At 45.2% G+C, this 57,439-nt stretch carries 56 protein-coding genes and 1 pseudogene (2 of these 57 only partly in view); 38 read left to right on the top strand and 19 right to left on the bottom strand.

Annotated features, from left to right (window positions below; genetic code table 11):
- The 3 genes from ICE93_RS00835 to ICE93_RS00825 all read left to right on the top strand — a co-directional run.
- Positions 1–2,009, top strand: partial view of a ribonucleoside-diphosphate reductase subunit alpha gene (locus ICE93_RS00835; protein WP_370624617.1) — the 3' portion only. Its footprint begins 916 nt before the window's first position; 2,009 of the gene's 2,925 nt are visible here — the last part of the coding sequence; its start codon lies beyond the left edge, outside the window; its stop codon occupies positions 2,007–2,009.
- Between the two features lie 44 nt (positions 2,010–2,053).
- Entirely contained in the window at positions 2,054–3,241 is a 1,188-nt protein-coding gene (locus tag ICE93_RS00830) for a ribonucleotide-diphosphate reductase subunit beta (protein WP_216184551.1), read from the top strand.
- A gap of 332 nt (positions 3,242–3,573) precedes the next feature.
- Positions 3,574–3,858 carry a histone H1-like repetitive region-containing protein gene (locus ICE93_RS00825; RefSeq protein ID WP_304609340.1) on the top strand — a complete coding sequence of 95 codons (285 nt, stop codon included), beginning with the start codon at positions 3,574–3,576 and terminating at the stop codon, positions 3,856–3,858.
- Between the two features lie 214 nt (positions 3,859–4,072).
- On the opposite strand, the gene ICE93_RS00820 is transcribed toward ICE93_RS00825, so the two are convergent.
- The 7 genes and pseudogenes from ICE93_RS00820 to ICE93_RS00795 form a co-directional block, all read right to left on the bottom strand.
- Positions 4,073–5,032, bottom strand: a complete 960-nt coding sequence (locus ICE93_RS00820) for a carbohydrate kinase family protein (RefSeq protein ID WP_216184549.1) — start codon at positions 5,030–5,032, stop codon at positions 4,073–4,075.
- Between the two features lie 52 nt (positions 5,033–5,084).
- A complete protein-coding gene (locus tag ICE93_RS11355; protein WP_255554668.1) occupies positions 5,085–5,603 on the bottom strand; it encodes a DUF3426 domain-containing protein in 519 nt (172 codons plus the stop codon).
- Between the two features lie 90 nt (positions 5,604–5,693).
- A pseudogene (prmA, locus tag ICE93_RS11350) lies at positions 5,694–6,614 on the bottom strand (50S ribosomal protein L11 methyltransferase); the annotation flags it as partial.
- Between the two features lie 16 nt (positions 6,615–6,630).
- Positions 6,631–7,995 carry an acetyl-CoA carboxylase biotin carboxylase subunit gene (gene accC / locus ICE93_RS00810; protein ID WP_216184545.1) on the bottom strand — a complete coding sequence of 455 codons (1,365 nt, stop codon included), beginning with the start codon at positions 7,993–7,995 and terminating at the stop codon, positions 6,631–6,633.
- Between the two features lie 51 nt (positions 7,996–8,046).
- Positions 8,047–8,511, bottom strand: coding sequence for an acetyl-CoA carboxylase biotin carboxyl carrier protein (gene accB / locus ICE93_RS00805; RefSeq protein ID WP_216184543.1), 465 nt, complete (start codon positions 8,509–8,511; stop codon positions 8,047–8,049).
- 36 nt (positions 8,512–8,547) lie between these two features.
- Positions 8,548–8,997, bottom strand: coding sequence for a type II 3-dehydroquinate dehydratase (gene aroQ, locus ICE93_RS00800; protein ID WP_216184541.1), 450 nt, complete (start codon positions 8,995–8,997; stop codon positions 8,548–8,550).
- A gap of 250 nt (positions 8,998–9,247) precedes the next feature.
- On the bottom strand, positions 9,248–9,775 hold the full coding sequence (locus ICE93_RS00795) for a TlpA disulfide reductase family protein (RefSeq protein ID WP_216184538.1): 528 nt from the start codon (positions 9,773–9,775) through the stop codon (positions 9,248–9,250).
- A gap of 26 nt (positions 9,776–9,801) precedes the next feature.
- On the opposite strand from ICE93_RS00795, the gene mpl reads away from it, so the two are divergent.
- Genes mpl through mtgA form a run of 6 tightly spaced genes read left to right on the top strand, consistent with a single transcriptional unit; the run spans position 9,802 to position 16,585 of the window.
- A complete protein-coding gene (gene mpl / locus ICE93_RS00790) occupies positions 9,802–11,202 on the top strand; it encodes a UDP-N-acetylmuramate:L-alanyl-gamma-D-glutamyl-meso-diaminopimelate ligase (protein ID WP_216184535.1) in 1,401 nt (466 codons plus the stop codon).
- Positions 11,203–11,222: 20 nt separating this feature from the next.
- On the top strand, positions 11,223–11,957 hold the full coding sequence (fabG, locus tag ICE93_RS00785; protein ID WP_216184532.1) for a 3-oxoacyl-ACP reductase FabG: 735 nt from the start codon (positions 11,223–11,225) through the stop codon (positions 11,955–11,957).
- A 2-nt stretch (positions 11,958–11,959) separates the two neighbouring features.
- On the top strand, positions 11,960–14,011 hold the full coding sequence (locus ICE93_RS00780; protein ID WP_216184529.1) for a ribonuclease catalytic domain-containing protein: 2,052 nt from the start codon (positions 11,960–11,962) through the stop codon (positions 14,009–14,011).
- Entirely contained in the window at positions 13,995–14,882 is an 888-nt protein-coding gene (locus ICE93_RS00775; RefSeq protein ID WP_216184526.1) for an energy transducer TonB, read from the top strand. The genes ICE93_RS00780 and ICE93_RS00775 overlap by 17 nt, the downstream gene beginning before the upstream one ends.
- Before the next feature lie 44 nt (positions 14,883–14,926).
- Positions 14,927–15,832 carry a shikimate dehydrogenase gene (aroE, locus tag ICE93_RS00770; protein WP_216184523.1) on the top strand — a complete coding sequence of 302 codons (906 nt, stop codon included), beginning with the start codon at positions 14,927–14,929 and terminating at the stop codon, positions 15,830–15,832.
- Between the two features lie 9 nt (positions 15,833–15,841).
- A complete protein-coding gene (gene mtgA, locus ICE93_RS00765) occupies positions 15,842–16,585 on the top strand; it encodes a monofunctional biosynthetic peptidoglycan transglycosylase (protein ID WP_216184520.1) in 744 nt (247 codons plus the stop codon).
- 21 nt (positions 16,586–16,606) lie between these two features.
- Here the strand turns inward: mtgA and pyrF are convergent, their stop codons facing one another.
- Positions 16,607–17,452, bottom strand: coding sequence for an orotidine-5'-phosphate decarboxylase (gene pyrF / locus ICE93_RS00760; RefSeq protein WP_216184517.1), 846 nt, complete (start codon positions 17,450–17,452; stop codon positions 16,607–16,609).
- A 73-nt stretch (positions 17,453–17,525) separates the two neighbouring features.
- Between pyrF and corA the strand changes: the two genes are divergently transcribed.
- Positions 17,526–18,491, top strand: coding sequence for a magnesium/cobalt transporter CorA (gene corA / locus ICE93_RS00755; RefSeq protein WP_216184515.1), 966 nt, complete (start codon positions 17,526–17,528; stop codon positions 18,489–18,491).
- Positions 18,492–18,507: 16 nt separating this feature from the next.
- Here the strand turns inward: corA and ICE93_RS00750 are convergent, their stop codons facing one another.
- The 3 genes from ICE93_RS00750 to thiL are packed head-to-tail and all read right to left on the bottom strand — an operon-like array spanning position 18,508 to position 20,579.
- Positions 18,508–18,987, bottom strand: coding sequence for a CinA family protein (locus tag ICE93_RS00750; protein ID WP_216184513.1), 480 nt, complete (start codon positions 18,985–18,987; stop codon positions 18,508–18,510).
- Between the two features lie 9 nt (positions 18,988–18,996).
- Entirely contained in the window at positions 18,997–19,557 is a 561-nt protein-coding gene (locus ICE93_RS00745; RefSeq protein ID WP_216184510.1) for a phosphatidylglycerophosphatase A, read from the bottom strand.
- Positions 19,554–20,579, bottom strand: coding sequence for a thiamine-phosphate kinase (gene thiL, locus ICE93_RS00740; protein WP_216184507.1), 1,026 nt, complete (start codon positions 20,577–20,579; stop codon positions 19,554–19,556). The genes ICE93_RS00745 and thiL overlap by 4 nt, the downstream gene beginning before the upstream one ends.
- Before the next feature lie 106 nt (positions 20,580–20,685).
- Between thiL and ICE93_RS00735 the strand changes: the two genes are divergently transcribed.
- Together ICE93_RS00735 and ICE93_RS00730 are read left to right on the top strand one after the other, a co-directional pair.
- A complete protein-coding gene (locus ICE93_RS00735) occupies positions 20,686–23,007 on the top strand; it encodes an NADP-dependent malic enzyme (RefSeq protein WP_216184504.1) in 2,322 nt (773 codons plus the stop codon).
- A gap of 127 nt (positions 23,008–23,134) precedes the next feature.
- Entirely contained in the window at positions 23,135–23,755 is a 621-nt protein-coding gene (locus ICE93_RS00730; protein WP_216184501.1) for a barstar family protein, read from the top strand.
- A 34-nt stretch (positions 23,756–23,789) separates the two neighbouring features.
- Here the strand turns inward: ICE93_RS00730 and ICE93_RS00725 are convergent, their stop codons facing one another.
- Positions 23,790–24,551 carry a 16S rRNA (uracil(1498)-N(3))-methyltransferase gene (locus tag ICE93_RS00725; RefSeq protein ID WP_216184498.1) on the bottom strand — a complete coding sequence of 254 codons (762 nt, stop codon included), beginning with the start codon at positions 24,549–24,551 and terminating at the stop codon, positions 23,790–23,792.
- Between the two features lie 44 nt (positions 24,552–24,595).
- Here ICE93_RS00725 and tkt point away from each other — a divergent pair, with 44 nt between their 5' ends.
- Together tkt and gap are read left to right on the top strand one after the other, a co-directional pair.
- Entirely contained in the window at positions 24,596–26,587 is a 1,992-nt protein-coding gene (gene tkt, locus ICE93_RS00720; RefSeq protein WP_216184495.1) for a transketolase, read from the top strand.
- A 41-nt stretch (positions 26,588–26,628) separates the two neighbouring features.
- Complete coding sequence (gene gap, locus ICE93_RS00715) at positions 26,629–27,657, top strand: type I glyceraldehyde-3-phosphate dehydrogenase (protein ID WP_216184492.1); 1,029 nt, start codon at positions 26,629–26,631, stop codon at positions 27,655–27,657.
- 121 nt (positions 27,658–27,778) lie between these two features.
- On the opposite strand, the gene fur is transcribed toward gap, so the two are convergent.
- The gene (fur, locus tag ICE93_RS00710; protein ID WP_216188182.1) at positions 27,779–28,222 is read right to left on the bottom strand and encodes a ferric iron uptake transcriptional regulator; all 444 of its coding nucleotides are present in this window, start codon (positions 28,220–28,222) and stop codon (positions 27,779–27,781) included.
- Positions 28,223–28,361: 139 nt separating this feature from the next.
- Here fur and ICE93_RS00705 point away from each other — a divergent pair, with 139 nt between their 5' ends.
- From ICE93_RS00705 to hemL, 10 genes are all read left to right on the top strand, one after another.
- The gene (locus ICE93_RS00705; protein ID WP_370624578.1) at positions 28,362–29,000 is read left to right on the top strand and encodes an outer membrane protein assembly factor BamE; all 639 of its coding nucleotides are present in this window, start codon (positions 28,362–28,364) and stop codon (positions 28,998–29,000) included.
- Positions 29,001–29,072: 72 nt separating this feature from the next.
- Positions 29,073–29,873, top strand: a complete 801-nt coding sequence (gene dapB, locus ICE93_RS00700; RefSeq protein WP_216188180.1) for a 4-hydroxy-tetrahydrodipicolinate reductase — start codon at positions 29,073–29,075, stop codon at positions 29,871–29,873.
- Between the two features lie 42 nt (positions 29,874–29,915).
- Complete coding sequence (gene leuS / locus ICE93_RS00695) at positions 29,916–32,588, top strand: leucine--tRNA ligase (protein WP_216184486.1); 2,673 nt, start codon at positions 29,916–29,918, stop codon at positions 32,586–32,588.
- Between the two features lie 15 nt (positions 32,589–32,603).
- Positions 32,604–33,131, top strand: coding sequence for an LPS assembly lipoprotein LptE (lptE, locus tag ICE93_RS00690; RefSeq protein ID WP_216184483.1), 528 nt, complete (start codon positions 32,604–32,606; stop codon positions 33,129–33,131).
- Between the two features lie 16 nt (positions 33,132–33,147).
- Positions 33,148–34,209 (top strand): DNA polymerase III subunit delta, encoded by a 1,062-nt coding sequence (gene holA, locus ICE93_RS00685; RefSeq protein WP_216184480.1) that lies wholly within the window; start codon positions 33,148–33,150, stop codon positions 34,207–34,209.
- Positions 34,210–34,286: 77 nt separating this feature from the next.
- The gene (locus ICE93_RS00680; RefSeq protein ID WP_216184477.1) at positions 34,287–35,564 is read left to right on the top strand and encodes a glutamate-5-semialdehyde dehydrogenase; all 1,278 of its coding nucleotides are present in this window, start codon (positions 34,287–34,289) and stop codon (positions 35,562–35,564) included.
- 26 nt (positions 35,565–35,590) lie between these two features.
- On the top strand, positions 35,591–36,016 hold the full coding sequence (locus ICE93_RS00675) for a CopD family protein (protein ID WP_216184474.1): 426 nt from the start codon (positions 35,591–35,593) through the stop codon (positions 36,014–36,016).
- 59 nt (positions 36,017–36,075) lie between these two features.
- Positions 36,076–37,518, top strand: coding sequence for a class I SAM-dependent RNA methyltransferase (locus ICE93_RS00670; protein ID WP_216184471.1), 1,443 nt, complete (start codon positions 36,076–36,078; stop codon positions 37,516–37,518).
- A gap of 77 nt (positions 37,519–37,595) precedes the next feature.
- Positions 37,596–37,766 carry a rubredoxin gene (locus ICE93_RS00665; RefSeq protein ID WP_071464595.1) on the top strand — a complete coding sequence of 57 codons (171 nt, stop codon included), beginning with the start codon at positions 37,596–37,598 and terminating at the stop codon, positions 37,764–37,766.
- Positions 37,767–37,778: 12 nt separating this feature from the next.
- Complete coding sequence (gene hemL / locus ICE93_RS00660) at positions 37,779–39,080, top strand: glutamate-1-semialdehyde 2,1-aminomutase (protein ID WP_216184468.1); 1,302 nt, start codon at positions 37,779–37,781, stop codon at positions 39,078–39,080.
- 29 nt (positions 39,081–39,109) lie between these two features.
- Here the strand turns inward: hemL and ICE93_RS00655 are convergent, their stop codons facing one another.
- The gene (locus ICE93_RS00655) at positions 39,110–39,949 is read right to left on the bottom strand and encodes a symmetrical bis(5'-nucleosyl)-tetraphosphatase (RefSeq protein WP_216184465.1); all 840 of its coding nucleotides are present in this window, start codon (positions 39,947–39,949) and stop codon (positions 39,110–39,112) included.
- 39 nt (positions 39,950–39,988) lie between these two features.
- Entirely contained in the window at positions 39,989–41,461 is a 1,473-nt protein-coding gene (locus ICE93_RS00650; RefSeq protein ID WP_216184462.1) for a deoxyribodipyrimidine photo-lyase, read from the bottom strand.
- Between the two features lie 211 nt (positions 41,462–41,672).
- Between ICE93_RS00650 and ICE93_RS00645 the strand changes: the two genes are divergently transcribed.
- From ICE93_RS00645 to ICE93_RS00625, 5 genes are all read left to right on the top strand, one after another.
- Positions 41,673–42,347, top strand: coding sequence for a YdcF family protein (locus ICE93_RS00645; RefSeq protein ID WP_370624577.1), 675 nt, complete (start codon positions 41,673–41,675; stop codon positions 42,345–42,347).
- A 126-nt stretch (positions 42,348–42,473) separates the two neighbouring features.
- Positions 42,474–43,013, top strand: coding sequence for a YqgE/AlgH family protein (locus ICE93_RS00640; protein ID WP_255554666.1), 540 nt, complete (start codon positions 42,474–42,476; stop codon positions 43,011–43,013).
- The gene (ruvX, locus tag ICE93_RS00635) at positions 43,006–43,437 is read left to right on the top strand and encodes a Holliday junction resolvase RuvX (RefSeq protein WP_216184456.1); all 432 of its coding nucleotides are present in this window, start codon (positions 43,006–43,008) and stop codon (positions 43,435–43,437) included. Before ICE93_RS00640 ends, ruvX begins: the two co-directional genes overlap by 8 nt.
- Before the next feature lie 33 nt (positions 43,438–43,470).
- A complete protein-coding gene (pyrR, locus tag ICE93_RS00630; RefSeq protein ID WP_216184453.1) occupies positions 43,471–43,971 on the top strand; it encodes a bifunctional pyr operon transcriptional regulator/uracil phosphoribosyltransferase PyrR in 501 nt (166 codons plus the stop codon).
- Positions 43,971–44,939, top strand: coding sequence for an aspartate carbamoyltransferase catalytic subunit (locus ICE93_RS00625; protein WP_216184450.1), 969 nt, complete (start codon positions 43,971–43,973; stop codon positions 44,937–44,939). Before pyrR ends, ICE93_RS00625 begins: the two co-directional genes overlap by 1 nt.
- Here the strand turns inward: ICE93_RS00625 and ICE93_RS00620 are convergent.
- Positions 44,919–45,842, bottom strand: coding sequence for a glycosyltransferase 61 family protein (locus ICE93_RS00620; protein ID WP_216184447.1), 924 nt, complete (start codon positions 45,840–45,842; stop codon positions 44,919–44,921). The two genes, ICE93_RS00625 and ICE93_RS00620, sit on opposite strands and share 21 nt — an antisense overlap.
- Positions 45,843–45,927: 85 nt before the next feature.
- Between ICE93_RS00620 and ICE93_RS00615 the strand changes: the two genes are divergently transcribed.
- From ICE93_RS00615 to ICE93_RS00605, 3 genes are read left to right on the top strand one after another with little or no spacing between them, the layout of a single operon-like run.
- Complete coding sequence (locus ICE93_RS00615; protein ID WP_255554418.1) at positions 45,928–47,283, top strand: hypothetical protein; 1,356 nt, start codon at positions 45,928–45,930, stop codon at positions 47,281–47,283.
- Positions 47,280–48,179, top strand: a complete 900-nt coding sequence (locus ICE93_RS00610) for a DUF6492 family protein (protein ID WP_216184444.1) — start codon at positions 47,280–47,282, stop codon at positions 48,177–48,179. Before ICE93_RS00615 ends, ICE93_RS00610 begins: the two co-directional genes overlap by 4 nt.
- Positions 48,179–49,090, top strand: coding sequence for a glycosyltransferase (locus ICE93_RS00605; RefSeq protein ID WP_216184441.1), 912 nt, complete (start codon positions 48,179–48,181; stop codon positions 49,088–49,090). Before ICE93_RS00610 ends, ICE93_RS00605 begins: the two co-directional genes overlap by 1 nt.
- A 9-nt stretch (positions 49,091–49,099) precedes the next feature.
- On the opposite strand, the gene ICE93_RS00600 is transcribed toward ICE93_RS00605, so the two are convergent.
- Together ICE93_RS00600 and ICE93_RS00595 are read right to left on the bottom strand one after the other, a co-directional pair.
- The gene (locus ICE93_RS00600) at positions 49,100–50,125 is read right to left on the bottom strand and encodes a hypothetical protein (protein WP_216184438.1); all 1,026 of its coding nucleotides are present in this window, start codon (positions 50,123–50,125) and stop codon (positions 49,100–49,102) included.
- Positions 50,118–51,134 (bottom strand): glycosyltransferase family 10 domain-containing protein, encoded by a 1,017-nt coding sequence (locus tag ICE93_RS00595; RefSeq protein WP_216184435.1) that lies wholly within the window; start codon positions 51,132–51,134, stop codon positions 50,118–50,120. Before ICE93_RS00595 ends, ICE93_RS00600 begins: the two co-directional genes overlap by 8 nt.
- A gap of 6 nt (positions 51,135–51,140) precedes the next feature.
- Between ICE93_RS00595 and ICE93_RS00590 the strand changes: the two genes are divergently transcribed.
- The 6 genes from ICE93_RS00590 to waaC are packed head-to-tail and all read left to right on the top strand — an operon-like array spanning position 51,141 to position 56,842.
- The gene (locus ICE93_RS00590) at positions 51,141–52,082 is read left to right on the top strand and encodes a glycosyltransferase (RefSeq protein ID WP_216184432.1); all 942 of its coding nucleotides are present in this window, start codon (positions 51,141–51,143) and stop codon (positions 52,080–52,082) included.
- A gap of 58 nt (positions 52,083–52,140) precedes the next feature.
- Positions 52,141–53,199 (top strand): dTDP-glucose 4,6-dehydratase, encoded by a 1,059-nt coding sequence (gene rfbB / locus ICE93_RS00585; protein WP_216184430.1) that lies wholly within the window; start codon positions 52,141–52,143, stop codon positions 53,197–53,199.
- Positions 53,200–53,234: 35 nt separating this feature from the next.
- Positions 53,235–54,209, top strand: coding sequence for a dTDP-4-dehydrorhamnose reductase (rfbD, locus tag ICE93_RS00580; protein WP_216184427.1), 975 nt, complete (start codon positions 53,235–53,237; stop codon positions 54,207–54,209).
- A 49-nt stretch (positions 54,210–54,258) separates the two neighbouring features.
- Entirely contained in the window at positions 54,259–55,188 is a 930-nt protein-coding gene (gene rfbA / locus ICE93_RS00575; RefSeq protein WP_216184425.1) for a glucose-1-phosphate thymidylyltransferase RfbA, read from the top strand.
- A gap of 2 nt (positions 55,189–55,190) precedes the next feature.
- Complete coding sequence (gene rfbC, locus ICE93_RS00570; RefSeq protein WP_216184422.1) at positions 55,191–55,751, top strand: dTDP-4-dehydrorhamnose 3,5-epimerase; 561 nt, start codon at positions 55,191–55,193, stop codon at positions 55,749–55,751.
- Between the two features lie 38 nt (positions 55,752–55,789).
- Positions 55,790–56,842 carry a lipopolysaccharide heptosyltransferase I gene (waaC, locus tag ICE93_RS00565; protein WP_216184420.1) on the top strand — a complete coding sequence of 351 codons (1,053 nt, stop codon included), beginning with the start codon at positions 55,790–55,792 and terminating at the stop codon, positions 56,840–56,842.
- A gap of 13 nt (positions 56,843–56,855) precedes the next feature.
- Here waaC and ICE93_RS00560 read toward each other — a convergent pair whose 3' ends face one another.
- Positions 56,856–57,439 carry the end of a TolC family protein gene (locus tag ICE93_RS00560; protein ID WP_216184417.1) on the bottom strand. It continues 1,042 nt past the right edge of the window, so the window shows 584 of its 1,626 coding nt (coding positions 1,043–1,626); its start codon lies beyond the right edge, outside the window — the gene reads right to left on this strand; it ends in the stop codon at positions 56,856–56,858.

The raw sequence follows: 57,439 nt of genomic DNA, 5'->3' as shown, positions 1-57,439 counted from the left end.
ATTTCTTGCACATTGAAGACCGTCGAATTGAGATGCCACAGGCGTTCTTCATGCGCGTTGCAATGGGCTTGGCTCTGAATGAGTTGGATCGCGAGCGTCGTGCAATTGAGTTCTATGAAATCCTTTCTACATTTGATTTCATGTCCAGCACACCAACATTGTTCAATTCAGCTACAACACGTCCACAGCTCTCTAGCTGCTACTTGACCACTGTAGATGATGACCTTGATGGCATCTACGAAGCATTAAAAGAAAATGCTTTGTTGTCTAAGTATGCCGGCGGCTTGGGTAACGACTGGACTAACGTTCGTGCGTTGGGAAGCCATATCAAAGGTACTAACGGTAAATCACAAGGTGTTGTGCCATTCTTGAAAGTGGTGAATGACACTGCCGTAGCTGTTAACCAAGGTGGTAAGCGTAAGGGTGCGGTTTGCGCCTACTTGGAAACATGGCACTTAGATATCGAAGAGTTCTTGGAGTTGCGTAAGAACACAGGTGACGATCGTCGTCGTACCCATGACATGAATACTTCCAACTGGATTCCTGACTTGTTTATGAAGCGCGTTATGGAAGGCGGCGATTGGACTTTGTTCTCCCCATCCAATACGCCTGATTTGCATGACAAGTTTGGTAAAGCTTTTGAAGAAGCTTATGTTGCTTATGAGCAAAAGGCTGATCGTGGTGAGTTGAAGCCATTCCGCCGCATTCCAGCGCAGCAATTGTGGCGCAAGATGCTCGGCATGTTGTTTGAAACTGGCCACCCATGGATCACATTTAAAGATCCTTGCAACATCCGTAGCCCACAGCAGCACATTGGCGTAGTTCACTCATCTAACCTCTGTACTGAGATCACACTTAATACTAATGAGAGCGAAATTGCAGTTTGTAACTTGGGTTCTGTGAACTTAACCGCTCACATGACAACTGATGCCAACGGCAAGATGATTTTGGATCACGAGAAGCTTCAAAGAACAGTTCGCACTGCAATGCGTATGTTAGACAACGTGATTGATATCAACTACTACGCAGTAGCTAAAGCTCGCAACTCCAACTTGAAGCATCGTCCGGTTGGTATGGGCATTATGGGCTTCCAGGATTGCTTACATATGCAGCGTATTCCTTACGCAAGTGATGAGGCAGTAAAGTTTGCAGATTCTTCTATGGAAGCAGTTTGCTACTACGCTTATCAAGCATCCAATGAGTTGGCTGAAGAGCGCGGCGTTTACAGCACATACAAAGGTTCATTGTGGGATCGCGGTATTCTCCCGCAGGATTCGGTAGCGATGCTAGCAGCTGAGCGCGGCGGTTATGTAGAAGTAGACAACTCCTCCACTATGGACTGGAGTGGTTTGCGTGCGCGTATCAAGCAACACGGTATGCGCAATTCAAACTGCGTAGCTATTGCGCCAACGGCAACGATTTCCAACATTATTGGCGTTTCTGCATGTATCGAGCCAACATTCCAGAACTTGTTCGTGAAATCTAACCTTTCCGGCGAATTTACGGTGGTAAACGAGTATTTGGTGCGTGATTTGAAAGATCGTGGCCTCTGGGATGAAGTCATGATTGCTGACTTGAAATACTTTGACGGTACTTTATCCAAGATCGACCGCATTCCACAAGATTTGCGTGATTTATACGCAACAGCCTTTGAGGTTGAGCCAACCTGGTTGGTTGAAGCGGCTTCTCGTCGTCAAAAGTGGATTGACCAAGCGCAGTCATTGAATATCTACATGGCCGGCGCATCTGGCAAGAAATTGGATGACACCTATAAGTTGGCTTGGTTGCGTGGTTTGAAGACAACCTACTATCTCCGCACAATGGCCGCTACTCACGTTGAGAAATCTACCGTTGCTAGTGGTCAGTTGAATGCTGTTTCTAGTGGCGGCGGTGTCAATGGCACCGATGCAGCTGCTTCAGGTGCGGCTGGTGGAATTGAGGCGGATGGCCCAGTGTGCACAATGCGCCCAGGCGATGCAGGATTTGAAGAATGTGAAGCATGTCAATAAGTCATTCGCTTATTGGCTATAAATAGAAGAATTAGGAGAGAGTTATGTTGAATTGGGAAGAGGAAGTTGCTCCAGCACTAGCAAAAGCTGGTCTTGCGCCGCAGCCGGTTGCAGTGGAGCCACAACGTCCACAGCCAGATCAAGTTGCAATAGCAGCACCACAAACTGCTGCGCCTGCACCAGTAGCGGCAGCTAATTTAGCTGGTGGTGCGTCTTTACGTGTAAATGCCGCTGACAAGCGCGTCATTAATGCCAAGACTGACGTAAATCAGTTGGTTCCATTTAAGTACAAATGGGCTTGGGAGAAGTATTTGGCGGGTTGTGCAAACCACTGGATGCCACAAGAGATCAATATGAATCGCGATATCGCGCTTTGGAAAGATCCAAATGGACTAACAGAAGATGAGCGCCGCATTATTAAACGCAATCTTGGTTTCTTCACAACGGCTGATTCTTTGGCCGCAAACAATATTGTTTTGGGTACTTATCGCCACATTACCGCCCCAGAGTGCCGACAATACCTATTGCGCCAGGCTTTTGAGGAAGCGATTCACACCCATGCTTACCAATATATTGTGGAATCTTTAGGCTTAGATCAGTCCGAAATCTTCAATGCGTACAACGAAATTGAGTCAATTCGCGCCAAAGATGAGTTCTTGATTCCATATATTGATGTGCTTACCAACCCAAATTTTAAGACTGGGACTCTTGAAGCTGACCAAACATTGCTCCGTTCACTCATTGTTTTTGCTTGCGTGATGGAAGGTTTGTTCTTTTATGTTGGTTTTACGCAAATACTTGCGATGGGCCGTCAAAACAAAATGACGGGTGCTGCTGAGCAGTATCAATACATCCTTCGCGATGAATCCATGCACTGCAATTTTGGTATCGATTTAATTAACCAAATCAAGCTGGAGAACCCGCAGTTATGGACTTCCGCGTTCAAAGACGAGATCAAATCGATCTTCGAAAAGGCGGTCGAATTAGAGTACCGTTATGCTGAAGATACGATGCCTCGCGGAGTGCTCGGATTGAATGCTCCGATGTTCAAAGGGTACCTAAGATACATTTGTAATCGCAGATGTTTGCAAATAGGACTTGACGCGATGTTCCCAAATGAAGAGAATCCATTTCCATGGATGTCAGAAATGATTGATCTGAAAAAAGAACGAAACTTTTTTGAGACACGCGTTATTGAGTATCAAACCGGCGGTGCGCTTAGTTGGGAGTAGTGAGACGGAAGTAAAGCGCACAACTGGCTAAATAGGAGATTAGACGGTTGGATAGTTTTAGAAGTCAGCAAAACCAGACTCAAATCCGAAAACCCTTGCTCAAGGGTGCCTGGGCTATTCTCTCTATTTTTTCCAGCACATTTAAGAAGCCGTTGTCCTTCGGGGCCGCGGCTTTTTTTCCAGGATTCATTAGCGTGCAGCACTTAGCATCAAGCCGCGCGCCGATGAATGGCTCGCTCGTCAGATCCAAAAGGTTGCAAAACCAGGCGGAAATGAGTGGTCGGGTCTTCTTAATGTAGTTTGTACTAATCCTCACGTGAAGGAGCATTACTATGGCAACTGCCAAGAAAAAACCTGCTGCAAAGAAACCAGCTGCTAAGAAAAAAGTAGCTGCAAAGAAACCAGCTGCTAAAAAAGTAGCTAAGAAGCGTCCTGCTGCTAAAAAAGCTGCTGCTAAAAAGCCTGCTGCTAAAAAAGTAGCTAAGAAGCGTCCTGCTGCTAAAAAAGCTGCTGCTAAAAAGCCTACTGCTAAAAAAGTAGCTAAGAAGCGCCCTGCTGCTAAAAAAGCTGCTGCTAAAAAGCCTGCTGCTAAAAAGCGCGTAGCAAAAAAAAAGTAAGTAAGCCTGCTGCGAAGAAAGTGGGCTCTGCTGTAAAAAAGCCCGCGGCTAAGAAAGCTGCACCAGCGACTAGTGCGTTGAATCCTGCTGCTGCTTGGCCCTTCCCAACTGGCACACGTCCTTAATCAGACGGGTGTTACTAGAAGGGGTCTCTCACGAGACCCCTTTTTTTATTTCTTCAACCAGAACGACTCAAGCTTGAGTCAAAGGTTGCTTAGAAGCTAAAGCCAAACGCAGCTTTAAATTGGCTGGCAATCTGATCTTTGCTTAATTGGTGATTTTGTGGTCCTTGATGGGTAATTTTGATTGATCCCATGAGGCTTGCCAGGCGTCCAGTGATCTCCCAGTCCATGCCATTTTCTAATCCATAGAGTAGGCCGCCGCGGAATGCATCACCGCATCCAGTTGGATCAACCACTTTTGCTGCTGGTACTGGCGGAATTGCGATGCATTTGCCATCAACATAGATGTCGGCCCCTTCAGCACCTTTGGTAACAATCAGCGCCTTCACTCGCTCAGCAACTTTTGCCAAGCTCAACCCTGTTCTTTGCGAAAGCATTTCGCCTTCATAGTCATTTACGGCTAAGTAGCTCGCGATATCGACCAGTTCAAGCAACTCTGGACCATTGAACATCGGCAAGCCTTGGCCTGGATCAAAGATAAATGGAATATTGGCATCGGCCAATTGATGGCAGTGCTCCCACATACCTTGACGACCATCGGGGGCGACAATCCCTAACTTTGCCGGGCCTTTGGCGTTTTTACTGCGCTCGGCAACAACTGCAGAAACCTGATTTAGGTGTGACTCGCCCATTGCGCCAGGGTGGAAAGCGGTAATTTGGTTATTCGCCTGATCAGTGGTGATCATGGCTTGGGCGGTAAACGCATTTTCAATCTGGCGAATATGGCTCGCATCAATCTTGAGTTGATTAAGGCGATTCATATACGGCGATGCATCGCCGCCAACAGTAGCCATGATGATAGGGTCGCCGCCCAAAAGCTTGAGGTTATAGGCAATATTGCCTGCGCAACCACCGAATTCACGACGCATTGTTGGAACCAAGAAGGCTACGTTCAGAATATGAATCTGCTCGGGCAGTATTTGATCGGCAAATTTGCCTTCAAAGTTCATGATGGTGTCGTAGGCAATAGAGCCACAGATCAAGCTAGCCATAAATTACTTTCTTTTATAAAAAATGAGGGGATAAGTGTGATGATGAATGGATTTAAGGGTACAGCACCCGCACGCGATAACCTGCAGCATTTGCTGGCAAAGAAATAGGCAATTCAATTTGCAAAACCTCGCCAGAAGGCACTCCCTCTTTTAAAAAATCAGGATGAGTCTCCTGCCAAGTTTTGGGAAGCCATTCTTGCGGAGTAAATTGCAGAGATTTGATTTCAGATTCTTCTGCATCAGTCAAAGTAATTTCTAAATTTGGCGGTAAAACTGCAATAGCAAGACGATTTTGTATCTCAACTTGCAGCATAGATTGATTTGTAACGTTTTTAAGGCCTTCTTGCACGTTTTCTGGTGAAAGTGTGGCTGAAGTTATTTTCCAGGCGGCAAAATCGCTTACAGCGCGATCTAGGCATCCTAGTACGCGACAAAGTTTTGCATCTATACGCTGTAAAACAGAAAATGAATTTACTAAATAAGAATTTGAAGTGCCATCAACGCGTGGCGCAAGCGCTGGAAGAAATGAATTTCTTGAGAGATGCTCTCCAAAAGCTAGTAAGAGCAGCAATAAGCCAGCGTATAGGACTAATTTAAAACTTTTTTTTTGAGCGGATGGAGTAAAAGTAGTATTGGTAGCACTTTGCTTGTCTTGATTGAGGGTGCCATGCAAGCAAACCCAACCTTCACTCTCTTTCCAGACAGAAAGCGTGAGCCATTGACTGTAAGTAGCAATCACCTCTTCAGCTTGGCGGGCAAGTACACCCGATAAAACAATGCGTCCACCTGATTTCATCTTATTTACCAGCGCAGGAGCAAGCACTTGCAGAGGGTTGGCCAAAATGTTGGCCATAACGATGTCGTATTTGGTTTCAGCAGCAAGTTCAATTGCACCTTCATTTGGTAGAACAAAACGAATGGTGGTGTTATTGATTGCTGCATTGTTACGTGCTGCAACCATGGCTTGTGGGTCGATATCGGTACCAATAACAGGATTGCAACCTAACTTGGCTGCAGCAATAGCTAAGATTCCTGAGCCGCAACCGTAATCCAAAAGGCTCTGGTTCTGAAGATTCTTTTGTTGCTCTAGCCAAAGCAAACATAAATGGGTGGTGGGATGACTTCCTGTGCCAAAGGCAAGCCCTGGGTCAACAGCTAGACAAATCGCACTTGTATCGGTTGGCGCATCGTGCCATGAAGGTACTACCCAAATGCGTTCACCAATTTGAATGGGTGCAAATTGACTTTGAGTTAGCCGAACCCAGTCTTGCTCTTCAACAGTCTTTTCTTGGGGAGGCGCTAAGTTAAAACCCGCTTCTTTTAAGGAAGCAAGCAGCTCCGGGATAAATTCTGCGCTGCCAGAAGGGTCAATCTCAGGATTAAAGAGAGCAGTTACTGCAGATCGATCCCAAGCTTGTACTTCTGGTGAAAGTCCTGGTTCTCCATAGAGGGGATTTTCATCGTATCCACCGGCAGCATCATCTTCGACGGTAACGGATAGGGCGCCCAAGTCTAAAAGCGCGTCACCCAAAGGTTCAGCGGTTTCGGCTGCTACCGTGAACACCAGTTCACGATAAGACATGGGACGCTCGCATTAATTAGGATTTGCCGCGACTTGCAGCTTGCTCTTCTAAGCGATGCTCCAAGTAGTGAATGCTGGTTCCGCCTTCCATGAAGTTGGGATCCAACATTAATTCACGATGGAGTGGCACATTGGTCGTGATGCCATCAATCACCATTTCGGAGAGGGCAATTTGCATACGGCGAATAGCTTGCTCGCGGGTATTGCCGTAAGAAATCAATTTACCAATCATGGAGTCGTAGTTGGATGGCACTACGTAACCACTGTATGCATGTGAATCGACGCGAATACCGGGACCACCTGGCATATGGAATGAACCAATTTTGCCTGGGCTTGGGGTGAATTTGAATGGATCTTCGGCATTTAAGCGGCACTCGATGGCGTGTCCGCGGAAAACAATGTCTTTCTGGCGGTAGCTGAGTTTGAGACCAGCAGCAATGCGAATCTGTTCTTGAACAATATCCACGCCAGTGATCATTTCGGTAACTGGATGCTCTACCTGAACACGGGTGTTCATCTCAATAAAGAAGAATTCACCGTTTTCGTATAAGAATTCAAATGTACCAGCGCCGCGATAACCAATCTTGCGACAAGCTTCGGCGCAACGTTCACCAATTTTGGCGATTAAGCGACGATCGATGCCGGGAGCCGGAGCTTCTTCGATGACTTTTTGGTGGCGACGCTGCATGGAGCAATCACGCTCACCCAACCAAATGGCATTGCCATGAGTATCAGCAAGAACCTGAATCTCTACGTGACGAGGTTTCTCTAAAAACTTCTCCATATAGACTTCTGGATTGCCAAAAGCGCGTCCAGCTTCTTCACGTGTCATATTGACAGCGTTAATGAGGTGGGCCTCAGTGTGTACAACACGCATACCGCGACCACCACCACCACCAGCGGCTTTAATGATGACGGGATAACCAACCTTTTTAGCAGTTGCAAGAATTTCTTTTGGATTATCGGGGAGTGCACCCTCAGAACCAGGAACGCAAGGCACGCCTGCTTTAATCATGGCGCGTTTAGCAGAAACCTTGTCACCCATTAAGCGAATGGATGCTGCTGTAGGTCCGATAAATGCAAAACCAGATTTTTCTACACGCTCTGCGAAGTCGGCATTTTCAGAGAGAAATCCATAACCAGGATGGATCGCTTCAGCGTCAGTTACTTCTGCCGCAGAAATAATCGCGGGCATATTGAGGTAGCTTAATGGAGATGGCGCCGGCCCAATGCATACAGCTTCATCGGCAAGCCTCACATACTTTGCTTCTTTATCTGCGGTGGAATACACCACAACAGTTTTAATTCCCAACTCGCGGCATGCGCGTTGGATGCGGAGAGCAATCTCTCCCCGATTGGCAATCAGAATCTTATCGAACATGTCGGCTCTGAGTTAAGTAATGGTGGATTGGAATAGACCCAAGAGGATCTATTAGGCAATGATGAAAAGAGGCTGGTCAAACTCAACACCCTGACCGTTTTCACAGAGGATTTCTTTAATCACACCTGCTTTTTCAGATTCGATCTCATTGAGTAGTTTCATCGCTTCAATGATGCAAAGAGTTTGACCTACTTTGACGGTATCGCCAATATTGACGAAGTTTGGTGATTCAGGATTTGGCGCGCGGTAGAAAGTGCCAACCATTGGAGACTTCGCAACAAAACCAGTTTCAGCAGCAGGTGTCTCAACAGCTGCTGCTGGAGCAGGTGCGCTGGCAGTTGGCGCAGCTTGGATGGCTTGTACGGGCGCTGGATTGGCGTAAACCACCTGGCCAGCTGGAGCTGGAGATCCTGCGTTTACGATGCGAACGCGATCTTCACCTTCATTTACTTCCAACTCTGAAATACCTGACTCAGAGACTAAGTCGATCAAGGTTTTTAGTTTTCTCAAATCCATGTGAGTGCTTCCTCTCTTGTGATTCTTTAAATAGATTTACTTCTTTAAGCGTGTAATTGCTGCTTGCAGTGCTAATTCATAGCCAATGGCGCCAAGTCCACAAATAACTCCAGTCGCAATATCAGATAGGTAGGAGTGTTTGCGGAATTCTTCACGCTGGTGAATATTTGATAAATGGACTTCAGTAAATGGAATGGCTACACCAGCCAATACATCGCGTAGGGCAACGCTGGTATGTGTGAAGGCACCTGGGTTGATGATGATGAAATCAACCCCATCTTGTTTGGCCTTCTGAATCCGGTCGATTAACTCGCCTTCATGATTGCTTTGAAAGGTATTTAGATCAACAGATTGCTCTTTAGCTAGCTCACCTAGCTTTTGATGAATGTCTTCTAGGGTTGTTTTGCCGTAAATGTCGGGTTCACGACTGCCCAATAGATTTAGGTTTGGGCCTTGAATTACGAGAATTGAAGCTTTTTTCGACATAGATCCCTATTTTTAGAGGCAGTTAATCGTTAATTGACGATTTGGACTTTAAGCCATACATACAACTTCATGCTCTATTGCTTATGTGGGAAAGTATACCTTTATAAGGTCACTACAAGGCCAAAAAGTTGCCCTAAAAATAGGAATTTTCGAAACTTTTAAGTGCAAATACTGAAAAATATTGTTTTTATTGCCTGAAATTGAGGCGGAATAAATTTAATGTTTTTGCATTAAAACTCAATAAAAATCTCTATAAAGCAGATTTAATAGCATTTCTTAGCTCATCTTCGCTTATCTTGCCCAATTTGCTATAGCTAGATTTCCCTTTGGCATTAATGATGATGGTGTAGGGGAGGGCGCCCTGGGCATTTCCCAATTGCTTAGAAAGATTGCTGCCCTGCAATCCACCAATCATGATCGGATAGCTAACCGGGGTTTTTTCAAGAAATTCACGAATATTAGAGGGTGAATCAATGCCGATGCCGACAAATAAGACATTTTGCTTTAAAAACTCTTGTTGCAATTTATCTAAAGTAGGCATTTCTTCAACGCAAGGGGGGCACCAGGAGGCCCAAAAGTTCACAACCAGGACTTTTTCTTGCCATGCTTGGGTATTGGCTGCTTTTCCATCTGGAGTTTGCCAGGGGTTTTCAAGAAACGCTTTTACGGCAAGGTCGCTAGCTAAACCAGTTTTGTAAATCCATTGCGAAGTAAGAACTCCTGAAACTAGTGCCAAAAGACTAATTACGACGATGATGATCCATTGTTTGCGGTTCATTACAGCTCCTTCGCTAAAATTCGTAAATGCATATACATATCTTGGGCATTTGCGGTACTTTCATGGGCGGCATTGCTGCAATCGCCAGACAAGCTGGACACCGCGTTACTGGTTGCGATGCTAACGTGTATCCACCAATGAGTACGCAGCTTGAAGCTCAAGGCATCGAACTGATTGAGGGATTTTCACCCGATCAATTATCTCAGTTTGAGACCATGCCTGATTTATTTGTAATTGGCAATGTGGTTTCTCGCGGCAACCCTTTAATGGAGGCAATTCTCAATAAAGGTTTGCCCTATATTTCTGGTCCGCAATGGTTGGGTGAACAAGTTTTATACGGAAGACATGTTCTAGCGGTTGCCGGCACACATGGCAAGACAACCACTTCAGCCATGTTGACTTGGATTTTGGAATTCAATGGTTATAAACCTGGGTACCTGATTGGTGGGGTGCCTTTGAACTTCACGGTATCTGCGCGCTTAGGTGAGAGTAAATATTTTGTGATTGAAGCAGATGAATACGACACTGCATTTTTCGATAAGCGAAGTAAGTTCGTTCACTACCGACCACGCACTGCTTTATTAAATAATTTGGAATTTGATCACGCAGACATCTTTGCGGATCTTGCTGCAATTGAAACCCAGTTTCATCATCTGGTCCGTACGGTTCCGGGCGATGGTTTATTGGTGGTAAATGGCGAAGAACCTGCTTTAGCAAGTGTCATTGCGCGTGGTGCGTGGGCTCCTGTAGAGCGCTTTGGCCAAGAACTTACAAATGAATGGTCTTTAATCTCACAAGAGAATGACGGTTTTATTGTGCGCAAAGCTGGCAAAGAAGTGGCAACTGTAAAGTGGGCAACTGATTCAGGCGTCATGGGTCGACACAATCAACTAAATGCTCTCGCGGCAATTGCTTCTGCCAATCACATTGGTATTTTTCCTGCAGATTCTGCGCGTGCGTTGGCAGAGTTCAAGAATGTAAAGCGTCGTTTAGAAACCATTGGCGTTGCAAATGACATTACGGTCTACGACGACTTTGCGCATCACCCAACTGCAATCACCACAACCGTTGATGGTTTACGTCGTCGCGTTGGTAAAGCGCGCATCTTGGCTGTACTGGAACCACGTTCAAACACAATGAAGCTTGGTGTGATGAAGGCTCAGCTTCCTGGAAGTCTTGAGGTAGTCGATAAAGTATTTGCTTATGGTGCAAACTCAGGAAAAGAGTCGTTGGGTTGGGACTTGGCTGAGGTTTTATCTCCACTTAACACAAAAGAGCAGGGTAAAGCACGGGCTTTCGATGATCTTGAAGCTTTAGTCAAAGCTGTTATACATGAAGCTAAGCCAGGCGATCATATTTTGGTTATGAGTAATGGTGGGTTTGGTGGCGTGCATCAAAAACTATTAAAAGCCATTTCGGCAAAGTAACAAAATATAGAAAGCAAAAAATGGGCGATAGATTAAAAGACAAAGTAACCATCATCACCGGTGCCGCTAAGGGTATTGGTTTTGCTACTGCCCAGCGTTTTGCGCAAGAAGGCGCCAAGGTCATCATTACTGATATCAACCAAGAGGCTGTTAACAGCGCTGCTGCACAAGTCCTGAATGCCGAAGGCTATACCATGAATGTGACTGATCGCGCCAGCATTCAGTCCGTGGTTGATCAGGTGATGCAAAAGCATGGACGAATTGATATCTTGATTAATAACGCTGGCATTACTCAAGATGCGCGCTTGATTAAGATGACCGAAGCTCAGTTTGATACGGTGATTGATGTCAACTTGAAGGGTGTATTTAATTGCACCCAGTTGATTGTTCCGCATATGCTCGAGGCAGGCTCCGGTGCGGTAGTCAATGCATCTAGCGTTGTGGGTCTATACGGTAATTTTGGCCAAACTAATTACTCGGCTACAAAATTTGGCGTTATTGGCTTTACCAAAACATGGGCGCGCGAGCTCGGTCCTAAGGGAGTTCGAGTAAATGCAGTATGCCCAGGTTTCATTGCAACAGAAATGGTCAAAGCTATGCCAGAAAATATTTTGCAAGATATTGAAAAGCGCAGCTGGCTTGGCCGCTTAGGTACTCCCACTGAAATGGCGAACGTTTACTTGTTCTTAGCTAGTGATGAAGCGAGCTATGTCAATGGAGTGGCATTAGAGGCCAGCGGCGGGATCTCCCTCTAAGCATGAACCTTTTATATGAAGAAGGTGGCGACATCAAGATCGCCACAGTACAGTCTGCATCAGGTTCTGGGGATGCGGAGTCATGGCAGGCAACCAGTCTTTCTGGGAAAAAGATCAAGCTCAAAGCCAAAGAGGTTTGGTTGCGCTTTGAAAAGCCAGAAGCGCAGGCCGCTATAGATGAGGCTGGAACTCTAACTGCCGATATTGATTTGCAGTTGCTTTGGGATTGCGCACCAGATGAAGAATTTGGTTTGGTGGATGTTGCTCAAGAGTACTTTGGTTCTCAAGCGACTGTTCCGCAGCAAATCGCACTAGCAATTGCATTGCAGGGAGCCCCTGTTTTCTTTCGTCGTAAAGGGCGTGGCCGCTTTCAGAGGGCACCACTTGAGCAATTGCAGGCAGGCTTAGCAGCTTTAGAGCGTAAGCAAAAAGAGCTTGAGCAGCAATCAGGTTGGCAGCAAGAGTTAGTTGGCGGCACTTTCCCTGAAACCCTCAAATCTTCAGCCAAGCAATTACTTTTTTCTCCCGATAAAAATACTTCTGCGTACAAAGCGTTAATTGCTGCTTGCACCGAGACCGGTGAATCTCCGGCGCAGTTGATGATTCGTTGTGGCGCAATTGATTCACCTTTGGCTTATCACCAGGGGCTGTTTCTGAAGGCGCATTTTCCGAATGGTGCGGCTCACAACCCAGCCGTTGGGGTTGATCAAGCAGCATATGCATCTGCTATTGCTGAGCTTCCAGTCGCCCAAGTACAGGCATTCTCTATCGATGATTACGGTACTACCGAGATCGATGATGCGTTATCAGTCACGTCAATTGATGGTGGGCATCGAATAGGTATTCATATTGCTGCTCCAGGTTTAGCTATTGCAAAAGATGATCCCTTGGATCAAGTTGCGCGTATTCGCATGTCTACGGCGTACTTCCCTGGCGACAAAATTACGATGCTGCCTGATTCGGTCATTGAGCAATTCTCCTTGGATGAAGGCCTGCCAAGGCCTGCCTTATCAATTTATGTGGATATTGATTCGCAAGGTGTCGTCAATCGAGCTACTTTACAGATGCGCGCAGAGATGGTGCCTATGGCAGCCAATTTACGCTTGGAAGATATTGAGCATCTAGTGAGTGAGAAAAGCTTGGTTGATGAAAGCGCAAGTTATCCTTATCGCAAAGAATTAGCCATCTTATGGCAAGCGGCTAAACATCTTCATGCAGGTCGCCAAGAAAAGCGCGTAGCAAATGGTCTGCGTGCCGAGCAACTGGGGCTTGTTGATCCCAATGCTCTGGCAAGAGATTTTCACTTCCAGATACAAGAAATAGATGGTGTGCAGCGCGTTGATATCTTGCCACGTCAACGCGGTTCTATTTTGGACACCATTGTTGCTGAGTGGATGATTTTCTGTAACAGCGCATCCGGACAGCTTCTTGCGGATCATGGTCTGCCAGGATTGTTCAGAACTCAGAAGGGCTGGGGTCCATTGCGTACTCGCATGCAAACTACCCCAGGACCTCATGAAGGTTTGGGCTTGGACTATTACGCTTGGTGCACCTCTCCCTTACGTCGGTATTCCGATTTAGTCAATCAATGGCAATTGATTGCGCTTGCAAAGCATGGTGTGACAGCCAAAATGGTTGCACCGTTTCCGCCGCGCGATGCTACGCTGATGGGCATTGCTGCTGACTTCGAGTCCTGCTATCAAGCGTATGGAGAGTTCCAGGACCGTCTAGAAAAATATTGGTGCTTACGTTGGATCGCGCAAGATGGTGAATCAAAGACTGTAAATGTCCGCCATTTGAAGGAGGGGATGTCCCGCGTCGAGTTAGTCCCACTGCACTTGCCGATTCCTGAGTTAGCTACACATCCCCGCATGACACGTGCAGTAGTAGTGATTGCCGATGTGGATTTATTGCAACTTAGCGCAGGCGTCCGAGTACTAGAAATTGAAGCAAAGTTGGATGCCCCTGAAAATGAATCAGCCGACCAAGCCGAGGGGTCGGAGCTAGATCCAGAGCCATCAGACAAATCTAAAGAAGATGCTAGCCCAGCTTAAATCTCTTGAGATTCCGCGCCCTGAGAGACTCGGTAAGGCCTTGCATTATCTGCATCGCGCATGGAGTCATTACCCATTTCGCTTCGCATTATGTGTCTCCATTCTGATTCATCTTGTGTTCTTATCTTTTCGCTGGGGCGTGGGGGAAATTCAGAGTCGCCGACTTAATACTCCCCTGAGCGTGGTATTGGTTAATGCCAGTAATAAAACACCCCCACAAAAAGCGAGCAAATTGGCTCAAGCCGATTTACACGGTGGCGGCAAAACAGAAAATCAAGACGCTACAGCACTGCATCGCGCTAGATTAGGGGCAGAAGCAAGACTTGAGGTTTTAGAGAAGCAACAAAAGCAGATGCTTGCAAAGCTAGATGAGCAGCGCAATCGCTCTGGTGGTCGTAAAAGTGGTGATGAACAAAAAATTACTCCTCAACTTAATTCTTTAGAAGCTGAATTAGCAAGGCAGCTCCAGTCTGATGGTAGAGAGCCAAGGCGTAAGGTGCTGACTGGCGCCAATACAAAAGCAGTGAGCTTTGCGCACTATTACGATGCCATGCGCCAAAAAATTGAGGCTTATGGCAGCGCATTTTTCCCAAGAGCAAATGGGCGCCCCTTGTATGGCAGCTTAGTGATTGTGGTGAGTGTAGATAACCAAGGAAGAATAACTACGAACGCTCAAGGTAAAGATGGGCTTTCTATTGGTCGTAGTTCCGGCAACCCTGAGTTGGATCGTCAGGCCCTTGCCATCGTTAGAGCTTCAGCTCCCTTTGGCCCCTTCCCTTCGGAAATGCGCAATCAAATTGATGTGTTGGATTGGATCTCTACTTTTGAGTTCACACGCGATGGCATAGATCGCCTAGAACTACGCCATTAATGTAAGTTAACTAACTTTATAAATTCGCTTATTCTGTAGTCATTATGAGCTCACCGAATGCCACCCCTTTGCATACAGACCCAAACCTCTTTGCTGGCGTTGATGTTTATGCCGTGGCTGGTAATCCGATTGCCCACAGTAAATCTCCGGTAATTCATCAACATTTTGCAGAGCAAGCAAAGCAGACTATGTACTATGGTCGTCTTCAGCCTGATGTGGATGCTTTTGCGCAAGCAGCGAAAGCGTTTTTTGCTGCAGGTGGCAAAGGTATGAATGTCACAGTGCCTTTTAAGTTGGACGCACAAAATCTGGCTGATGTATTAACACCTCGCGCCCAATTGGCGGGCGCCGTTAATACTTTGTGGAAAACAGAGGGCAAAATTTTTGGTGATAATACCGATGGCGCCGGTCTCGTGCGGGATCTTTTGGCGCAAGGTATTGCACTACATAGTGCTCGTATTTTGTTAATTGGCGCTGGTGGAGCAGCGCGCGGCGTGATTGGTCCTTTGTTGGAGCAAGCTCCAAAAGCGCTCATCATCGCCAATCGCTCTAGTGCTAAAGCCGATGAATTGGTCAAACTCTTTGCTGATCTAGCAGCCTCCAAAGAGGTGGCGCTGGAGTCTCGGACTTTAAGTGATCTTGATGATCCTACAAAAACACAGCACCCATTTGATTTGGTTATCAATGCCACGGCTGCTGGTCTGACGGATGAATCGCCTTTGAGTTCCCAGGCAGTGAGTAATATTTTTGTGCCAAGCTCTTTTGCTTATGATATGGTCTATAGCAAAACCACCGCTTTTATGCAGCAAGCTCTTCAACGGGGAGCAAGGGTGAGCGATGGCCTTGGTATGTTGGTCGAGCAAGCGGCAGATGCATTTTTGCTATGGCGTGGTGCGCACTTGGTAAATTTAATTGATCCTCGCGCAGTATTGGCAGGGCTACGTAGCTAATTTGTTCTGATGCGCTGGCTTCTCTATCCAGTGAAATGTTTGCTAGCAGGATTTGTGGCGATGCAAATCTTCTTTGCCTTACAGATTGCTTTATGGGTTGGTCTAGATCCTAGCAGTACTGCTTTTCAGAGAGCTGAGCGTTGGCGTCTGTGCTCATGGCGTTGGAGTTGCTCCGTGCAATCTCGATGGGTTCCTTATGACAAAATCTCTAATAATCTCAAGCGCGCAGTTCTGGTCAGTGAAGACGATATCTTTTTTCAGCATAGTGGTGTGCGGGTAGAGGATATGCAAAAAGCTTGGCAGAAGAATCAACAGCAAAATCAGCAAAAAACTCAAGCAGGCAATAAATCAAAAACAGCTTTGCGAGGTGGTTCAACTATTACGCAGCAGTTAGCAAAGAATCTCTTCCTCTCCTCTGAGCAAAACTATTTGCGTAAAGGGCAAGAGCTCATCATCACCGGGCTTTTGGAGTTGACCTTATCAAAACAGAGGATGTATGAGATTTACCTCAATTCTGTGGAGTGGGGCGAAGGTATTTTTGGAGTTGGTGCTGCATCCCAGCACTATTACGCTACAAGTCCAGCGGCACTTGACCGAAATCAGGCTGCTGCACTGGCTTCAGCGTTACCTGCGCCCAAGTGTTTTGATAAGCAACAGTATTGCCGCCGTGGAAGTATTAATTATTTAGCTCGCCAAGAATTTATCTTGGAAGGTATGGATCGGGTTGCATTAGCGCCTTACCCAAAAAAGTAAGCGCGTTCAGTAATTTCTTAGTTATTTATTTGTTGCAGCTCTGAGAGCATCACGTGTGCTTAGGGCAACCGCTCTGGCGGCTTCTGCAAAATCACTTCCGGAGCTAGCGTACAGAATAGCTCTGGAAGAGTTAATGATCATCCCAGTCCCCGGCTTACCTGCGATTTTTCCTGCACTGACGGTGGCGTTAATATCACCACCTTGAGCGCCAATGCCCGGAATTAGCAAAGGCATCTCACCAACGATGGCTCGTACTTTGGCGATTTCTTCTGGGAAGGTTGCTCCAACAACCAGGCTAATCTGACCGGACTGGTTCCATTCCTGCGCAGCGAGTTTAGCTACGTGAAGATAAAGTGGCTCACCATTCGGGGCTACGTTCAGAAACTGCAAATCAGATCCACCTGGATTTGATGTGCGACACAAGACAATCACGCCTTTGCCTGGATGTTTGAGGTAAGGCTCAATTGTGTCAAAGCCCATATAGGGATTCACGGTTACCGCATCTGCACCATAGCGATCAAAGGCTTCCAGAGCATAGTGGTCCGCAGTGCTGCCAATATCCCCACGTTTGGAATCAAGAATCACGGGGATATGGGGGTATTTATCTTTGAGATGCTGAATCAGTTTTTCTAGTTGAGCTTCGGCTCTTTGTGAGGCAAAGTAGGCAAACTGGGGTTTGAAGGCGCAGACTAAATCCGCAGTCGCATCAGCGATTTCGCGACAGAACTCATAGATACCCTCTGGTTTCCCTTGCAGGGATGGGGGTAAGCGCTTTGGATCTGGGTCAAAACCAACGCACAGCATGCTGCCTTGGGAAGCCCATACGGACTGGAGTTGCTGGTTAAAGGTATTTGAGCGAGAGTTCATTGGATTTGGCTTATTTTAGTGAAACTGTCATGTTCTATAGGATAAACTAGCGCACATTCCTTAGGAGTTCACCATGATCAACTTGTTCGTCCTGCAAAATGGCCGCCTCTCTCAAGAGCAAGTCGAAGATCGCAATGAATTGTTGCAATATGCCAATCCTATCTGGATTGACGTGGTTGATCCAGAAGAAGAGGAATTAATCTGGATTAAAGAGGCGTTTGGCGTACTCTTGCCTGAGTTGGATGACTTGGGTGACTTGGAAGCTTCTGCGCGTTATTTTGAAGCAGATGATGGTCACCTCCATATTCGTACTGATTTCTTATTGGATGAAGAAGAAACTTCTCGTAACGTTCGAGTCGCTTTCGTTCTCACCAAACAAGTGTTGTTCTCGATTCATGATGAAGACTTGCCAGTGTTCCGTTTGGTTCGCTTGCGTGCGCGTTTGCGTCCAGGATCAGTAAGCAATGCAAAAGACGTATTGCTAGATTTGTACTCAACCGATGCTGAGTACTCTGCGGATGCTTTGGAAGAGGTTTATGAAAACCTTGAACAAGCAGGTAAGAGAGTCTTGCAAGATGACATTAATGATGCGGATGCAGAGCAAGTTCTCGAGACAATTGCAAAAGAGGAAGATACCAACGGACGTATTCGTCGTAATGTGATGGATACCCGCAGAGCCTTATCTTTTCTGATGCGCAGCAAGTTGCTCTCTGATGAGCAGCAAGAGGAAGCGCGTCAAATTTTGCGCGATATTGATTCGCTTGAGAACCATACTGCCTTCTTATTCGATAAGATTAACTTCTTAATGGATGCGACTGTCGGTTTCATTAATTTGAACCAATCCAAAATTATCAAGATCTTCTCGGTGGTATCCGTAGCTTTGATGCCGCCAACTTTACTTGCCAGTATCTGGGGTATGAACTACAAACATATGCCAGAATTGGATGCAATTTGGGGCTATCCAATGGCGATTGCTGCAATGTTAATCTCGGCAATCATCCCACTTTGGTACTTCCACAGTAAAGGCTGGATGAAGTAATGAACTGCTTGTAGTTTTAACTTCTAAGTAAGGCAATTAACTCAGCAAGTGCAAACTCGGTTGCTTGCTCTCTTACCTTTTGACGATCGCCGTTAAAGTGCATAGTTTTGGTTAGTGTTCGATTTGCGGTTGCCCAGCCAAACCAAACAGTGCCAACCGGTTTTTCGGATGTGCCGCCAGATGGTCCTGCTACCCCGGTAATTGAAATGGCCACATTGCTTCCTGAATTGATCCTGGCGCCCTGGGCCATGGCCTTGGCTACGGCCTCGCTGACTGCCCCATGAGCCTCGATGATCTCTGCTGGCACCCCAAGGCATTCAGTTTTAGCTTCGTTGCTATAGGTAATGTAGCCACGTTCAAACCATTTGCTTGATCCTGATAGCTCAGTTAAGGCGGCGCAAACCAGGCCCCCAGTACAAGACTCAGCGAGTGATACCGTCCAATTTCTGGAAAGCAAAATCTCAGCCAATTTTTTAGTGAGGTCCGCTGTATTCATTAATGTTCGTTATTTAATTAGAAACTGCAATAAGGCAATTATGAGAAGTGTGCAAAAAGCAGCTGCAAGATCATCAATCACAATTCCAAAACCGCGCCAAATAATTTGCAATAGAGAAGATCGCTTGGAGTGATCGGTTATCGTATTTTTAAAGTGGCGGTCAATTATTCCAATGGGGCCAGGTTTCATTGCATCAAAATAACGGAATAGTGCAAATGCAAATGCTTGCATCCAAATACTGGTTGGCATGATGAAGATCAGAACTAACCAAAAAGCAACAATTTCATCCCAAACAATTCCACCAAAATCTTTTTTGCCAAGCTCTTCGCTGACCTGACCGCAGATCCAGCAGCCAAGCAATATGCCACCACCAATAATCCAGAGAAAATCTTCAGTGCTGAGAAAATATTCGCCAACCAGAAAAGCCGCCCAGGCCCAGAGAGTGCCGGCAGTCCCTGGTGCTGCGGGGCTGAGGCCGCTGCCAAAGCCAAATGCAATGGTTCGGCTAGCAGTTTGAAATACCCACTTAAAAGTTGGCTTTACTTCTACAGAATGCTGAAGATTTGTCATGATGCAAAGTGATCAAATGATTTTAAAAGCGGTGCAGCTTCTGCATCACTTAAGGGTATGCCAGACTCATTGAGTAAATGCACTTTTACTGCAACATTCCTTTTCGGAACAGTTTTACCAATCATAGTGAGAGGTAATCCGATCGATTTGCTAATCGCTTGGATATTGTTACGTTGACTTGCTGGGGCAGTAAAGCAAATTTCATAGTCATCTCCACCGCAGGCTGCAAATTGATTTTGAATTTGTACATCTTGTTTTTGCAATGTGTCAGATTTTGGTAGCTTGTCCAATTGAATTTCAGCGTCGACTTGTGACTGTCTCAAAATATGACGTAAGTCGCCAAGAAGGCCATCGGATACATCTAAGGCGGCACTCGCAATATTTCTGAGTTTCATACCCAATGCAATTCTGGGGGTGGGGTTGTGCATACGGTGTTCTATCTGTTGTAAATCTTCGACAGATAGCGTTATTTCATGACGCAGTGCAGCAAGAGAAAGCCTGGCATCTCCAACGGTTCCAGAAACCCAGATATCGTCACCCGGTTTTGCCCCTGATCTACGAATGGCTTCTCGTATAGGTAGGGCGCCAAAAGCAGTGATTGAAATCGTCAATGGTCCAGCTGTGGTGTCGCCTCCTATGAGGGGGCATGAGTACTCATTCGCCATGGCAAAAAGGCCTTTAGAGAATGCCTCTAACCATGTGTCGTCTACTGTTGGTAGGGCAATTGCCAGCGTAAATCCGAGGGGTCTTGCACCCATGGCGGCTAAGTCAGAAAGGTTGACTGCTAGGGCTTTACGGCCTAATAAGTCGGGATTTGCGCCTGCAAAAAAATGCCTGCTCTCAACCAGCATGTCACTGGTAATGGCGACTTCCTCATCTGCCCTAGGTTTGATTAGGGCGCAATCATCACCAATTCCCAGGGAAATAGCCTGATCTGCATTGGTCCGCAAAGAATTAGCAGCCGTTTTAAAAAAACGTTCGATCAGGTCAAATTCCCCAAAGGGTTTGGAATGAGAAGACATGTCTCATTTTATGGTGGTTATGTGGCGAACGCCCGAGAGGAATAGAATTAAGCTCTTAACAGTCTTAGATTCAATAGAGATAAGACGAAATTTAGCGAGCCAGTGAATGAGTAAAGAAAACAATAAAGAGCAACAAATTGCAGCCTTAAGAGCTGCAGCCCTCCAATACCATGAGTTTCCTACTCCGGGCAAAATTGAAATTGCCCCAACCAAACAATTAACCAATCAACGAGATTTAGCGCTCGCTTACACGCCTGGTGTTGCAGCCCCTTGTGAAGAAATTGTTAAAGATCCTGCCAATGCTTTTAAGTACACCGCAAAAGGAAATTTAGTTGGCGTCATTACGAACGGCACTGCCGTTTTAGGTTTGGGAAATATTGGGCCATTGGCAAGTAAGCCAGTGATGGAAGGTAAGGCAGTTCTTTTTAAGAAATTTGCTGGTATTGATGTTTTCGATATCGAAGTGAATGAAAACGATCCAGATAAGTTAGTAGAAATTATTGCGGCATTAGAGCCAACATTTGGCGGTATTAATTTAGAGGATATTAAAGCGCCAGATTGTTTTGTGGTTGAGCGCAAGTTACAAGCGCGCATGAAGATTCCAGTCTTCCATGATGACCAGCACGGTACTGCGATTGTGGTCGCAGCCGCTATCCTTAATGGTTTGAAGGTCGTTGGCAAGAAGGTAGAAGACGTAAAGCTCGTCACTTCTGGGGCGGGTGCAGCTGCATTGGCTTGTTTAGATCTATTGGTTGATCTTGGCATTCAGCGCAAAAATATTTGGGTAACAGACTTGGCTGGTGTTGCTTACAAAGGTCGTAAAGAGTTGATGGATCCAGAGAAGGAACCATTCTGCCAAGACACAGATTTACGTACTCTCGATCAAGCAATTGAAGGTGCTGATATTTTCTTGGGTCTCTCTGCTGGTGGCGTTCTTAAGCAAGATATGGTTAAGAAGATGGCGCCCAAGCCATTGGTTTATGCGTTGGCAAATCCAACCCCAGAAATCTTGCCTGAGGAAGTGAAAGCAGTACGTCCAGATGCAGTGATGGCAACCGGACGCACTGATTATCCAAACCAAGTTAATAACGTATTGTGTTTTCCATTCATCTTCCGTGGTGCATTGGATGTAGGTGCAACGACTATCACTCGTGGCATGGAAGTCGCAGCAGTTAAGGCTGTGGCAGAGTTGGCTCAAGCTGAGCAGAGTGAGGTAGTGGCGTCGGTTTACGGCATTGAAAACCTTTCCTTTGGTCCGGAGTATTTAATTCCAAAACCATTTGATCCGCGTTTGATCACTGTGATTGCTCCAGCAGTTGCTAAAGCTGCAATGGATGATGGTGTTGCATCACGCCCGATTAAAGATTTCGACGCATACCGCAATCAGTTGCAACAATTTGTGTACCACTCTGGTACTTTGATGAAGCCACTCTTTAGCATTGCTAAACGTGTGCCTGCAAATCAAAAACGTATTGTATTTGCTGAAGGTGAAGATGAGCGCGTATTGCGTGCAGTACAAATCATTATTGATGAGCATTTGGCAACGCCAATTCTGATTGGTCGCCCAGCCGTGATTGAGCATCGCATTGTGAAGTTCGGTCTTCGTATGAAGGCGGGTGATGACTTTGAGGTTGTTAACCCAGAGAATGATCCGCGCTACCGTGACTTCTGGCAAACCTATCTCGGCCTTGCAGAACGTAAGGGTGTCACCGAGTCTTTTGCTAAATTAGAGATGCGTCGCCGCAATAGTTTGATCGGCTCCATCATGATTATCAAAGGCATGGCTGATGGCATGATTTGTGGGACCGTAGGCAATTCTTCAACTCATCTTAAGTATGTGGATGAGGTAGTTGGTCGTGAAGCTGGCGCTAATGTGTACGGTGCAATGTCTGGTTTGATCTTGCCAGGCCGCCAAGTATTTTTGGTTGATACACACATCAACATCGATCCAACTGCTTGCGAATTAGCTGAGTTGACTTTGATGGCTGCAAGTGAAATGCGTAAGTTAGGTCTCGTACCTAAAGTGGCACTTCTTTCCCATTCCAATTTTGGTTCAAGCAATGCGCCATCTGCGATCAAAATGCGTGAAGTATTAGCAATGATTCAGAAAGCAGATCCAACCCTAGAGGTCGATGGTGAAATGCATGGCGATAGCGCTTTGGATGAAACTATTCGTGCGGGTGCGGTAACCTCATCACCATTAAAAGGCGACGCCAACCTTTTAGTTTTGCCAAATATTGATGCGGCAAATATTTCTTACAACTTGCTGAAAACAGCAGCCGGTAATGGCATTGCAATTGGCCCATTGTTATTAGGTGTTGCTAAGCCAATCCATATCCTGACCCCAGCAGCTACAGTTCGTCGTATTGTGAATGTGACAACTTTGGCGGTTGTGGAGGCGGCAAGCAACGCAAGAGGCATTTCTTAAGACCCTAAAATTATGTAAGTTAGTAATAACTTACATAATTTATTTTTATATAAATCAGTGTGTTACATAAAATGCACTGTATTTGGGCTTGATTTGATGGCGTGTTAAGGGTAACCTAGCACCCATCATGAATAATCGCTCTGAAAACAGCAATACAGCCAGCTTCGAAGAACATAGCCGCGCTGAAAGTTGGGATAGCAATGATCGACTTGAAACCGAATCATCTGCTGCCAATATTTATGCTGAAGGCGGTTTATCTCGTTTACAAACCTATGCAGCAAATCAAGTTTCGGGGAAAAAAGTGACAGCTTCTTGGCGTGCCGCTTTGGCCGTTCGCGATGCCGGACCGCCGGCTATGTTGCGCAGTGTGCGCCCAAATATTGTGCAATCTATTCGTGCTTTCCGTACTCCTGATTTGCAGGAGGCGGCAACAGAATTGGGTCAACACTTCATTTATGCCAATTGTGCCAATGCAATGACTAAAGGTGAGGTTTTGGAGTCCATTGCGATTGCTTATTCATTTACGAAGCAGCAGGCAAAAAATTACGATCCTTTGTTGGATGCTTTGACCACTACAGTTGATAAGTCTGGCCCACAGCCTGGCTTTGTTGTTGTCCTTGAAGGCTTGCCTTGCACTCAGAAGTTCGACAAAGAAGCACGCGAAACACTTTTAGACGTTTTCCGTGATGCAGTTGATTTCTGGGCCGAGCGCCGCACCCCGTATCGCGTCTTCTATTCTTTTGCTTAATAGGAAAAAGCCTTAGAACTTAAATAAATCGCCTCTATTTGAGGCGATTTTGCATTTCTGGGCTCCACACGCTATGCACCACTGTTATAGCGACCACACCAGCCGTTTCTGTTCTCAGCACGCGCTCACCTAAGGAAACTAATTGATAGCCTGCAGCTTCCGCCTGAGCCTCTTCTTCAGGGGAGTGGCCACCCTCTGGCCCGATCATGAGGACGATATCCTGGGGTTTGTTTTCAATCAGCACTGAATACATGCTTTTAGTTGCATCGGGGCTTAACAGTAGCTTGAGGGGTGGTTTTGGGGTCGCCTTTAAATAAGCTTCAAAGGTTTGAATGGGTTCTAAGCTAGCAAAGACAGTTCGATCACATTGTTCGCAAGCGGCTTGAATGATTCCCTCCCAGTGAGCAAGTCGCTTTTGGGCGCGCTCAGCATCGCTTGTGCGAGTCAGCTTAAGAATGGAGCGCTCACATTGCATCGGGGCAATATTTTGGGCGCCAGTCTCAACCGCTTTTTCGACAATCCAGTCCATTTTGTCGCCACCAGCCAGTCCCTGGGCCACGGTGATGGCGTAAGGGGTCTCGCGGTGGGTATCCATGCGGATATCGGTTAGCTGAACTTGACCTGTTTTGCCACTCAAAGAGAGTAGCTCACCCTTGGCAATCTGGCCTTTTCCATCAAATACAGGGAAGAATTCCCCGGTCTGAACGCGTCGAACACGCAAATGGTGGGCAACCTCGGGTGTGAGGGTCATTGGCTTTTGGGATTCCCATGGTCCGGGAAGATAAAATTGAGGCATTACTGAAATATAGCCAATTTATTTTTCTCGAGACCACTTTTACGATGTCAAACCTTCAAATTCGCATGGCCAATGCCATTCGCGCTTTATCTATGGATGCAGTTCAGCAGGCAAATTCAGGACATCCTGGTATGCCGATGGGAATGGCGGATATTGCCGTAGGTCTTTGGAGTGAACATTTAAAACATAATCCAACCGATCCACATTGGATTGATCGAGATCGTTTTGTTTTATCAAACGGTCACGGTTCCATGTTGTTGTATTCACTCTTACATCTTTCTGGATACGACTTACCAATTGAAGAGTTGAAAAATTTCCGTCAATTGCATAGCAAGACACCAGGACATCCTGAATATGGAATTACACCTGGAGTAGAAACAACTACTGGACCATTAGGCCAAGGAATTTCGAATGCGGTTGGCATGGCATTGGCTGAGAAATTACTTGCTGAAGAATTTAATCGTCCTGGCCACAACATCATTGATCACTACACCTATGTATTTTTAGGTGACGGTTGTTTGATGGAAGGCATCAGCCACGAAGTTTGTTCTTTGGCTGGCACTCTCAAGCTCAATAAGTTAATTGCATTGTGGGACGACAACGGCATCTCGATTGATGGCAAAGTTATTTCTTGGTTTAATGAAGACACGCCTAAGCGCTTTGAAGCCTATGGCTGGAATGTCATTCGCGATGTGGATGGTCATGATGCAGAAGCGGTTTCTGCCGCCATTGCCAAGGCGAAAACGAGTGATAAGCCAACTCTGATTTGCTGTAAGACTGCAATTGGTCAAGGCTCACCAAATATGGCTGGTAGCGATAAAGTGCACGGCTCACCATTAGGCGCCGCTGAAATTGCAGCTACTCGCGTTGCTTTGAACTGGCCTTATGCTCCGTTTGAAATTCCGAAAGATATTTATGCGGCGTGGGATTTTAAAAAGCGTGGTCAAGCAGCAGAGCATGAGTGGAATAAAGAATTCCAGAAATATAAAAATAAATTTCCAGAGCTTGCTTCTGAATTACAGCGCCGCATGGAAGGTGAATTGTCAAAAGACTTTTCATCTACCTTAAATGCGTATTTAAAAACTTGCCAATCTAAAGCTGAGACTATTGCTACTCGTAAAGCAAGTCAAAATGCGATTGAAGCTTTAGCACCAGCATTACCAGAATTTATGGGCGGCTCCGCTGACTTAACAGGCTCCAACTTAACCAATTGGTCTACATGCAAGCCAGTGCGTGGTGATCAGTGGGGTAATCACATCAATTACGGTGTGCGCGAATTTGGTATGAGCGCCATCATGAATGGTATCGCTCTGCATGGCGGCTATATTCCATTTGGCGGTACCTTCTTAACATTCTCCGATTACAGCCGTAATGCCTTGCGTATGGCTGCGTTGATGAAGCTACGCAGCATTTTTGTCTTTACTCATGACTCAATCGGCCTGGGCGAAGATGGCCCTACCCACCAGTCTGTAGAGCACGTAGCCAGCTTACGCCTCATTCCAAATCTAATGGTTTGGCGTCCCTGTGACACCACCGAGAGCGCCGTAGCCTGGGGTTCAGCTATTGAGCGCAAAAATGGCCCTAGCGCCTTAATCTTCAGTCGTCAGAATTGCCCATTTGTGTCTCGTACTCCTGCGCAAATCAAAGAGATTTCTCGCGGTGGTTATGTATTGCGTGATCCATCTGGCAAGATGGATGCAGTGATTATGGCTACTGGTTCTGAAATTGCTCTTGCTTTGCAAACAGCACAGCAATTAGAAAGAGAAGGTTTAGGCATTCGCGTTGTTTCGATACCTTCGACCACCGTATTTGATCAACAAGATGCTGCATACAAGGCAAAAGTTTTACCCGCAGGTATTCCACGTATTGCAGTTGAAGCAGGTGTAAGCGATTTCTGGTGGAAGTATGGTTGTGCAGCGGTACATGGTGTTGATACTTTTGGTGAATCAGCGCCTGCGCCACAACTCTATGAACACTTTGGTCTAACAACTGATCAAATTGCGAAGACAGTTAAGCAATGCATCGCAAAGAAATAATTCAAATACGAAATAAATTCAATATTAGTAAAGGGAAATAAATGACAATTCGTGTCGCAATTAATGGTTATGGGCGTATCGGCCGCATGGTATTGCGTGCTTTATATGAAGATCAAGTAAACGGTAAACCACGCCGTGATATCAAGATTGTTGCGATTAATGCGATGGGCGATATTGCCATTAATGCTCACTTGACTCAATACGATTCAGCGCACGGTCGCTTCCCAGCTGAAGTCTCGGTTGATGGTGATTGCATGGTGGTAAATGGTGATCGCATCAAGATGTTCTGTACACGTAACCCTGCAGAAACTCCTTGGGGTGAATTGGGCGTCGATTTGGTTTTAGAGTGCACAGGTAAGTTCACCTCTAAAGAAAAAGCGATGATTCATATTGAGCAGGGCGCGAAGAAAGTATTGATTTCTGCTCCTGGTGAAAAAGATGTGGATGCAACGATTGTGTACGGCGTAAACCAAAACGTACTTAAGCCAAGCGATGTAGTTGTATCGAATGCAAGCTGCACAACAAACTGTTTGGCTCCACTGGTGAAGCCACTCCTAGAAAAGATTGGCATTGAATCTGGCTTGATGACAACGATTCATGCATTTACAAACGATCAAGTCTTGACTGACGTGTATCACAAGGATATGCGTCGTGCGCGCTCTGCTGTAACAAGCATGATCCCAACGAAGACTGGTGCTGCCAAGGCAGTGGGCTTGGTTCTGCCAGCATTGGCTGGTCGCTTTGATGGTTTTGCGATGCGTGTACCAGTAATTAACGTTTCAGTAGTTGACCTCACATTTGCTGCAAGTCGCGCTACTAGCGTGGATGAGGTGAACTCGATACTTAAGGCTGCCAGTGAAGGCGAGCTCAAAGGTATTTTGGGCTTCAATACCTTGCCATTAGTTTCAATCGACTTTAATCATGACCCACGTCCAAGTATTTATGATGCCTCCCAAACTCGCGTTTCTGCGGATGGCGAGTTGGTTAAGGTATTGGCTTGGTATGACAACGAGTGGGGTTATTCAGTTCAAATGCTCAATGCTGCTGAAGCATTAATGGCTGTAAAGTAATAAAAACTATCTAACAGTAGTTAAAAGTTGTTAAAAAACGCTTAAATCTTCTTTTTAAGCTTAATTATGTGAAAAAGACCTCAATTTGAGGTCTTTTTTGCTTCTAGGGGCTAAAAACAGCCTATTTTGCTTGTTTATTACGGCAATTTTTCTTCTGACACTGGCCATACATGGCCAAAGAGTGTTCCTGGAGCTTAAATCCAAGGTTTTTAGCAATATCACGCTGTCTTCTTTCAATTGCTTCGTCTACAAACTCCTCGACGTGCCCACAATCAATGCAGACCAAGTGATCGTGATGCTGCCCCTCATTCAGTTCGTAGATGGCTCTGCTATCCCCTTTGCTGGATTCAAAATGGCTACGTAGGAGGAGGCCTGCTTGTTCAAATTGGGTAAGAACCCGATATACAGTGGCTAAACCAATCTCTTTATCCTCTTTTGCTAGGGCCATAAAAACGTCTTCAGCGCTAAAGTGGGTACCACCGTTTTGATGGAAAAAATCCAGAATTTTCATCCTTGGCCCAGTCGCTTTCAGGCCAATATCACGTAAATTTTCAGGGGTAGGGATTTGGGTCATATAAAGGGCATTGGGAGCTAAAATCAATGTCTTAATGATACGGCCAGCCATGCAAAATTGCCTTGAACTTTTTACCCGCTTTTTGAACCCAGTTTTAAAGGGGGTTTATTCCCCTGTTCGACTGGGAGTTGTGGCCCTCACTCTATTTGGACTCATGGGAGTGGTTGGCTGCACTTCTGCGGTTGATGAAACTCAGCGCGCTTGGATGAATAAGATTTTTAGACCTTATGTTCCTGATGTCGTGCAGGGCAACTTTATTTCTAGCGAGCAGTATGTAAAGCTACAGCTTGGTATGAGTCGCGAACAGGTGCGTCAAATTTTAGGCACACCTTTGTTGGCAAGTTACTTCCACGCAAATCGCTGGGATTATATTTTTGAATATAAACGTTCTGGTCAACTAATTGGCAAAGAGCGTCATGTCACCATATTTTTTGATGGTGACAAAGTAGTGAAGTTTGAGGGTGACGCATTGCCTACTGAGATTGAGTTGGTTGCGGAGATTGACAACTACTCCAAAACAAAGCGTTCATTCTGGGATGTTATTACTGGATCCAATAAACCCCCAGTTACTCCTCCATTGCAGAGTCCAGAATTATTGGTTCCAAGCAAGACAGATAATTTAGCTGCTGGTGCGGCTACTCCTCCTGCACCAAATAGCAGTTCATTCTGGGACTTCTTTGGTTCCTCAAAGAATGATTCGGCAGCGCAGTCTCTGCAGTTGGGGCCAGGCACTTTAAATGATGTGCCAAAGGCAGCGGATTCTAAATAATAAATACCACTTTTTTACTGATGCCAAGACTACCTTTTTGGCTCACTTGAATAAGAAGCGAAGAAACACATGATGAAGATTGCAATTGCAGGCGCAACAGGTCGTATGGGAAAGATGTTGATTGAGGCTGTCCTCAATACAGCAGACGCACAATTAGTTGGTGCTCTTGAACATGCTTCATGCCCACAGCTGGGCGAAGATGCTGGCGCATTCTTAGGTAAAAAGACTGGTGTACTGATCTCTTCTGATGTTGCTCAGGTGTTAGCCGACGCGCAATTCTTGATCGACTTCACAAGGCCGGAAGGCACCATGGCTCATTTGGCAGTTGCCGAAAAGACCGGCACCAAAATGATTATTGGCACTACCGGTCTCACTGCCGACCAAATTGCGAACTTGAAAAAAGCTTCGTCTAAATTAGCAATTGTGTTTGCTCCAAATATGAGTGTGGGTGTTAATGCCACGTTTAAGCTCCTCGAGATCGCGGCCAAGATGCTCAATCAGGGTTATGACATTGATATTATTGAAGCGCATCATAAACACAAAGTAGATGCACCTTCTGGTACAGCACTCAAGATGGGTGAAGTGATCGCGGATGCGTTGGGCGAGAAATTAGATGACGTTGCAGTCTATGCGCGTGAAGGTCATACCGGCGAACGCAAAGAGGGTACGATTGGTTTTGCAACCATTCGTGGCGGCGATATCGTAGGTGACCATACCGTGTTATTTGCTGGTGATGGTGAGCGTATTGAAATCAGTCATAAGTCTTCGAGCCGTCAGTCTTACGCACAGGGATCATTGCGAGCTGCCCGTTTTTTGCAAGACCAAACCAGCGGTTTATTCGATATGCAAGACGTTCTTGGCTTGCGTAAATAATTGGTTAATCAATTCAAGATAGAAGAAAAGAGTTGTCGCAGAATGAGTAAGGATTATGACTACCGCAGTATTGAAGCCGCAGCGCAAGCTGATTGGGAAAGTGCGCAAGTCTATCAAGTAACAGAGAAGGTAGTTGATGCACAAGGCAAACAAAAGCCAAAGTACTACGCTTGCTCTATGTTGCCTTATCCATCTGGCAAGCTCCACATGGGGCATGTACGCAACTACACCATTAATGATGTAATGGCACGTCAGCTTCGCATGCAAGGCTACAACGTCCTCATGCCAATGGGTTGGGATGCTTTTGGTATGCCTGCTGAAAATGCGGCGATTCAGAATAAAGTACCTCCAGCAAAATGGACCTACGACAACATTGCTTATATGAAAAAGCAAATGGCTGCGATGGGTTTAGCTATTGACTGGTCGCGCGAAGTAGCAACTTGTAGTCCTGATTACTATCGTTGGAACCAGTGGCTCTTTTTGAAGATGCTGGAAAAAGGTATTGCCTACCGTAAAACTCAGGTAGTGAATTGGGATCCAATCGATCAAACTGTTTTAGCGAACGAACAAGTGATTGATGGTCGTGGTTGGCGCTCCGGAGCTCTGGTAGAAAAGCGTGAGATTCCGGGTTATTACTTCAATATCACTGCATATGCTGAACCATTGCTCTCTGGCTTAGAAGGCTTGGGTTGGCCAGAGCGTGTGAAGACCATGCAGCAAAACTGGATTGGCAAGAGTCGTGGTGTGCGCTTTGCGTTTAAGCACGAAATCGCTGACGACCATGGCAACTTCACTCAGGATGGTCTGTTGTATGTATTCACTACCCGTGCAGACACCATCATGGGCGTTACTTTCTGCGCAGTTGCAGCAGAACATCCTCTGGCCACTAAAGCGGCCGCCAATAATCCAGCACTTGCTGCATTTATTGAGAAATGCAAAACCGGAAGCGTGATCGAGGCAGACTTAGCTACCCAAGAAAAAGAAGGAATGTTTACTGGTCTGTATGTCACACATCCTTTGACGCATGAGCCAGTGCCTGTCTGGGTTAGCAACTACGTTCTGATGTCTTATGGTGACGGCGCAGTTATGGGTGTGCCCGCACATGATGAACGAGATTTTGCATTTGCGCTGAAGTATAAGTTGCCGATTAAGCAAGTCATTGCGCTCAAAGAAGAATCACCCATGTTCAACGCCACTCGTTGGGAAGATTGGTATGCCCAAAAGGAAGGCGTTGTTTGCTTCAACAGCGCTCAGTTTGATGGCTTATCTCACGATGAGGCAGTGGGTGCTGTTGCTAAAGAATTAGAAAAGCTCGGCATTGGCGAAATCAAGACGACCTATCGCTTGCGCGATTGGGGTATTTCCCGCCAACGTTACTGGGGTACACCGATTCCAATTATTCATTGTGGCGATGAAAGCAATCCTGGTTGTGGCGCAGTGCCGGTGCCTGAAGCCGATTTACCAGTGGTGTTGCCTGAAGATTGCGTGCCAGATGGTAGCGGTAATCCACTCAATAAACGCGCTGACTTTTTGAATGTAAAGTGTCCGAAGTGCGGCAAGCCTGCACGCCGTGAAACCGACACTATGGATACCTTTGTCGATTCTTCTTGGTATTTCATGCGCTACACGGGTCCGAATGCGAAGACCATGGTGGATGAGCGTAATGAATATTGGATGCCAATGGATCAGTATATTGGTGGCATTGAGCATGCGATTTTGCATCTACTTTATGCGCGTTTCTGGACTAAGGTCATGCGTGATCTCAACCTTATTACCTTTGATGAGCCATTCCAGAATCTTTTAACACAAGGCATGGTGCTTAATGAGACTTATTACTCCGAAGATACATCGGGTAAGAAGACTTGGCTCAACCCATTGGATGTGGAATTAGATCTCGATGAAAAAGGTCGTCCTAGAGGCGCCAAGTTAATTGGTGATACTTCAAATACCCCAGTAGTAGTTGGTGGCGTTGAAAAGATGTCAAAGAGTAAGAACAATGGTGTTGATCCGCAAGCCTTAATTGATGAGTATGGCGCAGATACAGCTCGGTTGTTTGTGATGTTTGCGGCCCCTCCTGAGCAGCAGTTAGAGTGGTCGGGCGCTGGGGTGGATGGTGCCTCTCGTTTCTTGCGCCGTGTATGGATGTATTCCAGCAGCCAGACGAGTGCTTTGCGTGATGTATCTGATACGCTGCCAAGTAACTTAAATGATGCTGAAAAAGAATTGCGTCGCGAAGTGCATACCATCTTGAGGCAAGCTAACTTTGACTATCAGCGCCGTCAGTACAACACAGTTGTTTCTGCAGCAATGAAAATGCTCAATATTCTTGAGCCTATTAAGCTTGATCAAAATACTGCAATCAGCGCACCAGTCTTGCGTGAATGTTTAAGTATCTTATTGCGTATTCTGTATCCAGTAGTTCCGCATTTGACTCATGTCTTATGGAAAGAAGTTGGCTATGCCAAAACATTGGGCCCTCTACTTGATGCCCCATGGCCTGCTGTAGATGAGGCAGCATTGGTTCAGACTGAAATGACATTAATGTTGCAAATTAATGGCAAATTGCGTGGCGACATTAAAGTGCCGGCAGATGCAAGCAAAGAGCAAATCGAAGCAATGGCATTGCAAAGTGAGCCCGCACAAAAAGCTTTAAATGGCGGCACACCGAAGAAGGTGGTTGTGGTGCCTGGTCGCTTAGTCAACATAGTTGCTTAAATAGAAAATATAAACATGAGCGTAAATTCTCTTCGTCGCGCAATGTTAGGCTTAATAGCCACTGCTCCGGTAATGGGGTTGATCGCATGCGGCTATCGCTTGCGCGGTATGGTGGATTTGCCCTTCAAGGTTATTGCGATTACCGGCAATCCATCGCCTCCTTTGAGGGCTGATTTGCAGACAGCAATTTTGACGGGCACCGATGCAAAGGTAGCGATCAATCCTAAAGATGCGGATCTGATCTTAGAAATTACTAATGATGTTAACGGTCGTGAGATCTTGGCCTATAACTCCAGCGGTCAGATTTCAGCTTATCGCCTCAATATTCGGGTAGGCTTTAGGGCTTTTGATTTGGCGGGTGCTGAGATAGTTCCTGAGGCAGAGATTTATATGACTCGTGATATGGACTTTAGCGTTACAACGGTCTTGGCGACAGATGTTCAAATCCAGCAGTTCCTGGGGCTGATGCGTCGTGACTTGGCTATTCAGATCCTGCGACGCGTATCTGCCGCCGCCAAATCACCGCAATCCAGAGTGTTTTAAAGCGGACCAAACTCGCATGGTTAAAGTTGATGCCCTGCAAGCACACCTCAAATCTCTGAGTTCGGGCGGACCCATGTTGCCACTCTATATTTTTAGTGGCGATGAACCTCTATTAATGATGGAGGCGATGGATCAATTAAGATCTGCTGCGAAGAAACAAAGCTTTACAGAGCGTGAAGTTTTGCTGCAGGAGCGTGGATTTGATTGGAGTGCTTTACTGAGCGCTGGCCAGACAATGTCTTTGTTTGGAGATAAACGCTGGGTAGAGTTGCGAATTCCGACTGGTAAGCCTGGACGTGATGGAGCAGATGCTTTAAAGCAATTTGCCGCTCAAATCGCTGCGCAGTCAAATGGCTCAGATGGTCCAGATACCGTAGTTTGTATTGTTTTGCCTCGTTTGGATGGCAAGACCAAGACTTCCGCTTGGTTTAGTGCGCTTGATGATGCGGGTATGGCGATTCAGATTGATTCATTGGATCGCAGCCATTTGCCCCATTGGATTTCGGGACGCCTCAAGCGTCAAGATCAAGAAGTAGAAGCTGGACCTGAAGGTCAGCGCGCACTCGAATTTATAGCTGATCAAGTTGAGGGCAACCTAATTGCTGCCCACCAAGAGATCCTGAAATTAGGCCTACTCTATCCTGCTGGAAAACTCAGCGAGGAGCAGATTCGCTCTTCGATTCTGAAGGTGGCGCGCTACAACGTTTTTGAGTTAACCGAAGCCATGCTTGCAGGGGATTTGGCAAGACTGAATCGTATGTTGGATGGCCTCAAAGGCGAGGGTGAGCCGCTAGTATTGATTCTGTGGAGCGTAACTGAAGAGCTTCGGATACTATCTAAACTAAAGGCGGCGAGTGATGCTGGGGAGTCTGTGCAAAACCTCATGCGTGCCAATCGAATTTGGGGAAATAAAGAGCGTTTATATCCAGCGGCATTGAGAAGAGTTCAACCGCTCAAACTCCGCAGAGCAATGCAAGTGGCTGCAGGATTGGATCGCCAGGTAAAAGGTCTGCACGCAGCAGAGTTGCCTGCAGATCCCTGGGATGGTCTGCGTTTAGTTGGCAATTTATTGCGTTAAGAAGTAAAGACATCAAATATAAAAGTAAATTTAAAGAAGTAATAAAAGAGTAGCAAGAGAGCAATAAGAGAATAAAAATGAGTTCACCTATCAAAGAAATGATGTATGACATTGGGATGCGAGCACGTACCGCATCTCGAGCTATGGCGCGTGCATCTAGCGAACAAAAGAATCAGGCTTTATTACATATTGCGAAAGTTATTCGTCAAAAGGCATCCGAGATTCAGAAGGTTAATCAGGTCGATGTTGAGCGTGCCAAAGCAAATGGCCAAGATGCGGCGTTTGTCGATCGTTTAACCATGACTCCAAAGACAATCGAAACGATGGCCTTGGGTTTAGAGCAAATCGTCTCCTTGAAAGATCCTATTGGAAAAATTACCCCGCTTCAGAAACAGGCTTCTGGCATTGAGATAGGTCAAATGCGTGTGCCGCTTGGAGTGATTGGCATTATTTATGAGTCTCGTCCTAATGTCACCATTGACGCTGCAGCACTCTGCTTAAAGTCGGGAAATGCTGTGATTTTGCGTGGTGGATCTGAGGCAATCGATTCTAATACCTTGCTTGCTCAGATTATTCAGGATGGCTTAGCAGCCGCTGGATTACCTAAGGATGCTGTGCAAGTAGTGACAACAACAGATCGTAGTGCTGTTGGTGAAATGATCACTATGACTCAATACATTGATGTCATCGTGCCACGCGGTGGTAAGAGTTTGATTGCGCGTTTGATGGCTGAAGCACGTGTACCTATGATTAAGCACTTAGACGGAATCTGCCATACCTATATTGATGGGGATGCTGATGTAGCAATGGCGGTGAAGGTCTGTGATAATGCTAAGACACAACGCTATGCTCCTTGTAATGCAATGGAGACCTTACTCGTAAATCAAGAGATAGCACAGAAGGTCTTGCCTACACTGTGCAAGATTTATCAAGATAAGGGTGTGGAGTTGCGTGTGGATGGCATAACTCGCAAAACACTCGAAGCAAATGGCTTTCAGAATTTAATTGATGCCACAGAAGAAGATTGGCAGACAGAATACTTAGCTCCAATTTTGTCAATCAAGACAGTTGCCAATATAGATGAAGCGATGAATCATATCGAGCAATACGGCAGTAAACATACGGACGCCATTATTACTAACAATAAGGCACAAGCGGACCGTTTCTTACGCGAAGTGGATAGTGCTAGTGTGATGGTCAATGCCAGCACTCGCTTTGCGGATGGCTTTGAATATGGCTTGGGTGCTGAGATCGGCATTTCCAATGACAAACTGCATGCCCGCGGTCCAGTTGGCTTGGATGGCCTGACCTCCTTAAAGTACGTGGTTATGGGTCATGGTGAGATTCGTACTTAATTTATTAAACAGTAAACGCACAATATATGAGTAATTCTTACCTCTGGGTTAAAACTTTCCACATCGTATTTATTACCTCATGGTTTGCCGGTTTGTTTTATTTACCTAGAATTTTTGTGAACTTGGCGGAAGAAAAAAATGTGGAGGCTTATGCGCGCCTACTGGGCATGGCTGATCGCCTGTTTCGTTTTATGACTATCTTGGCGGTCCCAGCGGTCTTATTGGGTATAACGCTGTGGCTTCACTTTGGTATTGGTCGTGGCGATGTATGGATGCACGCTAAATTATTTTTTGTGATTCTCGTGATTGGTTATCACCATGCTTGTTTAAGTTTGCTCAAAAAATTCCGAGCCGGTGCAAATAAGCGATCTGGTATTTGGTTTCGTTGGTTTAATGAAGTGCCAGTTATTTTGTTGGTCATTATTGTTGCCTTGGTATTGTTTAAGCCTTGAGTCCAACCAATAAGTACAGTTTATTTTTTTAATATCCCCATTTATAGATTGTTAGCCCCATGAGATTTTTTGTTGTATGCCCAGGCGGTTTAGAAGTGCCGCTTGCCCAGGAGCTAGCAGAGATAGCTGGACGTCCAGAATGTAAGGCTTTGGGGGCATGGGTAATCGATCCAACACCTACAAGTCCAACTGGTGGTATTGGTCTAGCTGCACCAATATCTGCTGCAATGGTATTGAATTTGCATTCTCGTATTGCAAGCCGCGTTCTGTTGCAAATGGCGCAAGCCCCCTATCGTCAAGAAGATGATCTCTATAAGCTAGCTAGCGGTTTAGCGTGGGAAGAATGGTTTACCTCAAAGCAAACTTTGCGAGTGGATGTCACAGCCCATCGCTCTCCACTCAAGAGTCTCAATTTTGCTACGCTCAAAATTAAAGATGCGATTGTGGATCGCTTGCGTGATGTAACAGGCGATCGACCAAGTATTGATACTGCTTTCCCGGATGTGCGAGTACAAGCCCATTTAACAGCAACCCAAGTCACTATTTATTTGGATACTTCTGGTGAGGCTTTATTCAAACGTGGCTGGCGAGATGAAAAGGGCGATGCACCCCTTAAAGAAAATTTGGCTGCTGGGATTTTGTCTTTTACTGCTTGGAAGCCTGGTCAAACATTATTTGATCCAATGTGCGGTAGCGGCACCTTTTTAATTGAAGCTGCCCAGATTGTTTTATCTATTCCACCTGGTGCTATTCGTGCAGGTATGTATGGCGATGATGCCAAGCCAAACAGACTAGCTTATCGTCCTTTAGTGACTTCGGCGCATGGGTTTGGTTTTCAGCGACTCAAGCCTTTTAATGAAGTTGCCGAACAGAAGCGTTGGGTTGATTTAAAAGAGGCCGCTCTTGCGCAGATGCTGGAAAAACGTAAGCAGTACCCTAGCGTTGATAACTTAAAAATTACTGGTGGTGATATTAATGAGAAGTTGGTATCCATGTTCAAGGGTAATTGGCAAAGAGCGCAATTGCCTGATCAGCCGGTAGTTCGTCAGATTGATGCCTTAGCTGCTAAGCCGCCTGGGAGTGTGAATGAAGGCGTGATGTTGTTGAACCCCCCTTATGGTGAGCGGTTGGTCATCAAGGGTGGTCGTGGCCAAGATCGCACTTCTAGTCGAGATGCTAAGTACGATGGTGCAGATGAACCTGAAAACCGCTTCGAACTGAATTTGGAGACAGGTCGTCAAAGTGCTAAACGTTCTAGCCGTGAATCATTGAAAAAGTTGCAGGCCCAAGAAGAGCAGGATCCTAAATTTGTGGAGTTTTTGCGTCAGTTTGGCCAGCATCTAAAAGATGATTTTGGCGGGTGGAATATTTTTGTACTTACCGCAGATATGGCACTTCCAGGTCAATTGCGCATCAAAGAATCTAAGCGCACTCCCTTGTTTAATGGTCCTCTTGAGTGCCGTTTATTCAAGTTTGAGATGCATGCGAAGCGCCCAGCTTAAGTCGCTATAAAACCTTAAAATAAGACCAGAAGCATAGTAAACAAAAGATAGATCAAAGAACATCAGAGAGCAAGGCAATGGAATTTAAAACATACATGTGTTTAATTTGCGGTTGGGTTTACGACGAAGCCGCTGGTTTACCGGATGAAGGTATTGCACCAGGAACGCTTTGGAAGGATGTGCCAATGAACTGGACTTGTCCAGAGTGCGGTGCTCGCAAAGAAGATTTTGAAATGATGGCAATTTAATTAGAAATAACAATGGCAAAAGTAGATCAAAACGAAGCACTATTTGAGCGTGCACAAAAAACCATTCCTGGAGGAGTTAATTCCCCAGTGAGGGCTTTCCGTCAAGTTGGTGGAACACCTCGTTTTGTTGCTAAAGCCAAAGGCCCTTACTTTTGGGATGCCAACGATAAGCGTTATATCGATTTAATTATGTCTTGGGGCCCCATGATCGTGGGCCATGCAAATCCCGAGGTGGTTGCTGCAGTTCAAAAAGCTGCTGAAACTAGTTTTAGCTATGGCGCTCCTACCGAGGGTGAAATTGAATTGGCTGAACGAATTTGTGCCTTAATGCCAAGCGTTGAGCAAGTGCGCATGGTGTCAAGTGGCACAGAGGCGACGATGAGTGCCTTGCGTTTGGCTCGTGGCTACACAGGCCGTGATTTGATTATCAAGTTTGAAGGTTGCTATCACGGCCATGCTGATAGTCTTTTGGTGAAGGCTGGCTCAGGTCTACTGACCTTTGCTGACTCTACGCAAAATGCACCATCCTCTGGCGGTGTGCCGAAGGATTTGGTGAAACATACTCTAGTGTTGCCATACAACGATGTCGCTGCGATTGAGGAAGTATTTAAAAAGCAGGGCGATCAAATTGCTGCAGTCATCATCGAGCCAATCGCTGGCAATATGAACTTAATCAAGCCGTCTAAAAAGTTTTTGACGGCGATTCGTGGTTTGACCAGCAAGCATGGTGCTGTATTAATTTATGACGAGGTCATGACTGGCTTTAGGGTGGCTTTGGGTGGTGCTCAGTCTTTGCAAGGAGTTACCCCAGATCTCACTTGTCTAGGCAAGGTCATGGGCGGCGGCATGCCGATGGCAGCCTTTGGCGGCAAGAAAGAAATCATGTCTAAGCTTGCGCCTTTGGGCACTGTGTATCAGGCTGGCACCCTCTCTGGTAATCCAGTTGCGGTAGCTGCAGGCCTAAAGACTCTCGAGATTATTTCTCGGGAAGGTTTCTATGAGTGCTTGACTGGCCAGACAGAAAAATTAATGGCCGGCTTAAAAGCAGCTGCAGTTCAAAACAACATTCCTTTTGCTGTAGATAGCGAGGGTGGAATGTTTGGTTTTTATTTTACGAATGAAGTTCCCACCTCCTTTGAGGCGGTGACTAAATCCAATATTGATGCGTTTAAGAAATTCTTCCACTTGATGTTGGATGAAGGGATATATTTAGCACCATCTGCATACGAGGCAGGTTTCACATCCATTGCACATGACAACGCTGTACTCGATGAAATTATTGCCGCAGCCGAGAATGCTTTTAAAAAGCTTTAAGTCCTTTAAAAACTAGTCTTTGCAATGCTTTATATTCTGAGTGGGTGGTCATAGCCATCCACTTGAATGATTTCTAGCTTCGGATGGTCTTTATTGGAGTCTGAAATCTCAAGTGCGGTGAGTTTGCCACCCCAGACGCAGCCAGTATCTAGACCAATGACATTGTGTTTGCGCATCAAACCTAATGTGGACCAGTGCCCAAAGTAAATGAGAGTGTCAGCAGTTTTTCTCTTGGGCGCCATGAACCAGGGTGTATAGCCTTTTGGCCCATCTTCTAAACCCTCTTTACCTTCAAACTCCATCTGACCTGTGGGGCTACAAAATCGCATGCGGGTTAAAGCATTCGTGATGACTCGCAAGCGTTCGTACCCCTTTAGGGAGTTGCTCCATTTGGTGGGGGTGTTGCCGTACATATTGGCTAAAAAGGTTTTGTAAGACTTCCCACGCAATGCCTTCTCTACTTCTTGGGCGCATTCAATAGCTTGTTGTAAGTCCCATTGAGGTAGTACTCCTGCATGAACAGCGAGGACTTTTCCATTGCTCAATGCCATGGGACGATTTCGTATCCAGTCAATGAGCTCTGCCCGATCAGGAGCATGCAAGATGGGCTCAACAGTATCTAGCCCTTTCGCTTTGCGAAGGCCGGCATCAATTGCTAGGAGGTGTAGATCATGATTTCCTAAGATGCACTCGGCACGACCAGATTCCTGCAGAGTTTTTAAATGTCGTAATGCACCTAATGAATCGGGTCCACGATTCACTAAATCTCCCAGAAAAATCATTTTGGATTTTGGGGGAAGCTTTTTTACTAAGGCTTTTAACGAAGGTGCGCAGCCTTGGACATCACCTACGGCATAGATCTTGCTCATACCTAATCTTAAAGCGGAAATGAGGACTTATTGATTTTGTTAAGCGATTTTTTTCACAACGCTATAGCGCACCAAAGTCTTCTTACGGGCTTCATCATGATCTACAACCGGCAGTGGGTAATCTTTTCCCATAGTGATGCCAGCCGCCTCTAGCTCGATATGGCCGGCTTTCCAGGGTGCGTGTATCGACTTCTTGGAAAGCTTCTCAAGTTGCGGTAAATAGCGCTTGATAAACTTGCCCTCTGGATCAAACTTTTCTGATTGGGTAATCGGATTAAAGATTCGGAAATAAGGTTGTGCATCGCAACCTGACGAGGAAGCCCATTGCCAGCCACCATTATTGGAAGAGAGCTCAAAGTCATTGAGGTGTTCAGCAAAATACGCTTCACCCCAGCGCCAATCTATCCCCAAATCTTTAGTGAGAAAACTTGCTACAACCATGCGTAAGCGATTGTGCATATAGCCACTTTGGTTCAGTTGATGCATTGCTGCATCTACGAGAGGGTAGCCAGTTTTACCTTCGCACCAGGCGGCAAATAATTTTTTAGCGGTAGCGCCACTCTCCCACGCAATATTATCGTAGTCAGGTTTAAAAGATGCGCCCTTAGCAAGGCGAGGATGATTAGACAAAATCATGAAATAAAAATCACGCCAAATGAGTTCACTCAACCAAATGGTTGCACCCATACTTCCCGCAAGCATGCGTCGATGAGCTTCGCGTACCAAACCTCGAATAGACAACATGCCAAAACGTAAGTGAATAGAGAGATAACTCACGCCCTTGATTGCGGGAAAGTCTCTGCCAACCTGATATTGATCTATTCGATGAAGAAAGTCTTCTAAAAAGGATTGGCCACCCTCAGAGCCAGGCGGTAGGTAGCTTTCAATGCCGGTGGGGCAAAACCCCATGGACTCCAGGGATGGAAATGGCGCAGATAATTTCTTGGGAATCTCTGCAAGCTGCCCTGGTTTCGGATTGCATTCATAAGCAGCAAGATCTTTTTCTTGAAGTGTCTTGAGCCAATTATTTTTATAGGGTGTAAAAATAGAAAAGACGGTATTGGAATTGGTCAAAATTTCTTTTTTCTCAAAGATCACTTGATCTTTAAAAGTCTCAAACCCAATACCTTGTTTTTCTAACTGAACTCTGACAGTCTCATCACGTTCTATTGCTGAAGGCTCATAGTCATGATTCGTAAACACTGTATTTACGCCCAGTTCTTTGGCTATCTCAGGAATGCATTGAGTGGGCTGGCCGAAGCGGACAATTAATCCTCCACCTTGTTTGCGTAGTTCATCATCGATTTGTTTTAAACCTTGCCAGATGAAATCAACCCTGCGGTCATGTTTAAGGCCATTCGTATCGAGCTCGCCTTTTAATAAAGGTTTCAGAATATCGGTGTCGAAAATGAAGGTTAGCCAAACTTGCTCAGCCTCCTTCAGTGCGTAATGGAGGGCTGCATTGTCATACAGGCGGAGATCTCGGCGGAGCCAAACAAGTGCTTTTTGCATAGCCCCTATATTAGGGCTAATTTAAAGAAGGTGCCCAACGCTGTTTTAGACGAACAGGTTAAGATCCTAATGAATGATGGATACGATCTTTTTTACTCTCTCGAAAGTAGTGCAATTTTGCATTGAGCCCCTCAACTGGGTAATCGTCTTTGTATTATTGAGCCTTCTCTTTCTATCTCTACGAAAACCTCACTTTTGTAAGCGTTTTTTAGTGCTAGCGCTCTTCGACCTTCTGCTGGTAGGTTGGTTGCCTGCCTCAGAGTTACCGTTGAGAGTGATTGAAAATCTCATTCCTAAGACTGCTTTATTAAGTGATCTCAATAATGAGGTTGGGGGCATCATTATTTTAGGAGGCGCAATCTCTGGTGAGCAAATCGCAGTAGATCGGGGCGAGATATCAATTCATTCTTCAGCAGAGCGCATTACCAAGGGATTTGAGTTCGTTCGTAGGTATCCAAATCTTCCCTATATCTTTAGTGGCGCCTCTGGGCGTATTACACCAAGAGGTATTTCAGAGGCGGATGCTTTTAAACAGTTGGTTCAGGAACAAGGTCTCAATGAAGATAAGGCTCATTATGAAAATCAATCTCGGAACACCTACGAGAATGTGATTTATATGAAGCCGATGATTCAAGAGCTTGGGGCGAAGGATGGTTCTGGAAAATTAAAGCCTTGGCTACTCATTACCTCAGCCAGTCATATGTATCGATCGGTCAAAATCTTTGAAAAACAGGATTTACCTGTATTACCTTTGCCTGTGGATTACCAGACCGCCAATCGCCTGCAGTGGACGGAGTTCAGCCTAGTGGATGGCGCGCAAAACTGGCATGATGTGGTGCATGAGGCTGTAGGCCTGCTTGCCTACTGGATTACCGGAAAAATCTAGATCTTCGGTAAAATAAAGGCTATGACTTCTGCTAAAAAAGCACCCTCTGCTTCAGAAATAGCGCCTTCGCCAGAGTCATTAATTTCTTTTTCTGCCGACCATCTGGCTAATCAGTTTTTAATTGCTATGCCGGGTATGGTGGACCCCAATTTTGCTGGCTCAGTCATTTATCTCTTTGAGCATACTGAGAGAGGAGCGATGGGCTTGGTGGTGAATAGGCCAACTGAGGTGAACTTAAGCACTTTGTTTGACAAAATTGATCTGAAGTTGGAGATTGCTCCACTATTAGATCAACCAGTGTATTTTGGCGGGCCTGTTCAGGTAGAGCGCGGTTTTGTTTTGCACGAATCCAATCCGAATCTTTCTTACAGCTCCTCATTAATTATCCCGGGCGGTTTAACCATGACTACCTCTAAGGATGTATTGGAGGAGGTGGCTAATGGCAAAGGGCCTGCAAAGTTTTTGATGACCCTGGGCTATGCGGGCTGGGGTGCGGGACAGCTCGAAGAGGAGATTACTCTCAATGGCTGGATTAATGTTCCGCTGAACCGCGAACAAATGATGGAGATTATCTTTAATACTCCCTCAAGCCAGCGCTATCAAAAGGCTATGCATCATTTAGGTTTTGATCCCTCTGACCTCTCTGGAGAGGCCGGGCATGCATAAGCCCGCTGCATCTATTGCGCCTATGACGGTAATGGCATTTGACTATGGGACTAGACGTGTAGGTGTTGCAGTTGGCAATTCAGTAACTAAGGCGGGCGAACCATTAAAGACTATTGCGGCTCCAAATGCCGACACCTTGTTTAGGGATATAGAGACACTTTTGGCAGACTGGCAGCCTAATCAATTAGTGGTTGGTCGACCAACGCACCCGGATGGCAAGCCCCATAAGATGACTGCTAAAGCCATTCGCTTTGGTAATCAATTACATGGCCGCTTTCATTTACCAATAGCCTGGGTGGATGAGCGCTACTCCTCCGTGGTTTTAGAGGGTGATCTCCAGATGCAGGACAATCTAGATGCTCACTCAGCAGCCCTTATTTTGGAGCAATACTTTGCAGAAATTAGCTCTAGGGCTGTCGATTAAAAATGCAGTTTTATATATAGCGGTGAATAAAGAATGAACGCAGAACAGTTATACGAAAAATTACTAGCAAAGCTTCGTGAGTTGAAGCAGGCGAGCTCTTTTGAATTGGTCGGACTTGCAATGGGTGGAGCCTGGATTGCTGAGCGCTTAGCTAAAGATTTAGGTTTACCGCACTACGGTGTCATTAATGTGACTTTTCATCGTGATGACTATGCCGAAAAAGGTATGACTGCACTTCGGACGGCTAGCACCATGACGACTCACTTACCATTTGATGTCAACGGTGCCACGGTGATTTTGATTGATGATGTTCTGTTAACTGGCAGAACTGTTAGAGCAGCCTTAAATGAGTTATTTGATTTTGGTAGACCAGCACAGGTGGAGTTAATGGTCTTGGCTGATCGCGGCAACCGAGAGCTCCCTGTCTGCGCCAATTATGTCGGTGAAGAGGTTAGCGTACCAGATCACCAAATTCTGGTTTTAGAAAAAGATACGGCTGGTAAGTTCAGTTTCGTACTAGAGGAGCGTGAGTGATGAGTTCGATATATCAGCCAGTGAATCAATTTAATGCTGCCGGTGAGCTCACACATCTTCTCACCTTAGAAGGCCTTCCCAAGGAGCAAATCGTTCATATTCTGGATACGGCTCAGCAGTTTGTCAGCGTTACTGATCCAGCGCGCGAAGTAAAGAAGGTTCCACTGTTAAGGGGTAAGAGTGTCTTTAACCTCTTCTTCGAGAACTCTACTCGCACTAGAACAACTTTTGAGATTGCTGCTAAGCGTTTATCCGCTGACGTCATTAATTTGGATATTTCTACATCATCAACTGCTAAAGGGGAAAGTCTCCTCGATACCATTGATAACTTGGTAGCGATGCAAGCAGATATTTTTGTTGTTCGCCATAGTGTTTCTAGAGCGCCAATTGAAATTGCGAATCACGTACCGGCACATGTGCACGTAGTGAATGCTGGTGATGGTAGTCATCAGCATCCTACGCAAGGGTTGCTCGATATGTATACGATGCGCCACTTCAAGCAAAACTTTAAAGGTTTAAAAGTGGCGATTGTCGGTGATATTGTTCACAGTCGTGTAGCAAAGTCGAATATTCATGCTTTAACTACTTTGGGTTGCGAAGACATTCGTGCCATTGGCCCAGAAAGCTTATTGCCAAGTGATTTGGATATGTTGGGTGTAAAGGTCTTCCATAGCATGGAAGAGGGTTTGAAAGACGTTGATGTAGTGATGACCTTGCGTATTCAGAAAGAGCGCATGGAGGCTGGTCAGGTTCCCGAGGGAGATGCCTTCTTTAAGCAGTATGGCCTAACACCAGCACGTTTGGCTCTCGCCAAGTCTGATGCCATTGTGATGCATCCAGGCCCAATGAATCGCGGGGTAGAGATTGACTCAGTCGTAGCTGATGGCCCGCAATCAGTTATTTTGAATCAAGTGACCTTTGGCATTGCAGTGCGCATGGCAGTGATGTCAATTGTGGCTGGAAATTAATTTAGTAATTTCCGCTGCAATTTGATCGTCAAAGTACACATGACTATCTAGTATTAACTCATCTTGAGCGGCAGCTGCAGAGTGCTCTAGATTGTTACTAATCACGACATTGAAATCACAGAGTGTTGATAGGCCAAACATTTGAGCCCAAGAATTGTTGCGGTAAGGGTTTATTTCTAAGACCTTAACGTCGTCACTTAAAAAAAGCAGATTAAATACACCAGCACCTACCATGTAGGTAAAGGTCTGGGCATTTGCTAGTGTCTGAAGATAGTCTTTGAAGCTCAGTTTGGATAAGAACACTTGATCAATATGGTTTGCCTTTAAAAATCCCTGATCGATATTGAGTAGATTCTTGCGGCTGAGCTCATTTCTGCCATAGATCAAGTTTTTATTTCGTATCTCAGAAATGCCGTGTTTGGCAAAACAGATTGCTTTAATTTCGCGACAAATTTTCTGAAAATCAGGATAGATTTTTAAATCTCTGCCTTCAGGTGTGACGATAAGCTTAGAAAATGCATAAGCCTTGTCATAGTCTAAAAAGATTAAATCTTTTGGATCAATGATGGATTCCAGAAATTCTCTTTGGAATGTATTGCCTTTAATAGAAACGCAGACTCGTTTTTTATTTTTTCTCCACTCAAGGTAAAAAGGGAAGAAAACGTCATGAAAAAAATGGGCAATATTATCTGTGTGAATAATTAATAAATAAAACTCTTCGCCCTCAAGATTTTCGACTGCTAAATCGATTGGAAGCAGTGACCAGCGCTTAACAAAATGAACACGGTCATTTTTAACTGAAATGGCATTCCTGCTATAGAGCTGATCTTTGAAGAGGATATAGCTTGCGCTCCCAGCAAACTTAAATAGGCATTTCTGAAAGAAGTCTTTAATTTTGTGCATGCACTTTAATATTCAATGTGTAAGAGGAAGCCTACTATAATTCTAGCTACTAATGTGATTTTAAGCGGTGATATAAGGGTGCTGATTGAAGGCTAAATCTATTGCGCAACAGAAAAACTGGCTTCTTCTATCTCATGCTTTCAACATGGATGGTAGAGCGGCTAGTTTGACCATTACCGATAAGATTCCTTATTTCTTAGAGGCCGGCGTTCAGCCGATTGTTTTTAGTGCTATTACTGGCTTAAAAGACGAGCGTTTCCCTCATAAGCAGTTCTTGGCTTGGGGCCCAGCAGCCTTTAGGTTTGATTTTCGACATTGGATAGCCAATCAATATGGACGCGGGTTTATTTACAAACTCCTGACACGCACCGTTTCTATACTTCTAGCTCCATTCATCGGCATTGAAAAACTCCTCTTGGGATATTCAAGTCAGTGGTCTTGGGCATTGCCTGCATTTGTACGCGGTTACCTCTTGATTCGCAGTGGCAAGGTAGATGTGATCTATTCCATTGGCAGCGCTTGGTCAGCACATTTAGCTGGAGTTTGGTTAAAGCGTGCCACAGGCTTGCCCTTGATTTCCGAGGTGCATGATCCCTTGGTGATTCGTAAGAATCCCAATGACCAAGGGTTTGAGAAACCCAAAAATCGAGATGCGCGCTTTCGGCACTATCTAGAAACTCAGCTTTGCAAGTATTCAGACTATGTCTGGTGGTTTACTGATGGCGCACTTCATTACGCCAAAGTCAGAAATCCGAATTTAAATACTCCCGGCAATGCCAGAGGGTTCGTAGTGATGCCCGGCGCCAATCCTCCAGGTGAAATGCAGGGGGCGTCTCAGCATCAATACGGCGAACATTTAAATTTATGCCACTTTGGTTCATTGGCAAATGACAGATCGCTCTCTATTGTTCTGCGGGCGGCACATACACTGTTCCAAAAGTATCCCGAGGCTAGAAAGTATCTGCGAGTTCACGCCTATGGCGCACCCTTGGATTCTTTATCAGCGGCCGCTATTAATCAATATAGTTTTTCTGATGTTTTGTTGGCGCACGGTCGCTTAGAGCGTGACCCAGTCAGCGGTAAATCAGGGCGCGAGCGAGTTGCACAAAAGATGCAAGAAGCAGATGCGTTGATTTTGCTTCACGGCAATGATGAATGGTGTGCAGAGTACATTCCTTCGAAGTTTTACGACTATCTTTGGTCGGGTAGGCCTATTTGGGGTATTACCCACCGTAATCCACAGTTAGATCAAATGCTATTGGATCGAAAGTCCTATTTAAGTGCTGATGGGGATGAGGAGGGGATTGCTATGGCCCTCGAAAGAATCTGGTTGGATTGGCAGCAAAAACAACTTCTACAGCCGATTTGGCAGCCAATTGGTGTCGATCAGGCAGTTAGCAGTATTCTTTCGCATATTGCTCAAGAAAAGGTTGTCTCTTGAAAGACATTGTTCTTTACTGTAAATCCTATCGCAAAGATTTCTTGCGGCTTAAGCGTCTGTTGCAGTCTATATCTCAATATAACTGCGATCACATTCCGTTTTATATTTCCACCCCTCAAGCTGATCATGATTTATTAGTTCAACTAATTGGTAGTGAAGGCTATCAATGGGTTTCAGATGAATCCATTATTCAGGCGAACACAAGCGTACCAGCGGGAGTTGGGAAAGATAAATCAGGTAGCTTGACCCAGCAAATTATTAAATCAGAATTCTGGCGTCTAGGATTGTGTGAGAACTATGTATGTTTAGATTCTGACTGCTTATTTATTAAGAACTTTTATCAGTCTGATTTCTTGGCTGATGATGGTAATCCATACACAGTCATTTATCAAAATAAAGAATATTTCCAGTTAGCACTTGATCGTGGTTTTGCTAAAGCCCCACTTCAGTTAATTGCTGAGGGCAATAGAGTGAAGCAGCTGTTTGGGCGTCGTGGGCCTAATTACTACTGTCCTTGCCCACCATTTATTTGGTCGGCCAAGGTATGGAACTCCCTGGATGAGAGTTATCTTAAGCCTAAGGGGCTTACCTTCTGGGATATTTGTACTCCAGGGCATCCAGAGACCTTACTGTATTTAGAAGCCTTGTTAAATTTCAAGGCTATCCCATTGCATCCTATAGAGCAGCTCTTTCGAATTTATTACTATGACTGGCACTTTTTCTTATTACGCAGAAACGGTGAAACTCTAGATAAGCTAAAGCAAAATTATTTAGGTGTGATTTATCAGTCAAGCTGGGATCTCAGTTTGGACTATGGCGCGAGCCAAAAATCTCTTCCATCCCGGGCGCTGAAAAAGTTGAAACGATTCGGCCGTTATTTACAAAGCTTCATTTAATGAATCAGCAGCCATTAATTAGCGTACTCATGCCCGCGTATAACTCAGAGTTATACATAGCTGAGGCAATTGAGAGCATCCTCAATCAAAGCTATCAAAATATTGAATTAATCATTTTTGATGATGGCTCCTCCGACAATACAAGGCAAGTGATTCAGAGCTTTAATGATCCTCGTATCGTGAAGATACTTTCAGATCAGAATTATGGGGTTGTTAGAGCGCGTAATGACATGATTGATAGGGCTAGTGGCCAATATATTGCATTGATGGATGCCGATGATATTGCCGATCGTACCCGTCTTGAAAAGCAATTGCGTAGTTTAGAAGCTGGGGAATGCGACCTATGCGGTAGTGCGCAATGGGTTTTAGATGAAGCTTCAGGAAAGATTAAGAAATCTAAAGATAAATTTACTGATGCTGATTTGCGTTCGCTACTTTCTGTATATTGCGGGCTCTGTAATTCTGCCATGATGGGTAAGGCTGAAATATTTAAGCGTTTTAAATATGACACCACTATTTTGACCTCAGAAGATTATTACTTATGGGTGGTGATGGCTGCCGCTGGCTATCGATTTTTAAATCTTAAAGAGCGCTTGATTACTTACCGCCGCTATCCGGCCCAAACAAGCTCAGTGCATTTGGATAAGTTCCGCATCACCACAATTGAAGTACAGAAAAAGTACCTGGAGCTATTAGGGATCTCTTTGGATTTCTATCCGCGTCAGTTGCCATGGACCAAGAGGGTGTCAGTTGGTTCTGGCTTATTGCGAGCATTAAATCAGCGCTTTAAAGGAATTTCTTTGCAGGCAAATTGTGAGATTTATGCCCGCTTTCAGTTTCGAAGAAACGGATTATGGACGCCGCTAATGCGCCTCGAGCGCCTATTGGTAGGACTTTGGGCAACCCTCTAGTGCATTAACTTAGAGTAACTGCTGCAGGTGCTTGGTAATTTCTTCTTGATTAAGTTCTGATTGCGAACTCGATACTTCTAGCAATTGATTGGCTCCTCGATAGGAGTGCCACATCTTGGGCATGATCTTTGTCTGTTTACTCAGCATGCCTGCTAAATGACTCATACCACTTTTAGAGCCAATGAGAATATCAGCGTTTAGTAGGTGATGAAACGTACTCTTGAAGTCACTATCAATGTGTTCATGAACTGCATGCGGTGTATTTTCAAAATGCGATTTCCAGGAAAATAGCGCACTACTTTCCGAGTGATATTTTCCGTCTTTGCCCTCACTGAAAATATGAATAGCTAGATCTTTTTGGGTATTGCGAATGATCGTATTGAGGATTTCTAGATACCAAGCATCAGGCAGCATTCTTGAGGAAAGATCAGAAAACTGACGACCTGGTAACAGGTCTCCACGGCGGATGTGGACAGCAATATTCAATTTATTTGGATCGAATGTGAGTGAGATAGGGTGTTGCTTACGTGCTTCGGAGTAGGCATTGAGGAACCAATCTCTAGTAGAGGCATATTCGTAGTCGCCAAAGCGGTTATTGCTAATTCTGAAGGCGGTATTTGGCTCGGGATGATTTTGGATGAAATCATCTATCGCTTTATAAATGAGTTCATCATTTTGCTCATTCGAAGGGATATGGATTTCAAAAGCAGGCAGCTCTATGAGCTTAATTTTTCCACGCCGAATCCTTTGCTCCACTTCTTCACGGCTAGCAAGTAGAGTTTTGGGGTCAAGCATTTCATTGAGGTCATTCCCAATGTTGTGCGTTTCATTGGCGCGTCGTCCTCGCAGTTTTCGTATACCCTGCTTGAGTTTCCATCGCAAGGATTGGTTATGAGACTTAGTAAGCTGTGTCTCAGAGTAAGCAAGCTGGAGATTATTACGCTCGGCAATTTTAAGAGCACGGTTTAGGATGCCCATCGAGTGGCCAATGCCGGCATCGGGATTGTCGTAATCGAGAATAAAACGATTAAGCATGATTCAGGTCTTTGAGAATCTTACTGATAATCGTTGAGACATAGCTAGCGGTGTCAAACTCCATTGCCTTTGTGCTTGAAAGGAAGTCACGAATACTTTCTTGGTATTTTGTGTATTCATGTTCATCAATATTCAATAAGAAGCGATGAACTTCAACCGTATTCTTAAAGTCTCTTCGGTCTATGAAGCAGGATTTGGGAATATGCTGGCTGATTGTGCTGGAGCCCCAGTAGACTGGAACACAGCCACCAAAAAAACAATCAAATATTTTTTCACTAATGTAATCAGGCAAATTGGCTACATTCTCGTAACAGTAGGCAAATTTCGTTTGGCGATAGATCAATTCTTTGTCGGGTACTTCGCCAGCGTAACTTGGAAAAGGTTTGTATGCAAAAAGCTGGCTTGCCAGGCGCTTCATTCGCCTAGCTACTTTCTCAGCAGGAGTAAAAGCGGGCTCTGGCTTGCCCCAACCCAAACCATACAAGGAGAAATATTCAGGGGCGTTAGTCTCATACCAGCGGATCACTTCTAGACGTTCCCGATAGAGATCATTTTCTAGACCCTTAGGAAATGCTTTATTCGCATTAATGATGCAAGAAAAAATGGGCCTCTCGGAAAACGAGGGTGTAGGCAGACTTCTCACCTGATTGGGGATGAAGACGTGGCTGACATTTGGTAAGTTTGCAAAGTCCGCATTCCAAGTAAAGACTCCGTTGAACTGGCTTAAATACCCTCTATCTTTATTCAGTGGGCAAATATGGGGGTTTTCAGTGGCAATCAGGTATTTTGGCTCAGAAATTTGGCCTAGAGCTTGGCCGTCGTGCAAAATACTAAAAGCAATTTCACGACCTTCATTGACGTCTGGATTGTTTAATTCAATACCGTGCTTCAGAAACTCTGATCTTAGTAATCTGTTGGTAAAGGTGGGGTTGTAGGTATGATGTCTATCGACTTCCTCAAAAGAGGCATTTTTTACCCTATCAGGTTGATAGTAATTGGCAAATAACATTTTTATATGACTCTAATTAAGTTTCGAAAACCTGCTCGTAAGGCAATTGCCGACTCCAAAATTTTGCTGGCTGGCCCGATTAGGAATGTGGCACATACGATTCAAAATGAGGTTGAAACCTTAGTTGCAAGTCTTGGTAACTTCAAGGAAATACATTGCTTTGTAGTTGAGAGCGATTCTAGTGATGATACCCCGAAAAAATTAGAAGAACTACAGGGTGTTATTAAAAACTTCTCATTTGTTAGTGTTGGTAATTTAAGCAATCAATATCCAAGGCGTACCGACCGAATTGCTTTGTGCAGAAATTTGATTATTGATGCAGTGGCTTCAAAGCCAGAATATGCTGACATTGATTACATTGCCATGGCCGATTTGGATGGCATGAATGCACTGGTTACTCCTGCAAAAATTGCCCAATGCTGGGAGGTAGATGAGCCTTGGGATGTTATTACTGCAAATCAGTTGGGTGAGTATTATGACATTTGGGGATTAAGCCACCCTTACTGGAATCCAATGGATTGCTGGGAGCAAAAGCATCGATTGGAAAATATTTTGGGTAATGATATGGCTCAAAATATTGCAGTGACATGCAAACAGTCACCCATTGATCCAAGGGCAGATCTGATTGAAGTTGACTCTGCTTTTGGCGGCTTAGGTATCTATACGCGTGAATCATTTCTAGCTGGCAGATATGCGGGCACGGATGATCAAGCGGACGGCATTGATGTCGCTGACCACATTCCATTTCATCGTGATTTACGCCAAAAAGGCTATCGTATTTTCATTAACCCAGCCTTGATTAATTGCGATAAGACGCCTGGTGGCACGGTAGAGCAGGTTCCTCTGCCCAAGGCGAGAGGCGGATTAAAATTGGTGCAGAAATTAGGGATTCTGCTCTTTGGCAAGAAGCGCTTTAATAAGTACCTGCAATTAATGCAAACACCTTAGTAGGCTAGTTGCATTGTTGCTTAGTTAAATTGGCACTCACTCATTTAATGGATTAAAAATGATATTAGTTACTGGCGGCGCAGGCTTTATTGGTGGCAACTTTGTTTTGGACTGGCTCAAGATTCCAACGAATGAAGGTGTTATTAATTTAGACAAGCTCACTTATGCAGGAAACCTTGCAACGCTAGAGTCTTTAAAAGATGATCCCCGCCATGTTTTTGTTCATGGTGATATTGGCGATATAGAATTAGTTGCTAAGCTATTAAGAAAACATCAGCCTAGGGCTATTGTGAACTTCGCTGCTGAGAGTCATGTGGATCGATCTATTCATGAGCCAGCAGAATTTGTAACAACCAATATTGTGGGTACGTTTAATTTATTAGAGTGCGCGCGTGAATATTGGAATGACCTTGATGCAGGTGGAAAAGAGCACTTTCGCTTTCATCATGTGTCTACTGACGAGGTGTATGGCTCTCTGTCTTTGACAGACCCCGCCTTTACAGAAACAAATTCTTATGAGCCTAATAGTCCTTACTCGGCATCTAAAGCGGCTTCTGATCATTTGGTGCGTGCATGGTTCCACACCTATAGATTCCCAGTAGTGACAACGAATTGTTCTAATAACTATGGCCCTTATCACTTTCCCGAGAAGTTAATCCCGTTAGTGATATTGAATGCGCTCAATAGCAAGCCATTGCCTATCTATGGTGATGGCCAGCAAATTCGTGATTGGCTGTATGTTGGCGATCACTGCTCTGCTATTCGGGAAGTATTGGCTAAAGGTAAATTAGGCGAGACCTACAACATTGGTGGCTGGAATGAAAAAGCTAATATTGATGTAGTGAAAACGATCTGTCGGATTCTGGACGAGCTCAAACCTCGTGCTGACGGCAAATCATATGTAGACCAAATCACGTTTGTAAAAGATCGACCTGGTCATGATCGTCGTTATGCGATTGATGCGAGCAAAGTAGAGCGAGAGCTTGGCTGGCGTCCGGCGGAAACCTTTGATACAGGTATACGTAAAACAGTGCAGTGGTATTTAGACAATCCGATCTGGATTGAGGGTGTAGTGAGTGGCACATATCGCGACTGGCTGCAAAAGCAGTACAACTAAATCCACTAACCCTTTAAATAAGCACTAAATACTCAGTGAATATTTTAGTTTTCGGAAAAGACGGACAGCTCGGCAAGGCTTTCAAAGCACTTTTTGACTCACAGACTATTACTAAAAATGTAGTTATTCAATATGTTGGTCGTGCTGATTGTGATTTAAGTGACGCAAACGCTTTAAGCAATTTACTTCTCAAGACAAGTCCTGACCTGATCATTAATGCTTCTGCCTATACAGCGGTAGACAAAGCCGAAAATAATGTTGAGATGGCGTTTGCTATCAACGCCCGCGCACCAGAGCTAATGGCTAAATACGCTTCTGAACATGGTGCAACTTTTTTGCATTACTCGACAGACTATGTATTTGATGGTGGCAAGAGTGGTTGGTATATCGAGAGCGATGAGCGCAATCCTTTAAGTATTTATGGCAAAAGTAAGACTGCTGGTGAGATTGCAGTAGAGGAAGTATTTGCAAATGTAGCTTCTAGCCACTTTGCTATTTTTAGAACCAGCTGGGTCTATGGTGCTGGTGGGAATTTCATACGTACGATGTTGCGTTTAGCAAAAGAACGCGATGAGTTAAAAGTCGTTCATGATCAGCGTGGTGTGCCAACGAGTGCAGATTGGCTTGCCAAGGTGAGCCTTGCGTTAGTGCTTGACTCCCAATTCCAAATCAAGCCATTTACATCGGGCATCTATCACGCAGTACCTGCTGGTGAAACGACATGGCATGGCTTGGCTTGTGCGGCGGTTCAGGCTGCCCTAGATGCTGGCATAGCCCTCAAAGCTAAACCAGGGTGCATTAAGCCTATTCTGGCGGCTGAATACCCGCTTCCAGCCCTTAGGCCTGCAAATTCCCGTATGGCTAACCGTAAATTACAGTTAGCCCTATCAGGCGGCCTTTCTGACACTTCAAACTCTTATAATCAAGCTCAAAATATGTCTAATTTCCCAGCTTGGGATGGCATGGTTCAGCAATATGTATCTCAGTTGGCTAAAGAAGGTTTGATTTAAGGCCTTTCGTAGCTCAGTTTGGATTCGCTCAAATAAGGTGAAGTTCGCAATGACAGTAAATCGCAAGGGAATTATTTTAGCTGGCGGATCAGGTACTCGTCTTTATCCAGTGACGCAGGCCATATCTAAGCAATTGATGCCTGTATATGACAAGCCGATGGTTTACTACCCATTAAGCACTTTGATGCTTGCTGGTATTCGTGACATTCTCTTAATTTCTACGCCGCACGATACGCCGCGCTTCTCTGAGCTTTTAGGTGATGGTTCACAGTGGGGCCTTAATATTGAATATTGTGTGCAGCCTTCGCCAGATGGCTTGGCTCAAGCTTTTACTCTAGGTAAAAACTTTGTTGGCAACTACCCAAGCGCTTTGGTTCTCGGTGACAATATTTTCTATGGCCATGAACTAGTTGATCAGCTTAATAGTGCAAATGACCGTAGTGTTGGTGCAACCGTGTTTGCTTATCACGTCAATGATCCAGAGCGTTATGGTGTAGTGGAGTTTGATAAGGACTATAAAGCGCTCTCTATTGAAGAGAAGCCATTAAAGCCCCGAAGTAGTTATGCTGTGACTGGATTGTATTTCTATGACAATCAAGTTTGCGATATTGCTGCTGCGATTAAGCCTAGCGCTCGTGGTGAGCTCGAGATTACTGATGTGAATCGTACTTATCTAGAAAAGAATGAGTTGAATGTAGAAATCATGGGCCGTGGTTTTGCTTGGCTGGATACCGGAACGCATGATTCTTTATTGGATGCCGCTGGTTTTATTGCGACCCTACAAAAGCGCCAGGGCTTGATGGTGGCCTGTCCGGAGGAGATTGCTTATCGCCAAGGATGGATTACTGCTGAGACGGTACAAAAGGTTGCATCCCAGTTAAGTAAGAATAGTTATGGACAATACCTAACAAAGATTTTGAATGAGCTCAATAGCTCAGCTCAGCCAATTTCTCTTTCCGCTAAAAAGCCAGGAAAGTAAACATGTCATCAAAGTTGCAAATTACCTCGACAGCCATTCACGATGTATTGATCGTAGAGCCAAAAGTATTTGGTGATGAGCGTGGCTGGTTTACCGAATCATTTAATGAGCTCGATTTTGCTGCCGCTACTGGTTTTGATGTGCAGTTTGTTCAGGACAATCACTCTTTCTCGCGTCAGTGGACATTACGTGGCCTGCATTATCAGCTCGAGCAAACACAAGGCAAGCTGGTGCGTGTGGTGGTAGGTAGCGTTTTTGATGTGGTGGTAGATATTCGCAAGGATTCGCCAACATATGGCAAATCGGTTGGCGTTGAGCTCAGCGCTCAAAACCATAAGCAATTGTGGATTCCAGAAAAGCTTGCACATGGCTTTTTGGTACTTTCAGATACAGCAGAGTTTTTATATAAAACTACTGACTACTATCACCCACAAAGTGAGGTTTGCCTGGCTTGGAATGACCCTACGGTCGGTATTGAGTGGCCTTTGCCTAGTGGTATTCAGCCTAATATGAATGCTAAAGATATGACGGGTCTCTCATGGGATGCTGCGCCTAAGTTCTAATCTCCTGTGCTGGCTGTAAAAGATAAGATAATGCTCTTATGAGCGATTTATCGACCCATTCTCAACAGACCAAGATTCTCTTGGTCAAATTGTCATCTTTAGGGGATGTTCTTCACAATCTTCCGATTGTGTGGGATTTACGGGCGCGTTTACCAAACGCTCAAATTGATTGGGTGGTTGAAGAGGGTTATGTCCACTTGCTCACGCCATTGCTTTCTAAGGATGGTTTTAAGGGTATCGATCGCATCATTCCTTTTGGTTTACGTCGGTGGAAAAAGAATCTTCTTCGGTTATCTACCTGGAAAGAGTTTTTTACATTTAAGAAAACCCTGCAAGAAACATCCTATGACGTCATTATTGAAACCCAAGGTTTACTGAAGTCAGCCATTGTTTGCTCGTTAGCCAAAAAGACTCCAAATGCAGTGATAGCGGGCTTGGCTAATGCAACCGAGTTTTCTGGATATGAGCCTATAGCCAGATCTTTTTACGATCAGTCTGCACAAGTGCCAGTTCAGTGTCATGCTGTGGATCGTTCGCGATGGGTAATGTGCTCAGCATTAGATTGGCCGCTACTAGAACGTACAAGCGCCCCGCAGTTTTATCCTGATGAATATATTCAATCATTGCAGTTGTCTGATAAACCTATTGCCCAGCAGTTAGCCGATCCTTATGTGTTATGTTTTCACTCCACCGCGAGAGAAGCTAAACGCTGGCCTAATAGCCATTGGATAGCTTTAGGAAAAACATTGGCTGCTCAAGGTTATCAAGTTGTTTTGCCTTGGGGTAATTTAGCTGAGCAAGCGGTTAGCAAAGAAATTGCTGCGCAGATTCCGAATGCATTAGTGCCCCCAGCATTTTCTATAGAGGATGCTTTTGTGATTATTGCTGGTGCTGCATTAACGATAGGGGTCGATACCGGTCTAACGCACTTGGCTGCAGTGTTGAAAAGGCCGACAGTTGAAATTTATTGCGATTCACCGCTCTGGAAAACAGAGGGGTACTGGTCCAGCAATATTCGTAATGTAGGGGATATTCAAAAATCACCTTCAGTAGCGCAAGTTCTACAGGCTGCTATTGAATTACTCTCTTGAGTCTGAATGCTACTTAGCGCAGTAAAGAGTTAATAGAGATCAAGTCTTCATCAGTTAAAGCAGCTGCGTGCGCCTTTAACCTAATCGCGTTCAGAATCGTGTTGTAGCGGGCTTGTTGTAACAAAGAGCGTGTATTAATTAACGAATCGAGTGCTATCAATACATCAATATTAATTAAGGTGCCCACCTGAAAGCCAAGCTTGCTTGATTCAAGGGCAGATGATGATGAGCGTTCAGCAGCTTCATATGCTTTGACACTTGCTAGACCACCATAAAAGCCGGTAAAAGCAGCGCGTGTACTTTGAGCAGCTGTACGTCGATAGTTGTCATAGTTTGCTTTTGCCGCATCTAGTAGAGCAGCATTTTGGCGAATGACTGAGCTGTTGTAGCCACCCGATACCAATGGGATAGTCATCTGCAGGGCTACAGTATTATTGTATACATTGGTATTAGCTGGGGTGTAATTATTGGGTGTGCCATTTGAGGTGTTATAGCCTGATGTGCCAACAAAATTAACTGTTGGGTAATTTAAAGCCTGTGCGCCACGATATGTACTCTCAGCAAGACTGACAGAAAGTTGACCTGCTAAGACATTAA

This window comes from Polynucleobacter sp. MWH-HuK1 (assembly GCF_018881815.1).
GTDB lineage: Bacteria > Pseudomonadota > Gammaproteobacteria > Burkholderiales > Burkholderiaceae > Polynucleobacter.
This window is presented reverse-complemented; position numbering and strand designations above follow the sequence as displayed.

Excerpts from the sequence above, each read along its gene's own strand:
- ICE93_RS00830 (WP_216184551.1), top strand. The coding sequence starts at position 2,054 with ATGTTGAATTGGGAAGAGGAAGTTGCTCCAGCACTAGCAAAAGCTGGT.
- ICE93_RS00825 (WP_304609340.1), top strand. The coding sequence starts at position 3,574 with ATGGCAACTGCCAAGAAAAAACCTGCTGCAAAGAAACCAGCTGCTAAG.
- ICE93_RS00820 (WP_216184549.1), bottom strand. The coding sequence starts at position 5,032 with ATGGCTAGCTTGATCTGTGGCTCTATTGCCTACGACACCATCATGAAC.
- accC (WP_216184545.1), bottom strand. The coding sequence starts at position 7,995 with ATGTTCGATAAGATTCTGATTGCCAATCGGGGAGAGATTGCTCTCCGC.
- accB (WP_216184543.1), bottom strand. The coding sequence starts at position 8,511 with ATGGATTTGAGAAAACTAAAAACCTTGATCGACTTAGTCTCTGAGTCA.
- aroQ (WP_216184541.1), bottom strand. The coding sequence starts at position 8,997 with ATGTCGAAAAAAGCTTCAATTCTCGTAATTCAAGGCCCAAACCTAAAT.
- ICE93_RS00795 (WP_216184538.1), bottom strand. The coding sequence starts at position 9,775 with ATGAACCGCAAACAATGGATCATCATCGTCGTAATTAGTCTTTTGGCA.
- mpl (WP_216184535.1), top strand. The coding sequence starts at position 9,802 with ATGCATATACATATCTTGGGCATTTGCGGTACTTTCATGGGCGGCATT.
- fabG (WP_216184532.1), top strand. The coding sequence starts at position 11,223 with ATGGGCGATAGATTAAAAGACAAAGTAACCATCATCACCGGTGCCGCT.
- ICE93_RS00780 (WP_216184529.1), top strand. The coding sequence starts at position 11,960 with ATGAACCTTTTATATGAAGAAGGTGGCGACATCAAGATCGCCACAGTA.
- ICE93_RS00775 (WP_216184526.1), top strand. The coding sequence starts at position 13,995 with ATGCTAGCCCAGCTTAAATCTCTTGAGATTCCGCGCCCTGAGAGACTC.
- aroE (WP_216184523.1), top strand. The coding sequence starts at position 14,927 with ATGAGCTCACCGAATGCCACCCCTTTGCATACAGACCCAAACCTCTTT.
- mtgA (WP_216184520.1), top strand. The coding sequence starts at position 15,842 with ATGCGCTGGCTTCTCTATCCAGTGAAATGTTTGCTAGCAGGATTTGTG.
- pyrF (WP_216184517.1), bottom strand. The coding sequence starts at position 17,452 with ATGAACTCTCGCTCAAATACCTTTAACCAGCAACTCCAGTCCGTATGG.
- corA (WP_216184515.1), top strand. The coding sequence starts at position 17,526 with ATGATCAACTTGTTCGTCCTGCAAAATGGCCGCCTCTCTCAAGAGCAA.
- ICE93_RS00750 (WP_216184513.1), bottom strand. The coding sequence starts at position 18,987 with ATGAATACAGCGGACCTCACTAAAAAATTGGCTGAGATTTTGCTTTCC.
- ICE93_RS00745 (WP_216184510.1), bottom strand. The coding sequence starts at position 19,557 with ATGACAAATCTTCAGCATTCTGTAGAAGTAAAGCCAACTTTTAAGTGG.
- thiL (WP_216184507.1), bottom strand. The coding sequence starts at position 20,579 with ATGTCTTCTCATTCCAAACCCTTTGGGGAATTTGACCTGATCGAACGT.
- ICE93_RS00735 (WP_216184504.1), top strand. The coding sequence starts at position 20,686 with ATGAGTAAAGAAAACAATAAAGAGCAACAAATTGCAGCCTTAAGAGCT.
- ICE93_RS00730 (WP_216184501.1), top strand. The coding sequence starts at position 23,135 with ATGAATAATCGCTCTGAAAACAGCAATACAGCCAGCTTCGAAGAACAT.
- ICE93_RS00725 (WP_216184498.1), bottom strand. The coding sequence starts at position 24,551 with ATGCCTCAATTTTATCTTCCCGGACCATGGGAATCCCAAAAGCCAATG.
- tkt (WP_216184495.1), top strand. The coding sequence starts at position 24,596 with ATGTCAAACCTTCAAATTCGCATGGCCAATGCCATTCGCGCTTTATCT.
- gap (WP_216184492.1), top strand. The coding sequence starts at position 26,629 with ATGACAATTCGTGTCGCAATTAATGGTTATGGGCGTATCGGCCGCATG.
- dapB (WP_216188180.1), top strand. The coding sequence starts at position 29,073 with ATGAAGATTGCAATTGCAGGCGCAACAGGTCGTATGGGAAAGATGTTG.
- leuS (WP_216184486.1), top strand. The coding sequence starts at position 29,916 with ATGAGTAAGGATTATGACTACCGCAGTATTGAAGCCGCAGCGCAAGCT.
- lptE (WP_216184483.1), top strand. The coding sequence starts at position 32,604 with ATGAGCGTAAATTCTCTTCGTCGCGCAATGTTAGGCTTAATAGCCACT.
- holA (WP_216184480.1), top strand. The coding sequence starts at position 33,148 with ATGGTTAAAGTTGATGCCCTGCAAGCACACCTCAAATCTCTGAGTTCG.
- ICE93_RS00680 (WP_216184477.1), top strand. The coding sequence starts at position 34,287 with ATGAGTTCACCTATCAAAGAAATGATGTATGACATTGGGATGCGAGCA.
- ICE93_RS00675 (WP_216184474.1), top strand. The coding sequence starts at position 35,591 with ATGAGTAATTCTTACCTCTGGGTTAAAACTTTCCACATCGTATTTATT.
- ICE93_RS00670 (WP_216184471.1), top strand. The coding sequence starts at position 36,076 with ATGAGATTTTTTGTTGTATGCCCAGGCGGTTTAGAAGTGCCGCTTGCC.
- ICE93_RS00665 (WP_071464595.1), top strand. The coding sequence starts at position 37,596 with ATGGAATTTAAAACATACATGTGTTTAATTTGCGGTTGGGTTTACGAC.
- hemL (WP_216184468.1), top strand. The coding sequence starts at position 37,779 with ATGGCAAAAGTAGATCAAAACGAAGCACTATTTGAGCGTGCACAAAAA.
- ICE93_RS00655 (WP_216184465.1), bottom strand. The coding sequence starts at position 39,949 with ATGAGCAAGATCTATGCCGTAGGTGATGTCCAAGGCTGCGCACCTTCG.
- ICE93_RS00650 (WP_216184462.1), bottom strand. The coding sequence starts at position 41,461 with ATGCAAAAAGCACTTGTTTGGCTCCGCCGAGATCTCCGCCTGTATGAC.
- ICE93_RS00640 (WP_255554666.1), top strand. The coding sequence starts at position 42,474 with ATGCCGGGTATGGTGGACCCCAATTTTGCTGGCTCAGTCATTTATCTC.
- ruvX (WP_216184456.1), top strand. The coding sequence starts at position 43,006 with ATGCATAAGCCCGCTGCATCTATTGCGCCTATGACGGTAATGGCATTT.
- pyrR (WP_216184453.1), top strand. The coding sequence starts at position 43,471 with ATGAACGCAGAACAGTTATACGAAAAATTACTAGCAAAGCTTCGTGAG.
- ICE93_RS00625 (WP_216184450.1), top strand. The coding sequence starts at position 43,971 with ATGAGTTCGATATATCAGCCAGTGAATCAATTTAATGCTGCCGGTGAG.
- ICE93_RS00620 (WP_216184447.1), bottom strand. The coding sequence starts at position 45,842 with ATGCACAAAATTAAAGACTTCTTTCAGAAATGCCTATTTAAGTTTGCT.
- ICE93_RS00605 (WP_216184441.1), top strand. The coding sequence starts at position 48,179 with ATGAATCAGCAGCCATTAATTAGCGTACTCATGCCCGCGTATAACTCA.
- ICE93_RS00600 (WP_216184438.1), bottom strand. The coding sequence starts at position 50,125 with ATGCTTAATCGTTTTATTCTCGATTACGACAATCCCGATGCCGGCATT.
- ICE93_RS00595 (WP_216184435.1), bottom strand. The coding sequence starts at position 51,134 with ATGTTATTTGCCAATTACTATCAACCTGATAGGGTAAAAAATGCCTCT.
- ICE93_RS00590 (WP_216184432.1), top strand. The coding sequence starts at position 51,141 with ATGACTCTAATTAAGTTTCGAAAACCTGCTCGTAAGGCAATTGCCGAC.
- rfbB (WP_216184430.1), top strand. The coding sequence starts at position 52,141 with ATGATATTAGTTACTGGCGGCGCAGGCTTTATTGGTGGCAACTTTGTT.
- rfbA (WP_216184425.1), top strand. The coding sequence starts at position 54,259 with ATGACAGTAAATCGCAAGGGAATTATTTTAGCTGGCGGATCAGGTACT.
- rfbC (WP_216184422.1), top strand. The coding sequence starts at position 55,191 with ATGTCATCAAAGTTGCAAATTACCTCGACAGCCATTCACGATGTATTG.
- waaC (WP_216184420.1), top strand. The coding sequence starts at position 55,790 with ATGAGCGATTTATCGACCCATTCTCAACAGACCAAGATTCTCTTGGTC.